Source organism: Streptomyces sp. NPDC088354, from assembly GCF_044753585.1.
Taxonomy (GTDB): domain Bacteria; phylum Actinomycetota; class Actinomycetes; order Streptomycetales; family Streptomycetaceae; genus Actinacidiphila.
The window spans coordinates 57,672-115,342 of sequence record NZ_JBIVNJ010000018.1; the positions used below are offsets into that span (position 1 = coordinate 57,672).

Annotated in this window: 45 protein-coding genes, 1 tRNA gene and 1 pseudogene (2 of these 47 cut by a window edge); 30 read left to right on the top strand and 17 right to left on the bottom strand. The window is 71.4% G+C overall.

Annotated features, from left to right (window positions below; genetic code table 11):
• Positions 1 to 3,389 carry the 3' portion of a transcription-repair coupling factor gene (mfd, locus tag ACIP98_RS24665; protein WP_319661693.1) on the top strand. The gene continues 160 nt to the left of window position 1, outside the view, so 3,389 of the gene's 3,549 nt are visible here — the last part of the coding sequence; its start codon lies off the left edge, out of view; the stop codon is at positions 3,387 to 3,389.
• Positions 3,390 to 3,526: 137 nt separating this feature from the next.
• Here mfd and ACIP98_RS24670 read toward each other — a convergent pair whose 3' ends face one another.
• Positions 3,527 to 4,891, bottom strand: a complete 1,365-nt coding sequence (locus ACIP98_RS24670) for a polysialyltransferase family glycosyltransferase (protein ID WP_401977964.1) — start codon at positions 4,889 to 4,891, stop codon at positions 3,527 to 3,529.
• On the bottom strand, positions 4,888 to 5,871 hold the full coding sequence (locus ACIP98_RS24675) for a glycosyltransferase family 2 protein (RefSeq protein ID WP_401977966.1): 984 nt from the start codon (positions 5,869 to 5,871) through the stop codon (positions 4,888 to 4,890). Before ACIP98_RS24675 ends, ACIP98_RS24670 begins: the two co-directional genes overlap by 4 nt.
• 239 nt (positions 5,872 to 6,110) lie before the next feature.
• On the opposite strand from ACIP98_RS24675, the gene ACIP98_RS24680 reads away from it, so the two are divergent.
• Positions 6,111 to 7,322: an acyltransferase family protein gene (locus tag ACIP98_RS24680; protein ID WP_401977967.1), complete on the top strand. Its 1,212-nt coding sequence runs from the start codon at positions 6,111 to 6,113 to the stop codon at positions 7,320 to 7,322.
• 349 nt (positions 7,323 to 7,671) lie between these two features.
• Here ACIP98_RS24680 and ACIP98_RS24685 read toward each other — a convergent pair whose 3' ends face one another.
• The 3 genes from ACIP98_RS24685 to ACIP98_RS24695 all read right to left on the bottom strand — a co-directional run bounded on the left by ACIP98_RS24685 (position 7,672) and on the right by ACIP98_RS24695 (position 11,883).
• Positions 7,672 to 9,210: a serine/threonine-protein kinase gene (locus ACIP98_RS24685; RefSeq protein WP_401977968.1), complete on the bottom strand. Its 1,539-nt coding sequence runs from the start codon at positions 9,208 to 9,210 to the stop codon at positions 7,672 to 7,674.
• Positions 9,210 to 9,764, bottom strand: a complete 555-nt coding sequence (locus ACIP98_RS24690; RefSeq protein WP_319661688.1) for a hypothetical protein — start codon at positions 9,762 to 9,764, stop codon at positions 9,210 to 9,212. Before ACIP98_RS24690 ends, ACIP98_RS24685 begins: the two co-directional genes overlap by 1 nt.
• A gap of 97 nt (positions 9,765 to 9,861) precedes the next feature.
• Positions 9,862 to 11,883 (bottom strand): N-6 DNA methylase, encoded by a 2,022-nt coding sequence (locus ACIP98_RS24695; protein ID WP_401977969.1) that lies wholly within the window; start codon positions 11,881 to 11,883, stop codon positions 9,862 to 9,864.
• 369 nt (positions 11,884 to 12,252) lie between these two features.
• Here ACIP98_RS24695 and ACIP98_RS24700 point away from each other — a divergent pair, with 369 nt between their 5' ends.
• Positions 12,253 to 12,993, top strand: coding sequence for a hypothetical protein (locus ACIP98_RS24700; protein ID WP_401977970.1), 741 nt, complete (start codon positions 12,253 to 12,255; stop codon positions 12,991 to 12,993).
• A 22-nt stretch (positions 12,994 to 13,015) separates the two neighbouring features.
• On the opposite strand, the gene ACIP98_RS24705 is transcribed toward ACIP98_RS24700, so the two are convergent.
• Positions 13,016 to 13,459: a hypothetical protein gene (locus ACIP98_RS24705; protein ID WP_401977971.1), complete on the bottom strand. Its 444-nt coding sequence runs from the start codon at positions 13,457 to 13,459 to the stop codon at positions 13,016 to 13,018.
• 268 nt (positions 13,460 to 13,727) lie between these two features.
• Here ACIP98_RS24705 and ACIP98_RS24710 point away from each other — a divergent pair, with 268 nt between their 5' ends.
• From ACIP98_RS24710 to ACIP98_RS24790, 17 genes and pseudogenes are all read left to right on the top strand, one after another.
• Complete coding sequence (locus ACIP98_RS24710) at positions 13,728 to 14,678, top strand: hypothetical protein (RefSeq protein ID WP_401977972.1); 951 nt, start codon at positions 13,728 to 13,730, stop codon at positions 14,676 to 14,678.
• A gap of 27 nt (positions 14,679 to 14,705) precedes the next feature.
• Entirely contained in the window at positions 14,706 to 16,472 is a 1,767-nt protein-coding gene (locus tag ACIP98_RS24715; protein WP_401977973.1) for an insulinase family protein, read from the top strand.
• 175 nt (positions 16,473 to 16,647) lie between these two features.
• On the top strand, positions 16,648 to 17,481 hold the full coding sequence (locus tag ACIP98_RS24720) for a glycoside hydrolase domain-containing protein (RefSeq protein WP_401977974.1): 834 nt from the start codon (positions 16,648 to 16,650) through the stop codon (positions 17,479 to 17,481).
• A gap of 84 nt (positions 17,482 to 17,565) precedes the next feature.
• Positions 17,566 to 18,267 (top strand): annotated as a pseudogene (locus ACIP98_RS24725) (HNH endonuclease family protein); the annotation flags it as partial.
• Positions 18,268 to 18,270: 3 nt separating this feature from the next.
• The gene (locus tag ACIP98_RS24730) at positions 18,271 to 18,468 is read left to right on the top strand and encodes an excalibur calcium-binding domain-containing protein (RefSeq protein WP_319661808.1); all 198 of its coding nucleotides are present in this window, start codon (positions 18,271 to 18,273) and stop codon (positions 18,466 to 18,468) included.
• Between the two features lie 116 nt (positions 18,469 to 18,584).
• Positions 18,585 to 19,226, top strand: a complete 642-nt coding sequence (locus ACIP98_RS24735) for a SurA N-terminal domain-containing protein (RefSeq protein WP_319661684.1) — start codon at positions 18,585 to 18,587, stop codon at positions 19,224 to 19,226.
• Between the two features lie 29 nt (positions 19,227 to 19,255).
• Entirely contained in the window at positions 19,256 to 20,233 is a 978-nt protein-coding gene (locus tag ACIP98_RS24740; protein WP_319661683.1) for a nucleoside triphosphate pyrophosphohydrolase, read from the top strand.
• A 545-nt stretch (positions 20,234 to 20,778) separates the two neighbouring features.
• A complete protein-coding gene (locus tag ACIP98_RS24745; RefSeq protein ID WP_319661682.1) occupies positions 20,779 to 21,261 on the top strand; it encodes a DUF6479 family protein in 483 nt (160 codons plus the stop codon).
• 21 nt (positions 21,262 to 21,282) lie between these two features.
• Positions 21,283 to 21,984: an endonuclease V gene (locus ACIP98_RS24750; RefSeq protein WP_401977976.1), complete on the top strand. Its 702-nt coding sequence runs from the start codon at positions 21,283 to 21,285 to the stop codon at positions 21,982 to 21,984.
• A complete protein-coding gene (locus ACIP98_RS24755; protein ID WP_319661678.1) occupies positions 21,977 to 23,227 on the top strand; it encodes a cytochrome P450 in 1,251 nt (416 codons plus the stop codon). Before ACIP98_RS24750 ends, ACIP98_RS24755 begins: the two co-directional genes overlap by 8 nt.
• 116 nt (positions 23,228 to 23,343) lie before the next feature.
• Entirely contained in the window at positions 23,344 to 24,396 is a 1,053-nt protein-coding gene (locus ACIP98_RS24760; protein WP_401977978.1) for a transglycosylase family protein, read from the top strand.
• Positions 24,397 to 24,640: 244 nt separating this feature from the next.
• Positions 24,641 to 25,921, top strand: a complete 1,281-nt coding sequence (gene eno, locus ACIP98_RS24765) for a phosphopyruvate hydratase (protein WP_319661676.1) — start codon at positions 24,641 to 24,643, stop codon at positions 25,919 to 25,921.
• Between the two features lie 122 nt (positions 25,922 to 26,043).
• On the top strand, positions 26,044 to 26,559 hold the full coding sequence (locus ACIP98_RS24770; protein ID WP_319661675.1) for a septum formation initiator family protein: 516 nt from the start codon (positions 26,044 to 26,046) through the stop codon (positions 26,557 to 26,559).
• A gap of 17 nt (positions 26,560 to 26,576) precedes the next feature.
• Positions 26,577 to 27,122, top strand: coding sequence for a DUF501 domain-containing protein (locus ACIP98_RS24775; RefSeq protein ID WP_401977980.1), 546 nt, complete (start codon positions 26,577 to 26,579; stop codon positions 27,120 to 27,122).
• The gene (locus ACIP98_RS24780) at positions 27,119 to 28,060 is read left to right on the top strand and encodes an exopolyphosphatase (protein ID WP_401977982.1); all 942 of its coding nucleotides are present in this window, start codon (positions 27,119 to 27,121) and stop codon (positions 28,058 to 28,060) included. Before ACIP98_RS24775 ends, ACIP98_RS24780 begins: the two co-directional genes overlap by 4 nt.
• A 363-nt stretch (positions 28,061 to 28,423) precedes the next feature.
• Positions 28,424 to 29,797 (top strand): NAD(P)/FAD-dependent oxidoreductase, encoded by a 1,374-nt coding sequence (locus ACIP98_RS24785; protein WP_319661672.1) that lies wholly within the window; start codon positions 28,424 to 28,426, stop codon positions 29,795 to 29,797.
• A 216-nt stretch (positions 29,798 to 30,013) separates the two neighbouring features.
• The gene (locus tag ACIP98_RS24790; protein ID WP_401977983.1) at positions 30,014 to 31,342 is read left to right on the top strand and encodes a class I SAM-dependent methyltransferase; all 1,329 of its coding nucleotides are present in this window, start codon (positions 30,014 to 30,016) and stop codon (positions 31,340 to 31,342) included.
• Between the two features lie 84 nt (positions 31,343 to 31,426).
• On the opposite strand, the gene ACIP98_RS24795 is transcribed toward ACIP98_RS24790, so the two are convergent.
• Together ACIP98_RS24795 and ACIP98_RS24800 are read right to left on the bottom strand one after the other, a co-directional pair.
• A complete protein-coding gene (locus tag ACIP98_RS24795) occupies positions 31,427 to 33,928 on the bottom strand; it encodes an ABC transporter permease (RefSeq protein WP_401977984.1) in 2,502 nt (833 codons plus the stop codon).
• A gap of 41 nt (positions 33,929 to 33,969) precedes the next feature.
• Positions 33,970 to 34,740, bottom strand: a complete 771-nt coding sequence (locus tag ACIP98_RS24800; RefSeq protein WP_319661669.1) for an ABC transporter ATP-binding protein — start codon at positions 34,738 to 34,740, stop codon at positions 33,970 to 33,972.
• Between the two features lie 365 nt (positions 34,741 to 35,105).
• On the opposite strand from ACIP98_RS24800, the gene ACIP98_RS24805 reads away from it, so the two are divergent.
• Positions 35,106 to 35,191, top strand: a tRNA-Leu gene (locus tag ACIP98_RS24805).
• 139 nt (positions 35,192 to 35,330) lie between these two features.
• Here ACIP98_RS24805 and ACIP98_RS24810 read toward each other — a convergent pair.
• From ACIP98_RS24810 to ACIP98_RS24825, 4 genes are all read right to left on the bottom strand, one after another.
• A complete protein-coding gene (locus ACIP98_RS24810) occupies positions 35,331 to 39,056 on the bottom strand; it encodes an endonuclease/exonuclease/phosphatase family protein (protein WP_401977986.1) in 3,726 nt (1,241 codons plus the stop codon).
• A 428-nt stretch (positions 39,057 to 39,484) separates the two neighbouring features.
• Positions 39,485 to 39,892, bottom strand: coding sequence for a hypothetical protein (locus ACIP98_RS24815; protein ID WP_319661667.1), 408 nt, complete (start codon positions 39,890 to 39,892; stop codon positions 39,485 to 39,487).
• A 641-nt stretch (positions 39,893 to 40,533) separates the two neighbouring features.
• Positions 40,534 to 41,697: an acyltransferase family protein gene (locus ACIP98_RS24820; protein ID WP_401977988.1), complete on the bottom strand. Its 1,164-nt coding sequence runs from the start codon at positions 41,695 to 41,697 to the stop codon at positions 40,534 to 40,536.
• A gap of 235 nt (positions 41,698 to 41,932) precedes the next feature.
• On the bottom strand, positions 41,933 to 42,598 hold the full coding sequence (locus ACIP98_RS24825; protein WP_319661665.1) for a methyltransferase domain-containing protein: 666 nt from the start codon (positions 42,596 to 42,598) through the stop codon (positions 41,933 to 41,935).
• A 216-nt stretch (positions 42,599 to 42,814) separates the two neighbouring features.
• On the opposite strand from ACIP98_RS24825, the gene ACIP98_RS24830 reads away from it, so the two are divergent.
• The 5 genes from ACIP98_RS24830 to ACIP98_RS24850 all read left to right on the top strand — a co-directional run bounded on the left by ACIP98_RS24830 (position 42,815) and on the right by ACIP98_RS24850 (position 49,927).
• Positions 42,815 to 44,503, top strand: coding sequence for an LCP family protein (locus tag ACIP98_RS24830; protein WP_401977989.1), 1,689 nt, complete (start codon positions 42,815 to 42,817; stop codon positions 44,501 to 44,503).
• A gap of 225 nt (positions 44,504 to 44,728) precedes the next feature.
• Positions 44,729 to 46,078, top strand: coding sequence for a cytochrome ubiquinol oxidase subunit I (locus tag ACIP98_RS24835; protein WP_401978010.1), 1,350 nt, complete (start codon positions 44,729 to 44,731; stop codon positions 46,076 to 46,078).
• Positions 46,078 to 47,103 (top strand): cytochrome d ubiquinol oxidase subunit II, encoded by a 1,026-nt coding sequence (locus tag ACIP98_RS24840; protein ID WP_401977991.1) that lies wholly within the window; start codon positions 46,078 to 46,080, stop codon positions 47,101 to 47,103. Before ACIP98_RS24835 ends, ACIP98_RS24840 begins: the two co-directional genes overlap by 1 nt.
• Before the next feature lie 532 nt (positions 47,104 to 47,635).
• Positions 47,636 to 48,844: an alkaline phosphatase gene (locus ACIP98_RS24845; RefSeq protein WP_401978012.1), complete on the top strand. Its 1,209-nt coding sequence runs from the start codon at positions 47,636 to 47,638 to the stop codon at positions 48,842 to 48,844.
• Positions 48,845 to 49,075: 231 nt separating this feature from the next.
• Positions 49,076 to 49,927 (top strand): Bax inhibitor-1/YccA family protein, encoded by an 852-nt coding sequence (locus tag ACIP98_RS24850; protein ID WP_319661660.1) that lies wholly within the window; start codon positions 49,076 to 49,078, stop codon positions 49,925 to 49,927.
• A 76-nt stretch (positions 49,928 to 50,003) separates the two neighbouring features.
• Here ACIP98_RS24850 and ACIP98_RS24855 read toward each other — a convergent pair whose 3' ends face one another.
• Complete coding sequence (locus ACIP98_RS24855) at positions 50,004 to 50,234, bottom strand: DUF4287 domain-containing protein (RefSeq protein ID WP_319661659.1); 231 nt, start codon at positions 50,232 to 50,234, stop codon at positions 50,004 to 50,006.
• 108 nt (positions 50,235 to 50,342) lie between these two features.
• On the opposite strand from ACIP98_RS24855, the gene ACIP98_RS24860 reads away from it, so the two are divergent.
• Complete coding sequence (locus ACIP98_RS24860) at positions 50,343 to 50,666, top strand: hypothetical protein (RefSeq protein ID WP_319661658.1); 324 nt, start codon at positions 50,343 to 50,345, stop codon at positions 50,664 to 50,666.
• Between the two features lie 6 nt (positions 50,667 to 50,672).
• On the opposite strand, the gene ACIP98_RS24865 is transcribed toward ACIP98_RS24860, so the two are convergent.
• Positions 50,673 to 51,482 (bottom strand): hypothetical protein, encoded by an 810-nt coding sequence (locus ACIP98_RS24865; RefSeq protein ID WP_319661807.1) that lies wholly within the window; start codon positions 51,480 to 51,482, stop codon positions 50,673 to 50,675.
• 229 nt (positions 51,483 to 51,711) lie between these two features.
• Positions 51,712 to 52,932: an acetyl-CoA C-acetyltransferase gene (locus ACIP98_RS24870; RefSeq protein WP_319661657.1), complete on the bottom strand. Its 1,221-nt coding sequence runs from the start codon at positions 52,930 to 52,932 to the stop codon at positions 51,712 to 51,714.
• 194 nt (positions 52,933 to 53,126) lie between these two features.
• Between ACIP98_RS24870 and ACIP98_RS24875 the strand changes: the two genes are divergently transcribed.
• Positions 53,127 to 53,567: a helix-turn-helix transcriptional regulator gene (locus ACIP98_RS24875; protein WP_401978014.1), complete on the top strand. Its 441-nt coding sequence runs from the start codon at positions 53,127 to 53,129 to the stop codon at positions 53,565 to 53,567.
• A gap of 94 nt (positions 53,568 to 53,661) precedes the next feature.
• Complete coding sequence (locus ACIP98_RS24880) at positions 53,662 to 54,072, top strand: VOC family protein (protein ID WP_319661655.1); 411 nt, start codon at positions 53,662 to 53,664, stop codon at positions 54,070 to 54,072.
• A gap of 32 nt (positions 54,073 to 54,104) precedes the next feature.
• Here ACIP98_RS24880 and ACIP98_RS24885 read toward each other — a convergent pair whose 3' ends face one another.
• Together ACIP98_RS24885 and ACIP98_RS24890 are read right to left on the bottom strand one after the other, a co-directional pair.
• Positions 54,105 to 55,154, bottom strand: a complete 1,050-nt coding sequence (locus tag ACIP98_RS24885) for an SGNH/GDSL hydrolase family protein (protein ID WP_319661806.1) — start codon at positions 55,152 to 55,154, stop codon at positions 54,105 to 54,107.
• A gap of 105 nt (positions 55,155 to 55,259) precedes the next feature.
• Positions 55,260 to 56,093: a LuxR C-terminal-related transcriptional regulator gene (locus ACIP98_RS24890; protein ID WP_319661654.1), complete on the bottom strand. Its 834-nt coding sequence runs from the start codon at positions 56,091 to 56,093 to the stop codon at positions 55,260 to 55,262.
• Positions 56,094 to 56,294: 201 nt separating this feature from the next.
• On the opposite strand from ACIP98_RS24890, the gene ACIP98_RS24895 reads away from it, so the two are divergent.
• A protein-coding gene (locus tag ACIP98_RS24895) for a cystathionine beta-synthase (protein WP_319661805.1) crosses the window boundary here: on the top strand, positions 56,295 to 57,671 show its 5' portion. The gene runs 9 nt beyond the window's last position; the window shows 1,377 of its 1,386 coding nt (coding positions 1–1,377); it begins with the start codon at positions 56,295 to 56,297; its stop codon lies off the right edge, out of view.

Genomic DNA, 57,671 nt, shown 5'->3' on the forward strand with positions numbered 1-57,671 from the left:
CCGTGCTGGCGGTCACGGCCACCGGCCGCGAGGCCGAGGACCTGACGGCGGCCCTGCGGTCGCTGCTGCCCGCCGACTCCGTCGTGGAGTACCCGGCGTGGGAGACGCTGCCGCACGAGCGGCTGTCCCCGCGCTCGGACACCGTCGGCCGCCGCCTGGCCGTGCTGCGCCGCCTGGCGCACCCCAGCGCGGACGACCCGACCGCCGGCCCCGTGCGGGTGGTGGTCGCCCCGATCCGCTCGGTGCTGCAGCCTCAGGTCAAGGGTCTGGGCGACCTCGTCCCGGTGGCGCTGCGCACCGGCCAGACCGCCGATCTGAACGCGATCGTGGACGGCCTCGCGGCCGCCGCGTACGCCCGCGTGGAGCTGGTGGAGAAGCGCGGCGAGTTCGCGGTGCGCGGCGGCATCCTGGACGTCTTCCCGCCGACCGAGGAGCACCCGCTCCGGATCGAGTTCTGGGGCGACGACGTCGAGGAGATCCGTTACTTCAAGGTGGCCGACCAGCGCTCGCTGGAGGTCGCCGAGCACGGTCTGTGGGCGCCGCCGTGCAGGGAGCTGCTGCTCACCGAGCAGGTGCGGGCCAGGGCGGCCGCGCTCGCCGAGGAGCACCCGCAGTTGCGCGAGCTGCTGGACAAGATCGCGCAGGGCATCGCCGTGGAGGGCATGGAGTCCCTGGCGCCCGTCCTGGTCGACGACATGGAACTGCTGCTGGACGTGCTGCCCGGCGGGGCGATGGCGGTGGTCTGCGACCCGGAGCGGGTGCGCGCCCGCGCCGCGGACCTGGTGGCGACCAGCCGGGAGTTCCTGGAGGCCTCGTGGGCCGCGTCCGCGGGCGGCGGGGAGGCGCCGATCGACCTGGGCGCCGCGTCGCTGTGGGGCATCGCCGACGTCCGCGACCGGGCTCGGGAGCTCGGCACCCCGTGGTGGTCGGTCAGCCCGTTCGGGGCCGACGAGGACGCCGCGGACGGTGAGGCCGACACCCTGAAACTCGGTATGCACGCCCCCGAGGTCTACCGCGGGGACACCGCCCGCGCGCTGGCCGACACCAAGGGCTGGCTGGCCGAGGGCTGGCGCACGGTCTACGTGACCGAGGGCCACGGCCCGGCGGCCCGCATCGTGGAGGTGCTCGGCAACGAGGGCATCGCCGCCCGGCTCGACACCGAGCTGACCGGGCCGGTGGAGCCCGCCGTCGTCCATGTCGCGTGCGGCTCGATCGAGAGCGGCTTCGTGGACCCCGCGCTGAAGATCGCCGTCCTCACCGAGACGGACCTGTCGGGCCAGCGCTCGTCCACCAAGGACATGGGCCGCATGCCGTCCCGGCGCCGCAAGACCATCGACCCGCTCACGCTGCAGGCGGGCGACTTCATCGTGCACGAGCAGCACGGCGTCGGCCGTTACGTGGAGATGGTGCAGCGCACCGTCCAGGGCGCCACCCGCGAGTACCTGGTCGTGGAGTACGCGCCCGCCAAGAAGGGCCAGCCCGGCGACCGGCTGTTCGTGCCGACCGACCAGCTGGAGCAGATCACCAAGTACGTCGGTGGCGAGGCGCCCTCCCTGCACCGCCTGGGCGGCGCGGACTGGACGAAGACCAAGGCGCGAGCCAAGAAGGCGGTCAAGGAGATCGCCGCCGACCTGATCCGGCTCTACTCCGCGCGCATGGCCGCCCCCGGCCACACCTTCGCACCGGACACCCCCTGGCAGCGGGAGTTGGAGGACGCGTTCCCGTACGCGGAGACCCCTGACCAGCTCACGACGATCGCCGAGGTGAAGGAGGACATGGAGAAGTCGGTCCCGATGGACCGGCTGATCTGCGGCGACGTCGGCTACGGCAAGACCGAGATCGCGGTGCGGGCGGCCTTCAAGGCCGTGCAGGACGGCAAGCAGGTCGCCGTCCTGGTGCCCACCACGCTGCTGGTGCAGCAGCACTTCGGGACCTTCTCCGAGCGCTACTCGCAGTTCCCGGTCGTGGTGAAGGCGCTGTCCCGGTTCCAGAGCGACAGCGAGGCCAAGGCGGTCCTGGAGGGGCTGCGCGAGGGCTCGGTGGACGTGGTCATCGGCACGCACCGCCTGTTCTCGTCGGAGACGAAGTTCAAGGACCTCGGCCTGGTGATCGTGGACGAGGAGCAGCGGTTCGGCGTGGAGCACAAGGAGCAGCTGAAGAAGCTGCGGGCCAACGTCGACGTGCTGACCATGTCCGCCACCCCCATCCCGCGCACCCTGGAGATGGCGGTCACCGGCATCCGCGAGATGTCGACGATCACCACCCCGCCGGAGGAGCGGCACCCGGTGCTGACCTTCGTCGGACCGTACGAGGACCGGCAGATCGCCGCCGCGATCCGGCGCGAGCTGCTGCGCGAGGGCCAGGCCTTCTACATCCACAACCGGGTGGAGAGCATCGACAAGGCCGCGGCGCGGCTGCGCGACCTGGTCCCCGAGGCGCGGATCGCCACCGCGCACGGGCAGATGGGCGAGTCGCAGCTGGAGCAGGTCGTCGTCGACTTCTGGGAGAAGAAGTTCGACGTCCTGGTCTCCACCACGATCGTCGAGTCCGGCATCGACATCTCCAACGCCAACACCCTCATCGTGGAACGTGGCGACACCTTCGGCCTGTCCCAGCTGCACCAGCTGCGCGGCCGGGTCGGCCGCAGCCGCGAGCGCGGTTACGCGTACTTCCTGTACCCGCCGGAGAAGCCGCTCACCGAGACCGCGCACGAGCGGCTGGCGACCATCGCCCAGCACACCGAGATGGGCGCCGGCATGTACGTCGCCATGAAGGACCTGGAGATCCGCGGCGCGGGCAACCTGCTCGGCGGCGAGCAGTCCGGCCACATCGCCGGTGTCGGCTTCGACCTGTACATCCGCATGGTCGGCGAGGCCGTCGCCGACTACCGGGCGGCCCTGGAGGAGGGCGGCGGCGAGGCCGAGGAGGCCCCGCTGGAGGTCAAGATCGAGCTGCCGGTCGACGCACACGTCCCGCACGACTACGCGCCCGGCGAGCGGCTGCGCCTGCAGGCCTACCGCGCGATCGCCTCCGTCAACTCCGAGGAGGACATCAAGGCCGTCCGCGAGGAGCTCACCGACCGGTACGGCAAGCTCCCCGAGCCGGTGGAGAACCTGCTGCTGGTGGCCGGCCTGCGGCTGCTGGCCCGCAAGGTCGGCGTCGCCGACATCACCCTGCAGGGCGCCAACGTCCGCTTCTCCCCGGTCGAGCTGCGCGAGTCCCAGGAACTGCGGCTGAACCGGCTCTACCCGCGCACGGTCGTCAAGGCCGGCACCAAGCAGATCCTGGTTCCGCGCCCCAGCACGGCGCGCATCGGCGGCAAGCCGGTCGTCGGGCGCGAACTGCTCACGTGGACGGCGGAGTTGCTGACGGCGGTGCTCGACTCCTGAGATCCGACGTCACGGTGCGCGACGGCCGTGACCCGGCCGGGGACACGGTCCGTGTACGCCGGGTCCCTGTGTGCAGAGATCGGATGGTGGAGCCTCGCGCCCGACGCGGGAGGCTCCACCATGCCTGATGCGGCCGGTCAGCCCTGAACCTGAGCCTGGGCTGCTCGGATACCACGTACGAGGCGTCGCACCGTCGGATTGCGGCGCAGCTGTTCGGCCCGTACCGGGCTGCCGCCGGGCAACCTGAGGCTGGTGAGCCGCCGCCGCTTGAAGTACTTCTGGTGCTCGGCGAGGTGGGCGGTGAGCCAGGCCACGGTTTCGTCACGCTGGGCCGCGTACTTCACCGACTGCATGCAATAACCCACGGCCCGCACCAGGGATGCCAGTCCGCCGGTCACCTGATCCGGGGTCAGATCGAGTGGTTTGCCGACCTTTGCCGCGTCCTTTTCGAGATCGGGCAGCACGGCGTCGATGATCGTCAGGGGTACCCGATTGCTGTTCTCGTACGGGGTGATGCGTTCCAGAAGAAGGTCCGTGCCCACTCGGGCGACCGGGATGCCGTAGAAGGCGGAAGCGGTCAGCAACGCGGTGGAGAAGCAGCCCACGACCAGGTCCGGCCGGACGTGTTGGTACAGCGTCTCGGCGAGGACGGGGACATCGAGCACGGTGAGGCTGACCCCCAGCTCCTCCGCCGCCTGCTCGAGCGACTGCGAGTACTGGGCCGGCGCACTTGGATGTGGCTTGAACAATACGCGTCGATGTCCGGCGGCCACGGCGCCGCGCAGCATGCGTACGTGAAGCTCGTCCTCCTCGGCCACGGTGATCAGCTCCAGGGCGGAGAGGTACTGACCCAGGAGCACCGCCGTAGGCCTGGCGCCCTCGGGTATCCGCTCGTCGAGTACTGATACGCCGTGCCCGCCGATCTCCTCCAGTACTCGCAGGAAGGACTCGTTGGGGATGACCACCGGTTCGACGCCGTACTCGGACAGGAGCATCGGGCGCAACCCGGGCACGAGATCGAGGTGGAGCAGCCGTTTGATCCGGGAGTGGAGGCCCACGGGGATGCGGTTGCGGGTAGGTCCGTAGCTCATCAGGCCATCGGCGTACACGTGGACCGGGCTGTCGGCGAAGATGTCCGCGATCGCCCGGGACGGATTGGCCTGGATGGACTCGCAGGCGATCTCGACCGGCTCGTCACCGAGGTCCCAGGCGAGCCGCAGAGCACGCTGCCACATGACGGTGTCCTGGGCGCGCGGCGACCAGCCGACCGGGTGGTGCGGCGCGATGGTCTCGTTCCAGGAGTGCACCGCGTCGAATTCCGGACGCAGCTTCTCGAACCCCGCCATCCGGTCCAAGGGCGTGCTGAGTTCAGGTATGGCGGAGACATTGCTGACCACGAGCAGCCGCCGTTGGCCTTCGCGAGGGCCGAAGAGCCCGGCCCTGATGGCGGCCGTGATGGTCGCGGCGGCGTACTGGGTCGCCGCGAAGAAGATCTGGGTCATACGAGGGCTTCCTTCATGCCGCCGCGCGTTCGGCGCAGGATGTGCTTGCGCTGGTCGTCCATGCCGGCGAGGGCCGCCTGCAATTCGTGCTCGGGAATCCGGCGCAGCGCCTGGGCGCTCAGCTCCTTCAGGCGGGCGGCAACCCGCGGCTCGAAGCGTTGCCGTTCACGGAGATGGTGAGCGATGACGACGCAGAAGTTGCGGATGGCCTTCGGGCGCAGCCGCTCCGCGTCGGGGTCCCCCGCCAACTCCTCCAGCACGAGGTCGAAGGAGCGGATGAAGTCCAGTTGACGCACGTCACCGATCTGCGTGAGGGAGGTCGCTATGCCGCGTCGGTAGAAGACGCCGTGCAGGCTTGCCACGGAGTACGACTGCGCCTCCCGGTGGAGTGCCCAGATCCATGGACGGTCCTCGGCGGTGCGCAGTCCGTCGTGGAAGCGCAGCAGGCCGCGGTCGAGCAGGCGACGGTGGTAGATGCCGGCCCACGCGTACGGGTAGTCGACCATCGTGGTGTCGTCGGTGGGCAGGATCGACGAGCGCGGGTCCAGTACCTCGCCCCGTCGGCCTTCGGGGGCACGATGAACGCGGCGTTCCGAGCCTGTCACCTGAACGTGATCGGTGCGGACGAAGTCGACGTCGTGGCGCTCGATGGCCTCGACCAGTTTCGGGAGGTATCCGGGTGCGAACCAGTCGTCCCCGTCGAGGAAGGTGAGATAGCGTCCTTCCGCCACGTCGATCCCTGTGTTGCGGGCGGTGGCGAGTCCCTGGTTTGCCTCGTGCCGGATGACACGGCTGTTCGCCAGGCGCCGGGACATGTCCAGTAGTACCTCGTACGTGCTGTCCCTTGTGGAACGGTCCTCGACGAAGATGAATTCAAAATCGTCGCGAGCGTTTCCTGCGAGACTGGTCACCGTGGCCGCCAAGAAGTGCTCGATATTGAAGCACGGGACGATGACGGAGAGCGTGGGCCTATTGGTCACATGTTCACCTAGTTCTCATACAGGGGAAGCCGATGAAAGGCTAGGCTGTGGTGCGTGGCGACAAGATGTATGGGAGATGAGCAGAAGGTGAACTCACGCTGAAGGGTTAGCAAATCGCGATCCGGATGCGTCGGGATGTCCATCTAGTCGGATTATCCCTCTGTGGCTGCTTCTTATTCTGCCTTTAGGTCCCGCGTTCGCGGTGGCGTCGGATTGAGTGACGGTGGAGTGGGAGCGGTATGCCCTCGACGGCTACGGAGCAGGGCGCGGCGGAAGCCGCGCCGGACATATCGGCTACGGCGAAGGGGACGGTAGACGCGCGCGTCGCGCCTCGGGTGGTGCATGCTACGGCTGACCCGGACGGTCGGCGCCCCAAGGGGAGCGGTGATCGGCTGCGCGCACTGGACGGGCTGCGTATTGTGGCGGCCCTTATGGTCGCCTTGTTCCACTACGTCGGCAAGGCGCAGACTGCCGAGGCCTGGGGCCGAAACCCCCGGGACCTCTTCCCCGATCTTTCCCATGTTGCCTTCTACGGCAATTTGGGGGTCCAGCTCTTCTTTGTCATCAGCGGCTTCGTGATCTGCATGAGCAGTTGGGGGAAATCAGCCGGCGACTTCTTCCGCTCCCGTGTCTCGCGACTGTACCCCGCCTATTGGGCGGCGATCCTGCTGGTGACCGCTGCCTGTGTCGCCATGCCGACCGTCATCAAGCCCCTCCGGCCCAACGAGGTGCTGGTGAACTTCACCATGGTTCAGCAACCCATGGGCGTCCCACGAGTACTCGGCGTGGATTGGACGTTGTGGGTCGAGGCTCGCTTCTATCTGCTGTTCGCGCTGTTCGTGATCGTGAAGGGCGTGACTTACCGCCGGGTGGTCGTCTTCTGCGGCCTGTGGACGGTGGCCGGAGTCTTCGCCCGGGTGGCCCACAACCCTCTGACCGACGAGTTGGTGATGCGGGATCACGCTCCCTTCTTCATCGGGGGGCTCGCGCTGTACCTCATCCATCGCTACGGCAGTGACCTGCTGTTGTGGGGCATTGTCGGGGTGAGCTTTCTGACGGGGCAGCGCTACGTCGTCACGGCTCTGTGGGACCCCCACGCTCCGTTCCACCGCTCACCGCTGGTGATCCAGACAGCCGTCGCCCTCTGCTTCGTGGCGGTTGCGGCCGTAGCCCTGGGTTGGCTGCGCTGGGCCGACTGGCGCTGGCTCACGATCGCTGGGGCGCTCACTTACCCCTTCTACTTGGTGCACGAACATCTCGGCTGGTTTGCAATCGCTGGGCTCCACCAGCATCTCGAGTTCACTCCGAGGCAGACGCTGGCCGCGACGCTGGTCGGGTTGCTGATGTTGGCCTACGTGATCCATCGTCTGGTGGAGAAGCCCGTTGGGCTATGGCTGAAGCGTGCTATGACCTCTCAGGCCGCCCGAGTGCGGGCCGCGGTGCGCGCGTGAGGACTCCCCACCGCTAAAGGAAGTTCGGGGTGGTCGGACCACTCCGAGAGCGATCGGCGGGAGCGGGGTGGCTCGGCGGAGGCCGTGGCATGGCGAGGACGCACGCCAGTGGGCGGTGAGCGTCGCGGTCGCTGTCCCGGGCAAAGGTGGCATCCGGACCGGTGTGTTCCAGGGCATCCCGTTCGTGTTGGATACGGGGAATTGCCTTGGAACACCTGTCGCAGGAGCTCGGCTTCGGTTCGGCATGATCTGCTGGCGGCGTCTGGCGGAGTGCCATCGGGTGCCGCGTCGGCCTGCACCCACGGCGGCTCCAACCGCTCGCGAGGCAGGAGACGATGTCTGATGCCGTTCAGCGGCCCATCCGGCCGAGCCACGCCAGCGTCCGCCGCAGTTCCACCGAGAGCGGATGGTGCGGGCCGTGCACGCGGTCGGAGTCGTACAGCAGCCGTGACAGCACGTCGTGCGCGCCGATCCGGTCGCCGACCGACAGCAGCAGCTGGCCGATGCGCCGCCGCACCTCCAGCGGCAGTTCCGGGTCGGTCGCGCGGTACTGCTCGAAGGACGGCAGCAGCGCGCGGTACTCGGCCAGGGCCGCCGCGGCCTCGCCGAGCTGTTCCAGGCACTGCGCGGCCTCGTAGCGGTACTGCAGCGACTGCCGCCCCGAGGGTCCGGATTCCGCGGCGAGTTCCTCCGCCAGGCGGCGCAGCTCCGGCAGCGCGCGGCGGTACTGGCCGTCCTCCATCAGCGTGGCCGCGTACTGCTTGCGCAGCATGCGCACCACGGGGGAGTGCTCGCCGTGCTTCTCGGCCGCGGCGGGCAGCACACCGCCCAGGATGTCGACGGCCTGGGTGATACGGCCCGCGTCCAGCAGCCGTTTGACCTCGTCCACGGCCTCGGCGATGCCGCGCGCGCCCGCGGCCGGTGCCGCGGCGGGCGCGGGCGGCACCGCGGAGGGCTGCGGCGGTGCGGCCGGCCGGTCCGGCCAGGGGGCGTGCGGGCGCAGGAAGGGGCGGGTGGGGTCCATCGGGCCGGGGGCGTGGTGGACGGTGCCGGGCACCGGCAGCAGCGGTGCCAGCTGGCGGTAGGTCTCCTGCGCGTCCTCGGGCCGGTGCTGGGGGTCCTTGGCCAGCAGCCGCAGCACCAGTGCCTCCAGCGGCTCGGGCACCTCCGGGCGCACCTGGCGCAGCGGGACCGGCTGCTCGTACAGATGGCGGTGCAGCACGCCGAGGGCCGTGGAGCCGGCGAACGGCACGTTGCCGCTGAGGAGTTCGTGCAGCAGCACCCCGAGCGCGTACAGGTCCGTCCGCGGTCCCACGGCGCCGCTCATGGCCTGTTCCGGAGCCATGTAGGCGGGGGTGCCGATGGGCGTGCCGGTGTGGGTCAGGCGCGTGGTGTCGCTGTCCAGCACGGAGGCCACGCCCAGGTCCAGGACGACGATCGAGCCGTCCGGGCGCACCATCACGTTGCGCGGCTTGAGGTCGCGGTGGACGATCGGCACCGCGTGCACGGCGGAGAGCACCGCGCACAACTGCGCGGCGACCGCGACCGCCCACGGCCAGGGGTACGGGTCGTGCTCGGCGAGGTGGTCGGCGAGGTCGGCGCCCTCCACGTACTGCATGACGAAGTAGAGCTCGTCGGTGTCGCTGCCGGCGTCGTGGACGGTGACCAGACCGGGGTGGTCGACCTGGGCGGTGACCCGGCACTCGCGCAGGAACCGGCGGCGCAGTTCCTCGGCGTCGGCCGCGCCGGCGACCTTGTCGGGGCGCAGCAGTTTCACCGCCACCCGCCGGTCCAGCCGGCGGTCGTACGCGGTCCACACCTGGCCCATGCCGCCCTGGCCGAGGACCGTGGCCAGCTCGTAACGGCCGGCGACGATCCGTCCGTTCACTACTGGTCCTCCTGCTTGCGCAGCAGGTCACTGAGCTCGTCCAGCTCCGCGCGCACCTGGTTCAGGCGCGGGGGGTGCGGCGGCGCGGCCGGCGGTTGCGACGGGGACGCGGGCCGGGCCGGCGGGGGAGCGGGGACGGAGTTGTAGGGGTTGTAGGCGGGCTGCGGCTGCTGCGGGGGGTAGGGGACCGTCGTCGCGTACGGCGGGTACCCGGTCAGCGCCTGCTTGCGGTGCAGGGCCATGTCGGCCACGAGGTAGTGGACGCCGACCAGCGGGACCATGGATATGACGGTGATCAGCGCCACGTCCGTCCAGCCGCTCGACTCCGGCAGCACGCCGATGGTGGCGAACGCCGCGATGGTCACGGCCGTACCGACCCAGAACAGCACCCAGTCCAGTGTCCTGCGGCGCTGCACCGCGAGGTGGAGCAACGGCAGGCAGGACAGGAAACCGCAGCTGAGCGCGGTCAGCACCAGGAAAATGGCACGCAACGCCACTGCGGAGCCGCCGGACTGCGCGGACGGGGGCGGCGGGACCGGGCCGGGGCCGTTCATCACTGCTCCTGGACTCCTGGGCATGCGTACGGGACAGCTGCGGGTGGCATCGCGAGCGTATCGGCAGGGGCCGACAGACGTTCACCCGATCCCGTAACTATTCGGGCCGCACGGTGCCGTCCGTCAAGCCGTCGTACAGACCCTGCACCAGTTGCTCGCCCAACTGCCCGGCCAGGCGCAGCGTCTCCTCGAAGAGGGCCAGCGTCCGGAACCGCTCCCCGTAGCGCCGCTGGTCGGCGGGCGGCAGCCGGGGGATCTGCAGCCGGCGCACGTCGAGCCGGGTGGCGGTGGACGCGTAGCTGCTGGCCTGGCGGTTGTTGGCGGTGCCGCGCAGGAAGCCGGCGAGGAACCACGGGTCCAGCGAGGCCGGGTCGGGACGCAGCAGGTGCAGGTTGCGGCCGAGAGCCGCGCCCGCGGTGGCGGCGTCGACGACCCGCGCGGCCGCGCCGCGGCCCAGGACCGGGACGACCACGTCGCCCTCCTCGACGAGCACCGGCTCGTCCTCCTGCGGGCCCTCGGGCAGGGCGCCGGTCGGACCCGTGCCGGCCAGGACGTCGTGCTCGGTGAGCACGGCCGGGCCCCCGCCGGGGCGGGCGCTGCCCTGGCCGCCCGCCCGCAGTACCAGGGCGCCGGCCCGGGCCAGTTCGCCGACAGTGGTCAGCGGCCACCGGGCGGGCGGGGCGGACCGGGCAGGCCCGGGGGCGAGTTCGGAGGTGCGGCGCAGGGTGTCCGTCAGCCGGTCCCGCACATCGGTGAGTTCGGAGGGGCCACCGCCGGCCGCAGGGGGCGGGAGGTGACGCGCGGGCGCCAGGTCGACGTCGTCGTCGAGGAGGTCGATGACGGGCAGGACGCGGCTGACGCCGGGCCGTTCGGCGTCCGGGCCGGCCGCTCCGTGGCGGTCGAAGGCGGTCCACGCGTCCAGCACGGTGGCGCGCACCGTCTGCCAGGGCAGCTTCTCGCCGCCCGCCGCGGACCCGCCCTGCGCCTGCGCGGCATCGACCAGCAGCAGGTGCGGCGACGGGGGAGCGCCGCCCTCCGGCCTGCGCAGCACCCACAGGTGCAGCGGGATGCCGTACGGGGGCGCGGCGCCCGCCGGCAGCGCGATCACGGCGCGCAGGGTGCCGCGCCGCAGCAGGTCGGCACGGACCCGGCGGCCGGACCGGCGGGACGCGGCGGCCGGCGGCATCAGCAGCACCACGGTGCCGCCGTCGCGGACCCGGGCCAGGCAGTGCTGCACCCAGGCGAGTTCGGACTCGGTGCGGGCCGGGAAGCCGTACTCCCAGCGAGGGTCGTAGGCCAGATCCTCGTGGCCCCAGTTGCGCTCGTTGAAGGGCGGGTGGCACAGCACGGCGTCGGCGGCCAGGTCCGGGAAGGCGTCCTCGCGGAGGCTGTCGCCCGCGGCCACCCGCACCTCGGCGGCGGTGTCGGTGTGCAGGGTCAGCCGGAGCGCGGCGAGGGCGGCGAGGTCGGGGTCGGCCTCCTGCCCGTGCAGCGCGTGGGGTGCCTGCACGGCGCGCAGCAGGGTGCCGGTGCCGCAGGCGGGGTCCAGCACGCTGCGGGCGGGCCCGGCGAGCGCGGCCATCAGCTCGGCGGGGGCGGCCGGGGTGAGGCTGTACTGCCGCGGGTTGGCGTCCAGGTGGCGGCCGAGCAGGAACTCGTAGGCCTGGCGCGGGCCCAGTTCGCCGGCGAGGTCGGCGGCGCCGCGCAGCAGGGCCGGGTCCACGGGTGTCCCGAGCGGGAATCGGCCGCCGAAGCGGTGCTCCAGGAGTTCGCGTGCCGCGTGGGTGAGCGCGTCCGGGTCGGGATGCCGCCAGTCGCCGGGGTGTTCGCGTACGAGCAGCAGCACGGCGCCGGCCTGCCGCAGGGCGGTCGCGGTACCCGCGGGGTGGGCCTCGGCGCGCTGCCAGACGCGTTCGCGCAGCGGGACCTCGGCCAGTTTGCCCTGGCCCCGCAGCCACCGTTCGACCTCGCCGAGGTCGAACGCCGGGCTGGTGTCGGTGCCGCCCACCGGCTTGGGGAAGTCGGCGTGCCGGCGGCGCCAGTTGCTCACGGCCGCGCGTCCCACACCGGCCAGCCGGGCGATGCCGGCGGCGGTCACTTCTGCTGCGTTCTCCGGCACCTGGCTGGCTCCCCTCCCACATGGGCCTCTGCTGTGGCCCGAGCATACCGGTGAACGTGTGTTTCGCCCCTTCGCGTCGTGAATCGCTGTGAATCGAGAATCCGTGTTGACTCGGTTCACAGGTCATGCTGTGATTGACCCATCGGTTCACGGAGAGCTCCGTCACCGTGCACTCCGCTGTCCGCAGCGGCCGGGGGCGCACCGCACCCCCGGACCCCATCTCCGCGCACGACGCCGTCGGCGGCACCGCCGGCGCGACCCTCACGGCCGAGGACGCCTCCTTCACCACCGGCGGCCGCGGCGACCGGAAGAACCGGCAGAAGAAGACGGGCCGAGCACGCCCGCGCGACCCACCAAGGGGAGACCCACATGACCACCCTCCGCGCTGCCCTCACCGCGGTCGGCTGCTCCGCCGCCGCCCTGACCATCGCCGCCTGCGGCCCCCTCGGCAGCGGCAAGGCCGAGCCCGCGTCGACCGCGCTGGCCGACCAGCCCGCCTCCGTGATCGGGACCAAGTCCCTGGCCGCCATGAAGTCGGCCTCCACGATGACCGTCGACCTCGACGGCATCACCGACGGCAAGCCGATGAAGTACCACATGGCCATGAGCGACACCGGTGACTGCCAGGGCAACCTCACCATGGAGGGCGGCAACGTCCGCATGGTGAAGTCCGGCCCCTCCCTCTACATGAAGGGGGACGACGCCTTCTGGTCGTCCCAGGGGGCCGACGGCAAGGCCGCCCAGGAAGTCATCGGCAAGCGGTGGATGAAGACGAAGGCCTCCGGGCCGGACTCCAAGGAGTTCCTGCAGGCCTGCGACCTGAAGGCGTTCCTCGCCGAACTCGACAAGGAGGAGGGCGGCGACGACGGCGGCACCAAGGGCGAGCCCGTCACCGTCGACGGCACCCCCGCGCTGCCGATCACCGGCAAGGACGGTGCCGAGACGATCACCGCCTACATCGCCACCCAGGGCAAGCCGTACATGCTCAAGGTCGTGACCAAGGGCGGCAAGGAGCCCGGCACCCTGCGCTTCACCGACTTCGACAAGCCGGTCGACATCAAGGCGCCCGCCGCCAAGGACGTCGTCGACATCGACAAGCTCGGCGGCTGACCCGGCCACGCGAAAGGTCGGGTCAGCGCGTCACCGGAAAAGCAGCGACGAACCGGGGCCCGTCCGAGCGGTGTTGAACGGGGAAGGTGATTTTCAGGCCCTGTTCCTCACCGGCCATCGAAAGGCGGGTGACGTACTGCAGGCCGAGGAATGCCTTCTTCGAATGACCCGCGGACACGTACGGGCGGGGCAGATTCAGTACGAGCTTCCCCGGCTTGCCGCCCCGGTTGCCGTCGAAGAAGAGCACACGGCGGTCGGTCAGGGCGATGTACAGCGGGCGAGGTGTGACCGTGGCCATCACCGTGCCGGCGCTGAGCACACCGACCACCGCGGCGGTGAGGGCCTGCTTGCGCACCGAGACCGAGCCGACACCGGCCAGGCTGGTCATCTCCACCTGCTCGCCTTCGAGGAGCAAAGGGGATGCGGCGTCCAGCAGTTGGCGGTTGCGGCGGGCGTTGAGGGCCATGGCTGACTTCCTGGCGAGGTGATGAGCGACGTACGGCGATTACCGGACGGAGGGCGCGGTGGACGGGCGGGACGGGGTCAAGAATCCTCGGGGGCGCGCCGCGCGGAGAGACGGGCGAGACGGGCGAGACCCACGGACACTATGCGGATTCCGTGGACGCAAGCCGAACGTCCGGTATGGAGATCATCAAATTCACGTCAAGTCAGGTCACGATGGCGGCCGATTTCCCGGTCGGTCCGATTCCCACAAGGTCGCTTAGGATCCGCGTATGTCGCACGTATCTTCTCTGCCTCCTCCGGATTTCGAGGAAGCGTCCGCCTATCCGGAAGTCGCCTGGCTCCGCCGGGCAGCCGCCGCGGCCGACATGGAGGCTCTGCGCCGGTACGTCGACGGGCTGCCCCCGGGGATCGACCGCAGCTTCGTCGTCCGGACCGTGGCCGAGGTGCCGGCCGTCGAACACGTCCTGCGGGGGCTGGTCGCGGCCGCTCCGGACGACGTGTTCGGCCTCACCGTCCTCGGAGCCCGCGAGGTCGAGCTCGGCTGGGAGATCCGGACGGCGAGCCGTGCGCAGAACGTGAGCCGCGAGCAGTTCGCTGCATTCCACGCCCACTTGCGGACGGCCGAACAACTGCTGATACGGGCCACGGCTCTCGACCCGTCCTGCGACGCGGCCTGGGCCGAGCGGCTCAACACCGCCCGAGGCCTCCAGCTCGGGCAGAACGAGGCGCGGCGCCGATACGACCGGCTGGCGAAGCACCATCCGCACCACTTCACGGGCCAGGCCCGGCTCCTTCAGCAGCTGTGCCCCAAGTGGGGCGGGAGCTGGGAGGCCGCCCATTCCTTCGCGCGGGAGTGCATGCTCGGCGCCCCCGAAGGGGCCCTGAACGCGGGGCTGGTAGCGGAGGCGCACCTCGAGCACTGGGGCGACCTGGGATCCGACCGCGAGCGGGCCGAGTACCTGCGCGAACGGCACGTCCACGGCGAACTCGTCGAGGCTGCCGAGTGGTCCGTCTCCCACCCGCGATTCCGGCGCGACCACGGCTGGGTCGTCGTCCAGGGGACCTTTGCGGCCCTGTTCTCACTGATCGGCGACACCGCCCGGGCCGCCACGCACTTCCGCGCGCTGGGCAACCTGGCATCCAGGTACCCGTGGAGCTATCTCGGCGAGCCCGCCGACGCCTATGTCCGACACCGCAACGCGACTCTTGCCGGAGGATGACCCGCCCATGCCGAACAGAGGCCTGAGATGAACCCGTGGGCCGCCGTCCACCACACCGAGGTCGACGGCATACCCACCCTCTTCGCGTACGCGGCCGGGCCGATGCGCGCGGGACTGGTCTTCCGCGTCGGAATCGCCGACGAGACGCTCGGACGGGCGGGCCTCACGCACCTGACCGAGCACCTGGCCCTGCACCGTCAGGGCCTGGCCGACCACCACTTCAACGGTGCGACCAAGGCCGCGTTCACCCACTTCCACGCGGAGGGCGCCGAGCACGAGATCGTCGCCTACCTCACCGGTGTCTGCGCCTCCCTCGTCGACCTGCCGATGGACCGGCTGGAGACGGAGAAGGAGATCCTGCGGACCGAGGAGTCGCGCCGCGAGCCCGGCCGGCTTCCGCTGTGGCGCTACGGGGCGCAGGGATACGGTCTGGTCAGCTACCCCGAATTCGGCGTGCGGAACGCGAGCGCCCAGGACGTGTGGCAGTGGGCGCAGTCCTGGTTCACCCAGGCCAACGCCGCCTTGTGGATCGCGGGCGAGCGGCTGCCCGCCGGTCTGTCGCTCAAACTGCCTGCCGGGGATCTCCGGCCGATGCCCGCCGTGACCTCCGCCCTGCCCGTCGCTCCCGCCTACTTCTCCGACGGTGCCGGCGGGGTGCTGCTGGACGCAGTGGTCACCGACACCGCCGCCGCCCGGCTGTACGCGGCCGTCCTCGAGCGCGAACTTTCCCGCGCGCTGCGGCAGGAAGGCGGTTACTCGTACACGGCGGCCGCCGAGTACACCTCGCGTCGCGACGGGTTCGCTCTGGTGACCGCCTTCGCGGACGCCCTGCCCGCCAAGCAGGACGCGGTCCTCGGCGGGTTCGTCGACGTCCTGGCCGGACTTCAGGCGGGCCGGATCGCGCAGGCCGACCTCGACGCGGTGCGCGGCCGTGCCGACGCGGCCCTGACCGCACCCGACGGGCTCGTCCGGCGACTGCCAGGCATGGCGGAGGACCTGCTGGTGGGGCGGCCCCGGGGCACGTCCGACGACGACCTGCGCTCCGAACTGTGGGCGACCGCGCCCGCACATCTGCACGCGGTGGCCCTGGAGGCCGCCGGAACGGCCCTCCTGCAGGTGCCCTCGGGGCACTCCGCGGACTGGGCCGGCTACGCGCAGGCGCCGACCACGTCGGCGTACGCGGTCACCGGGCGGCGTTTCGCACCGGGCCGCAAGGGCGCGGCGGCGCTCGTCGTGGGCGACGACGGCGTCAGCCTGACGGAGCGGCCGGCGGCCGGGGCCGACGGGACCGAGCGGGCGGCGACCGTGCTCTTCCGCTCCTGCGCCGCCATGCTGAGCTGGCCCGACGGCGGCCGCCGGCTCATCGGCACCGACGGCCTGGTCGTCGATGTGGAGCCCGGTGTGCACGGCGTCGACGCGCACACGATCGCTGTCATCGACGCCGCGGTACCAGCGGCGGCGGTGGTGCAGATGCCGGTTCGGCGGAACCCGCCGCGACGGGACGCGGCACCGGCGGCCCGCGACGCGGCCGGCATCGGGGACTTCGGTCCTGCCACCCCACCGGAGCGAACCGCCCGTACCCGGCGCACCGGGATGCAGACGGTGGCCATGGTCCTCTTCGGGCTGCTCGGCGCCTTCTTCGCGTTCGTGGCCCTCGCGTACACGGTCTTCGGCTCCGACGATCCCGGGACCGGCACCGGTGAGTGGATCTCCGTCGCGGGCTTCCTGTGGGCCGTCAGCGCCCTGTTCGTGTGGCCCGCCGTACGGATTTTGCGGCGCACCGCCCGGCGGTGACGGTCGTGGCACCGCGGGCGAGCCGGCCCCGGAGGACGGGGCGGGGGCCGGTCGCCTGTAGGTTACGGAGGCTGGCGCGCCCGCGTACGACGGACGACGCGCACGGCCCGCGAGGACTCTCGACAACGGCGATCGGCACGTGTTCGTGCCTCGCATGTCAACGAATGGGGTGGGGATGTCCGGTCACCGGATGTCGAAGAAGCGTCGCTACATCGCCTGGGCGGTCGCGGGGGTCGCCGTGCTGGCGGGTGCCGGCGTCGCGGCGGAGGCCTCGATGGCGACCACCGTGTCCCGGCCCGCGCCGAAGGTGTACACGGGGCGGGCGTTCGACACGTGCACCGCGCCGTCGGCGTCGGCGATGAAGGCGTGGAAGGCCTCGAACTTCTACGGCGCGGCGGCCGTCTACGTGGGCGGCAAGAACCGCGGTTGCGCCCAGCCGAACCTGACCGCTTCGTGGGTCAGGACCGTGAGCGCGGCCGGCTGGAAGCTGATCCCGCTGTACGTCGGCGCGCAGCCGCCGTGCCAGACGAGCCGCAACCCGGAGAAGCTGACCGCCGGCACGGCCGCATCCCTCGGCGCCGCGGACGGCGCGGACGCGGTGGCCAAGGCGGCGGCGCTCGGGATGAAGGCCGGCAGCACGCTGTACCTGGACATGGAGTCGTACGACACCACCAACACCGCGTGCAACACCGCGGTCCTCACCTACATCCGGGCCTGGGACAAGGCCGTCCACGCCAAGAACGACTGGGCCGGCTTCTACGGATTCAAGAGCAGCAGCGCCGCCGCCGTCGCCCAGGCCAAGGACCGTACCGACCTGCCCGACGCGCTCTGGTACGCGCTGTGGGACCAGAACAAGACGACGACCGCCGACTGGCCGTTCTCCACAGCCCTGTGGACCGGGCACCGCCGCGGCCACCAGTACATGGTCAACAGCAAGGAGACCCGGGGCGGTTACACCCTCACCGTGGACCGCGACTACTGGGACGCCCCGGTCGCCGTCACCGGCTGACGGGGCGGGGGCGGCGGCCCCGGCGCACTCGCCGGCCGGAAGGCCCCCTGCCGGTTGCCGCCCCCCACCCCCTACAGTGCCAAGGTGGTCACTACCAGGGCGGGTTCAAGGACGGGAACGGCAGCGGCGCTGCTCGCGGTGCTCCTCGGCGTCGCGGGGTGCACGGGCGAGGGCCTCGGAGGGCAGGGCAGCGACGCGGCGGCGCCGGCGGGTTCGGCGCTCAAGGCGGTCGGCGACCTGACGGTCAAGGGCCGTGCGCCCAAGACCGGTTACGCACGCGACCAGTTCGGCAGTTCCTGGGTGGACACCGACCACAACGGCTGCGACACGCGTGACGACATACTGCAGCGCGACCTGACCGACGAGTCCTTCCGGTCCGACGACGGCGGCGACTGCATCGTCACCTCCGGCAAGCTCGACGACCCGTACACCGGCAAGGGGATCAGCTTCACCCGCGGCCGCAGCACCATCGACATCGACCACGTCGTGGCGCTCAGCGACGCGTGGCAGAAGGGCGCCAAGTACTGGGACCGCGACAAGCGGATACAGGTCGCCAACGACCCGCTGAACCTCCTCGCCGTCGACGGCCCCGCCAACCGCGGCAAGGGCGACGGCGACGCCGCGACCTGGCTGCCCCCCAACAAGGCGTTCCGCTGCCCCTACGTCGCCCGCCAGGTGGCGGTGAAGAAGAAGTACGGCCTGTGGGTCACCGCGGCCGAGAAGGACGCCATGACCGAGGTCCTGCGCACCTGCCCGGACGAGCGGCTGCCCGGTTCCGGCAAGCCGGACGTGCCCGGCGCGGCGCCCTCCGGCAAGGACGACCAGGGCGACGGCAAGGGCGGCGACGACAAGCCCGGCTCCGGCGCCACCTCGTACCCGAACTGCGCCGCCGTCCGGAAGGCGGGCGCCGCCCCGCTCCACCGCGGCGACCCCGGCTACTCGCGTGATCTGGACCGGGACGGGGACGGAGTGGCCTGCGACACCTGACCGGCCCCGGCATCGTTTGTGCAGAGTGCTGGATATTGCGGGTCCCCGCTCAATATCCTCGATCACTGCATCTGCCAGATCGTGCACCGTCGCCCGATCCCTTGCCGGGAGGCAAAATGCTCCGCCGCAGGACTGCGCTCTCCGCCCTCGCCACCGCCGCCGTGCTCGTCGCCGCGCCACTCCTGACCTCCTGCGGAACACCGCACGCCGGTGCCGCGGCCGTCGTCGGCGGGCGGCAGATCACCGTGAACACGGTGCAGGCGAGGGTCGCGGCGGTGCGTGCCGCCCAGGAGAAGTCGCCGCAGGCCGACCAGCTCATCGAGGCCAGCAGCGACCTCCAGCGCAACACCGTGCACAGCCTCGTCCAGGCCCGGGTCATCGAGCGCGCCGCCAAGGACGCCGGTGTCTCCGTCACCCCGCGCGAGGTGCAGCAGGCCCGCCGCGCCGCCGAGACGCAGGCCGGCGGCAAGCAGCAGCTGGAGGCGCAGGTCCTGCAGACGTACGCGATGATCCCCGCCGACATCGACGAGAGCATCCGCACCGACCTGCTCATGCAGAAGGTCGCCGCCCACTACGGCGCGAACGTGCAGACCCCGGACGGCCAGGCCGCCCTGCTCACGGTCCTGCGCCGCACCGCCGGCCGCCTCGACATCGACGTGAACCCTCGCTACGGCACGTGGAACGCGCAGAAGCTCACCCTCGACACCAACAAGGACCCGTGGCTGACCGAGGTGAGCGCCGCCAAGGCGGATGCCTAGCCGTCACCCGGGCGAGGTAGTTTCGTCGGGTGGACCACTTGGATGACTCCGCCCGCCCGGGCCGCCTGGTACTGCTGACCACCACCCACCGCGTCGCCCCCGGCCTGCTGTCCTGGCCGGCGTGGGAGCTGCTGCGCGGTGCCGACCGGGTCGTCTGCCCCGACCCCGGGCACCCGCAGCTGCCCTACCTGCGCGAGGCCGGCGTCGCCGTGGAGCACTCCGCGCCCACCGGCCGTGACCTGGTCGACCTCACCGGGGGCGGGCGCACGGTGGTCTACCTCACCGGCGGCGAGGGCGACGCGGCCGTCACCGACGAGCTGGCCCGGCTCGGCGGCTCGGGCCGGGTGAGCATGCCCGACCTGGAGCTGCTGCCCGGTTCCTACGACCTGCCCGGCGCCCGGCTGCTCGACCTGGTCCAGGTGATGGACCGGATCCGCCGTGAGTGCCCCTGGAGCAGCGTGCAGACCAGCCAGGAACTGGTGAAGTACGGCATCGAGGAGATCTACGAGCTCGTCGAGGCGGCCGAGGAGGGCGACCGGGACGCACTGCGCGAGGAACTCGGCGACGTGCTGCTCCAGGTGGTCTTCCACGCGCGGATCGCACAGGACGACCCGGAGGAGCCGTTCTCCATCGACGACGTCGCCGCGACGATCGTCGACAAGCTCGTCCACCGACACCCGCACGTCTTCGGTGACGAGACGGCCGAGACGCCGGAAGAGGTCCAGGCGCACTGGCTGCGGATGAAGGAGCAGGAGAAGCAGCGCACGTCGGTCACGGAGGGCGTCCCGCTCGGCCAGCCCGCCCTGGCGCTGGCGGCCAAGCTGGGCGCTCGCGCGGACCGGGCGGGCCTCGACGTGCCGGTTCCGGACGCGGACGCGGCGGACACGGGGGAGCGGCTGCTGGCGTTGGCGCTGGCGGCGCAGGCGGCGGGGATCGATCCGGAGTCGGCGCTGCGGGCCGCTGCGCGGCGCTACCGGGATGCGATTGTGGAGGCCGAGACCCGCTGATTCCGGTCCGGGTGGGCTTTTTCCCCGCCCGCCCTCCCCCAGCCCGGCGCGGTAAGTGCGGGCCCTGCGCTGCGTGCGTCGGGGGTCGGTGCCACGCCGGGGGTGCGCCCCGTTTGCCCCCTGCGGGGGCACCCAGCCACATCCCCTCCCGGGTCGGCTGGCGACTGACGGCCGGTGGGGGTGCTGTTGGCGGTGACGGCTGCGCCCTTGGACGGCGCTGCGCCAACGGGTGGCCCGAGCACGGTGCCGCCACTACCCCCCACCGGGGATCAGGCGCTCGCAACTACGGAGGGGGCGGGGTCGGAGGGGTGGGTGTTCTGGACTGTGGAGCATATTTGGGTGCATGACCCGGGGTGATCAGTTGAGGGTGCTTGAGGCACCTAAATGTGCTGTCCAGAATGGCCGGCCCCGGAGGCCCCGCACCCGGCCCACCCCGCACGCGCGTCGGGGTGACTGACCGCGCCGGGCTGGGGGCACCCCCGGCCGAAGGTTGGGGGAGGGCGGGTGGGAGGGATGACTCGGGGCGAATGGGGTAAATGGGTGACATGCGAGCACTTGAGCAGATCCAGCTGGCCGTGCCGCACGACTACCTCGTCGGCATCGCCCCGCTGGTCGTGGGCATCTTCCTCGTCGGGTTGCTGATAGGCGCCGTGTCGATCGGCCTGTACGCCCGGTCCAAGGAGCCGCCGCCCGAGCAGCGGCCACAGCCCCGCGGCGGGGCGTGGCACACGCGGCAGGAGTACGGCCGCGAGACCCCGGCCGACCACGGCCCCGGTCACCAGGACGGGGAGCGGCACCGCCTGACCGAGTGGCGTGACTACGACGAGTGGCCGCAGGACGGCATCCGTCACCTCCCGCACTCCCTCAAGGGCTTCGGCAACTGGGGTTCTCACGGGGTCGCCACCCCGCCGGAGGGCGTGCCCGTGCCCAAGGCACACGCCGCGGGCCGGAACCGGACACCCGGGCCGGAGCGCGGTAGGGGCCCCGCCAACGGCGACGGCAGGGACCAGCGGGGCGGACAGACCTGACCCCGCCGTAGTCTCGCGGCCATGCGCATCGACGTCCCCCACGCATGGCCGCGCGACGAGGCCGGGGCCCTGGCCCTGCAGGACCGGCTCCGGCCGCTGGCCGACCACCGCGGGCCCGGCCCGCAGCGGCCGCGGTACGTGGCGGGGCTGGACGTCGCGTACGGCGGGGGTCACGGCGCCGCGGAGGACATCGTGGCGGCCGCCGTCGTCGTGCTCGACGCGGCCACGCTCGCCCCGGTCGACCGGGCCACCGCGACGGCCCGGGCGGGTTTCCCGTACGTCCCGGGGCTCTTCGCCTTCCGGGAGCTCCCCGTGCTGATCGAGGCGCTGCGGGGCCTGACCGTCACGCCGGACCTGCTGCTCTGCGACGGTCAGGGGCTCGCCCACCCGCGCCGCTTCGGCCTGGCCTGCCACCTGGGGGTGGTCACCGGGCTGCCGGCCGCGGGCGTGGCGAAGACCCCGTTCACCGGCACGTACGACCCGGAGGCGCTCGGCGAGGAGCGCGGGGCGTCGGTGCCGCTGGTCGACGCGGGCGAGACGGTGGGGCGGGTGCTGCGCACGCGGAGCGGGGTGCGGCCGGTGTACGTGTCGACCGGCCACGGCATCGACCTGGACACCGCGTGTCGCCATGTCCTGGCCCTGTCCCCCTCCTACCGGCTGCCGGAGACGACCCGGCTGGCCGACCGGCTCAGCCGCGAGCGGCTAACGTCATGGGGTGCATGACAGCGTGACCCCCGAGCCCCCCGAGCTGTTCACCTGGCAGTTCGCCACCGATCCCTATCCCGCGTACGCCTGGCTGCGCGAGCACTCACCGGTGCACCGCACCACGCTCCCCAGCGGTGTGGACGCGTGGCTGGTGACCCGGTACGCGGACGCGCGGCAGGCGCTGGCCGACGGACGGCTCAGCAAGAACCCCGTCCACCACTCCGAACGGGCCCATGCGAAGGGGAAGGTGGGCATCCCGGGCGAGCGGAGCGCCGACCTGATGACGCACCTGCTCAACATCGACCCGCCGGACCACACCCGGCTGCGCCGGCTGGTCTCCAAGGCCTTCACCCCGCGCCGCGTCGCCGAGTTCGCCCCGCGGGTGCAGGAGCTGACCGACCGGCTCATCGACGGCTTCGCCGCGAAGGGGGAGGCCGATCTCATCCATGAGTTCGCCTTCCCGCTGCCCATCTACGCGATCTGCGACCTGCTCGGCGTCCCCGCCGAGGACCAGGACGACTTCCGGGACTGGGCCGGGATGATGATCCGGCACGGCGGCGGCCCGCGCGGCGGGGTCGCCCGGTCGGTGAAGAAAATGCGCGCATATCTGCTGGAGCTGATCCACCGCAAGCGCGCGGACCTCGGCGACGACCTGATCTCCGGTCTGATCAGGGCGAGTGACCACGGCGAGCACCTCACCGAGAACGAGGCCGCCGCGATGGCGTTCATCCTGCTCTTCGCGGGGTTCGAGACCACCGTCAACCTCATCGGCAACGGCATGTACACGCTGCTGCGCAACCCCGGCCCGCGGCGCCGGCTCCAGGACGCGCTCGCCCAGGGCGAGGACGGACTGCTCGGCACGGCCGTCGAGGAACTCCTGCGCTACGACGGGCCGGTGGAGCTGGCGACCTGGCGGTTCGCGACGGAGCGGCTCACCGTCGGCGGCCAGGAGATCGCGACCGGGGACCCCGTGCTGGTGGTGCTGGCGGCCGCAGACCGCGACCCCGCGCGCTTCAACGAGCCGGACACCCTGGACCTTTCCCGCCGGGACAACCAGCACCTCGGCTACGGTCACGGCATCCACTACTGCCTGGGTGCGCCACTGGCCCGGCTGGAGGCGCGGTCCGCGCTCGCGACGCTGCTGACCCGGCTGCCCGACCTGCGGCTCGCGGCCGATCCGGCCGAGCTGCGCTGGCGCGGTGGGCTCATCATGAGAGGTTTGCGGACCTTGCCCGTCTCCTTCACACCGGAACGTGACTGACTGGGCGTCATAGCGTGATCTTCACGTGATCCGCGAGACATCGACTTGTGATGCATGGGCCAAGGCCACTACGGTCAGGCGCCATCGCGATATTCGAACCTGAAAGGCGATGGCGCATGCTGAAGTCCGGGAACGGCCGACACCGCAAGCCGCGTCAGGCCCCGACCGCCATGGTCGCGGTCGCGGCGACCGGGGCGGGCCTCACGCTCCCCCTCTTCGCGGCGAGCGGCGCGAGCGCCGCGGACGCCGGCGCCAGTTGGAACGCCGTCGCCTCCTGCGAGAGCGGCGGGCTGTGGAGCTCCAACACGGGCAACGGGTTCTACGGCGGCCTGCAGATCACCGAGGAGACCTGGCGGCAGTACGGCGGCACGGCGTACGCCGAGCGCCCCGACCTCGCCAGCCGCAATGAGCAGATAACCGTCGCGGAGAAGATCCTCGGCGTGCTCGGCCCCGACGCGTGGTCCGGCTGTGCCGACCAGGCCGGGCTGGGCGAGGTGCTGCAGGACCTCCTCGGCGGCGACTCCCACGACGACCAGGGCACCGGTACCGGCAACGGCACTGGTACGGACTCCGGCACCGGCACCGGTACGGACAACGACGACAAGGGCGCCACCAGCGGGTCCGCCGACGGCACCGGCACGGACTCCGGGACCGGCACCGACTCCGGCACGGACGCGTCCGCCGGGTCCTCGGACAGCGGCGACGACTCCACCGCCGTCCCGGACACCACCGCCACCGCCGACCCGGAGGTCTCCACCGGCACCTCCGTCAAGGTCCCGGGCAAGCACCGCAAGCCCGAGGCCGGCAGCACGTCCCAGGCGCCCGGCGGCACGACGGACGCCGGCAGCGGCACGCGCGGCCGGACCGCGACGCCTCCGCAGGTCGTCGAGGGCGACGCCGCCTGGGGCAGCATCGCCCGCGGCACCACCCGCAGCGCGGACGACCGCTCGGACCGCGGCACGGACCGCGGCGCGACGGAGGGCACCGCCACCAAGACCACCAGCGGCAACCGCTACGTGGTGCAGGAGGGCGACTCGCTGTGCGGGATCGCCATGGAGCAGGGCCTGCCGGGCGGGTGGCGCGGACTGTACGCGGCCAACAAGGACGTCATCGGCGAGGACCCGGACCAGATCGTGGCCGGCGAGACCCTGGAGCTCGGCCGCCGCTGACCCGGTGCCGTCCGCCGCGGGCGCCCTGCCGGGCGCCCGCGCGGCAGCTCGGGCGCGCCCCGTCGCGGCCCGCGCGCGGTGCGCCGCGCCGTGCCGGTCGGCGGGCGTCCTTCCCCGATCGTTCTTCTCGGTGCCCCCTTCCGTTCCCGGTCCGGTGCGGACTTCCCCGGAGCGTGCCCGGACGGGGCTTTTCGGGTCGGTTAGGCTCATGCCCGAAACGAAGAGACATCAGAAGGAGACTCACGTGCCGTCGATCGACGTCGTCGTAGCCCGGGAAATCCTCGACTCGCGAGGCAACCCCACCGTGGAGGTCGAGGTCGGCCTCGACGACGGCAGCACGGGCCGTGCCGCCGTGCCCTCCGGAGCGTCCACCGGAGCGTTCGAGGCCCTTGAGCTCCGTGACGGTGACAAGAGCCGTTACCTGGGCAAGGGCGTGGAGAAGGCCGTGCTCGCCGTCATCGAGCAGATCGGCCCGGAGCTGGTCGGCTACGACGCCACCGAGCAGCGGCTGATCGACCAGGCGATGTTCGACCTGGACGCGACCCCGGACAAGTCCTCCCTCGGCGCGAACGCCATCCTGGGTGTCTCGCTGGCCGTCGCCCACGCCGCGTCCGAGGCCTCCGACCTCCCGCTCTTCCGCTACCTCGGCGGCCCGAACGCCCACGTGCTGCCGGTCCCGATGATGAACATCCTGAACGGCGGCTCGCACGCCGACTCCAACGTGGACATCCAGGAGTTCATGATCGCGCCCGTGGGCGCGGAGTCCTTCTCCGAGGCTCTGCGCTGGGGCGCCGAGGTGTACCACACCCTCAAGGGGGTCCTGAAGGAGCGCGGCCTGTCCACCGGCCTCGGCGACGAGGGCGGCTTCGCCCCCAACCTGCCCAGCAACCGCGACGCCCTCGACCTGATCGTCGAGGCCATCAAGAAGGCCGGCTACCAGCCGGGCCAGGACATCGCGCTGGCACTCGACGTGGCCGCCTCCGAGTTCTACAAGGACGGCAGCTACTCCTTCGAGGGCAAGTCCCTCTCGGCGGCCGAGATGACCGCGTACTACGCCGAGCTGGTGGCGGCGTACCCGCTGGTCTCCATCGAGGACCCGCTGAACGAGGAGGACTGGGACGGCTGGAAGACCATCACCGAGCAGCTCGGTGACAAGGTCCAGCTCGTCGGCGACGACCTGTTCGTCACCAACCCCGAGCGCCTGCAGCGCGGCATCGACAACGGCACCGCCAACGCCCTGCTGGTCAAGGTCAACCAGATCGGCTCGCTGACCGAGACCCTGGACGCCGTCGAGCTGGCGCAGCGCAACGGCTACAAGTGCATGATGTCGCACCGGTCCGGCGAGACCGAGGACGTCACCATCGCCGACCTCGCCGTCGCCACCAACTGCGGCCAGATCAAGACCGGCGCCCCCGCCCGCAGCGAGCGCGTCGCGAAGTACAACCAGCTCCTGCGCATCGAGGAGATCCTCGACGACGCGGCCGTGTACGCCGGCCGCTCGGCGTTCCCGCGCTTCAAGGGCTGACGCACGCCCTGCTGCCGCCCGCCGCACCCGCGGCGGGCGGCAGCGGTTCACGGTCACCGGAACACCGGTCCACCGGTCCCCCCGGGGCAACGACGAACGCGAACCCCCCACCGGAGGTGCACGTGCCGGATCGCTTCTCCACCGCGACGCGCATCCGTGCCCTCGGGGCACAGGCGCAGGCCCGGGTCTACCGCGCCACCGGCCGCCCGCGGCGGCCCTCGCTGCCCCGCGGCCGCAACCGGCTGACCGGGCGTGCCGCGCTGCTCGCCCTCGTCGTGTGCGCGCTGGTGGTCGCCCTCGCCTACCCCACGCGCCAGTACGTGGCGCAGCGCTCGCAGATCGCCGACCAGCGCAAGCAGGCCGACCAGGCCCGCCGACGGGTCGAGGAGCTGCGCGAGGAGAAGGCCCGCTGGCAGGACCCCGAGTACGTCAAGGCGCAGGCCCGGGCCCGGCTCCACTACGTCCTGCCCGGCGAGACGGCGTATACGGTGGTCAGGCCCACCGGGGCCGCCGCCCGGGGCGACGAGGCCGCCGGCCCGCACCGCGGCGACGGCGACAACGCCGCCCGCCGCCCCTGGTACGCCAACCTGTGGGACGGTGTCGACCACGCCGACGCCGCCGCCCCCGCACACCGCTGAAAGAGACGCACCCAGGCATGGATACGCCCCCGCCGCCCACCGAGCACGCCCCACCGACGGAGCGCGATGTCGCCGCCATCGGGGCGCAGTTGGGCCGCGTCCCGCGCGGTCTGCGGGCCGTCGCGCACCGCTGCCCCTGCGGCAACCCGGACGTCGTCGAGACGGCGCCGCGACTGGAGGACGGCACGCCGTTCCCGACGCTGTACTACCTGACCTGCCCGCGAGCCGCGTCCGCGATCGGCACCCTGGAGGCCGAGGGGGTCATGAAGGACATGACCGCACGGCTGGCCGAGGACGAGGAACTCGCCGCCGGCTATCGCGCCGCGCACGAGGACTACATCGCCCGCCGCGACGCGATCGAGGTGCTGCAGGGCTTCCCCAGCGCGGGCGGCATGCCCGACCGGGTCAAGTGCCTGCACGTGCTGGTCGGCCACTCCCTCGCGGCCGGCCCCGGGGTCAACCCGCTCGGCGACGAGGCGATCGCGCTGCTGCCGGAATGGTGGCGCAAGGGACCGTGCGTCGACCCCGACGGCGGCACCGGCGCCGAGGGGGGCGACCAGTGACCCGTGTCGCCGCCGTCGACTGCGGCACCAACTCGATCCGCCTGCTGGTCGCCGACGCGGACCCAGCGACCGGCGCCATCAAGGACCTGGACCGCCGGATGACCATCGTCCGGCTCGGCCAGGGCGTGGACCGCACCGGCCGGCTGGCCCCCGAGGCGCTGGAGCGCACCTTCGCGGCCTGCCGCGAGTACGCGGCGGTCATCGGCGAACTGGGCGCCGACGCGATCCGTTTCGTGGCCACCTCCGCCTCCCGCGACGCCTCCAACCGTGAGGACTTCGTGCGCGGCGTGGTGGACATCCTCGGCGTCGAGCCCGAGGTGATCAGCGGTGACCAGGAGGCCGAGTTCTCCTTCACCGGGGCCACCCGGGAGCTGGTGGGCCGCGCCGACCTGGCGCGCCCCTTCCTCGTCACCGACATCGGCGGCGGCTCGACGGAGTTCGTCGTCGGCGACACCGCCGTCACCGCCGCCCGCTCGGTCGACGTCGGCTGCGTGCGGATGACGGAACGGCACCTGGTGCGCGACGGCGTCGTGACCGACCCCCCGACCCCCGGGGCGATCGCCGCCACGACGCGGGACATCGACGCCGCGCTGGACCTGGCGGAGGCCACCGTGCCGCTGCGCGAGGCGCGCACGCTCGTCGGGCTCGCCGGTTCCGTGACCTCCGTCGCCGCGATCGCACTGGGCCTCGCGGAGTACGACCCGGTGGCGATCCACCACGCCCGCATCCCGGTGGAGCAGGTCCGCGCGGTCACCGAGCGGCTGCTGGCCGCCACGCACGCCGAGCGCGCGGCGATCCCGGTGCTGCATCCGGGGCGGGTCGACGTGATCGGTGCGGGGGCGCTCGTGCTGCTGCGGATCATGGAGCGGACGGGTGCCCGGGAGGTCGTGGTGAGCGAGCACGACATCCTCGACGGCATCGCCTGGAGCATCGCCTGAGCAGCACGCTTGTCAGGTGAGCGGGCCTTCGCGGTGGGCCCGACACGCCTGCCGCAGAAGGTTCGTGAATTTCTTCACATGAAAGTTCCCGCCGGACGGCCCAACTGCCCCGCGCAAGGGCCCCCGGAACCCCCAAGAGCCCTTGCCGGGCCCGTGTTTCGTCCATATTGCGGGAGCGTTGTCGAGGCCCCCCGGATGCCGATCGTCGCTGGTGGGACGGGTACTCAACGCCTACGGCCGGCAACGGGTTCCCCCCGGCGGCTGTGGTCCTGATCACGAAGCGGCGCAGTGTAGCAGAGGGCCCGGGAAACCTTGTGAAGGGGCTCACGAGGTACCCCCCGGGACGTGGTGAATACTCGAAGCATGAGCACCACGGAGCGTCCCAGGATCCTCGTAGTAGGCGGTGGGTACGTCGGCCTGTACGCGGCCCGGCGCATCCTCAAGAAGATGCGCTATGCGGAGGCGACCGTCACGGTCGTCGACCCGCGTTCGTACATGACGTACCAGCCCTTCCTGCCGGAGGCCGCGGCCGGCAGCATCTCCCCCCGCCATGTCGTGGTGCCGCTGCGCCGCGTACTGCCCCAGGCGGAGGTTCTGACCGGCCGGGTCACCACCATCGACCAGGACCGCAAGGTCGCCGTCGTCGAGCCGCTCGTGGGCGAGTCCTACGAACTGCCCTTCGACTACCTGGTCGTCGCGCTCGGCGCCGTCTCCCGCACCTTCCCGATCCCCGGCCTGGCCGAGAACGGCATCGGCATGAAGGGCGTCGAGGAGGCCATCGGCCTGCGCAACCACGTGCTGGAGCAGCTCGACAAGGCCGCCTCCACGACGGACGAGGACGTCCGCCGCAAGGCCCTCACCTTCGTCTTCGTCGGCGGCGGCTTCGCCGGTGCCGAGACCATCGGCGAGGTCGAGGACATGGCCCGCGACGCGGCCAAGTACTACGCGAACGTCAAGCGCGAGGACATGCGCTTCATCCTGGTCGACGCCGCCGACAAGATCCTCCCCGAGGTCGGTCCTGAGCTCGGCACCTGGGGCCTGGAGCACCTGCGCGAGCGCGGCATCGAGGTCTACCTCGGCACGTCGATGAAGTCCTGTGTCGACAAGCACGTGGTGCTCGCCAACGGCCTGGAGGTCGATGCCTCCACCATCGTGTGGACCGCCGGCGTCAAGCCCAACCCGGTGCTGGCCAAGTACGGCCTGCCGCTGGGCCCGCGCGGCCACGTCGACACCGCCCCGACCCTCCAGGTCCAGGGCACCGACTACATCTGGTCCGCCGGCGACAACGCCCAGGTCCCCGACCTGGCCTCCGGCCCCGGCGCCTGGTGCCCGCCCAACGCCCAGCACGCGCTGCGCCAGGCCAAGGTCCTCGGCGACAACGTGGTCTCCGGTATGCGGGGCTTCCCGCAGAAGGAGTACAAGCACGCCAACAAGGGCGCCGTCGCCGGCCTCGGCCTGCACAAGGGTGTCGCCCTGGTCCGCTTCGGCAAGATGAAGCTGAAGTTCAAGGGCCGCCTGGCCTGGTACATGCACCGTGGGTACCACGGCATGGCGGTGCCGACGTTCAACCGCAAGATCCGGGTCCTCGCGGACTGGACGCTGGCGGTCTTCCTCAAGCGCGAGGTCGTCTCGCTCGGCGCCATCGAGAACCCCCGCGAGGAGTTCTACGAGGCCGCCAAGCCGCTGCCGGCCCCCGTGGCCCCGGCCGAGGCGTCCCCGGCCAAGGCCAAGGCCTAGCCGCCGCCGGGCCGAAGGGCTCGTTCACCCGTTACAGCCGAAGGGCGTCCGCCATCCGTGGGGCGGGCGCCCTTCGGCATGCCCGTGTCCTGGCCGTGCACACTGCAAACGTGAGATGGGTAGGGGAGAACTACGTTTCCGGGAATGTGGTTGTACTCCACATCTGTTTTCCCTGCGCAGTGGACCCGTCTTCATGGAGGCACGGAGGTACGCGCCATGGCCGATACGGCCGGACGACTGACCGCTCTCGCCAAGCAAGCGCTCGGCGTTTCCTTCCCGCTGCGCATCCGCGCGTGGGACGGCAGCGAGACCGGGCCGCCGGACGCGCCGGCCCTGGTCGTCAGGCACCGCAGGGCGCTGCGCCGGATGCTGTTCAAGCCCGGCGAACTGGGCCTGGTGCGTGCGTGGGTGGCCGGTGAACTCGACGTGGACGGCGACCTGTACGAGGCGCTGCACCGACTCGCCGGGGTCGTCTGGGGCCGTCCGCCGGAGGAGGGCGAGCCGGCCTACCGACGTCTGCTCGCCCGGCTGCGCGACCCCGGGACCGCCCTGATCGCCCGCGAGGTGCTCTCGCTCGCCGGCCCCGGACTGCCCCCGCCCCCGCCGCCGGAGGAGGTCCGCAGACGCGGCGGCGTGCTGCACAGCCCGATCCGCGACCGGCAGGCCATCAGCCACCACTACGACGTCGGCAACGACTTCTACGAGCTCGTGCTCGGCCCGTCCATGGTCTACTCCTGCGCCTACTGGGAGGGGCCCGACGCGACCCTGGAGGACGCCCAGGAGGCCAAGCTCGACCTGATCTGCCGCAAGCTGGACCTGAAGCCCGGACAGCGGCTGCTGGACGTCGGCTGCGGCTGGGGCTCGATGGTGATGCACGCCGCCGAGCGGTACGGGGTGCACGCCACCGGCGTCACGCTCTCGACCGAGCAGGCGGCGTACGCCCGCAAGCGGGTCGCCGAGGCCGGGCTCACCGACCGCGTCGAGATCCGCGTCCAGGACTACCGGGCGGTCAACGACGGCCCCTACGACGCGATTTCGTCGATCGGCATGGCCGAGCACGTGGGCCGCGAGGGCTACCTCCAGTACGCGGGCATCCTGCACGGGCTGCTGCGGCCCGGCGGCCGGCTGCTCAACCACCAGATCGGCCGCCGCCCGTGGGACGACGAGGACGCCTACCACGTCGACGAGTTCATCGACCGGTACGTCTTCCCGGACGGCGAACTGGCCCCCGTCGGCTCGACCGTCGCCCGGCTGGAGGACGCGGGCCTGGAGGTCCGCGACGTGGAGGCGATCCGCGAGCACTACGCCCTGACCCTGCGCGAGTGGGTCGCCAACCTGGAGGCGAACTGGGACGAGGCCGTGCGCCTCGCGGGCGCCGGGCGGGCCCGGGTCTGGCGGCTGTACATGGCGGCCTCGGCGCTGGCCTTCGAGCACAACCGCATCGGGGTCAACCAGATCGTCGCGGTCCGCACCCGGGAGTCGGGCGACTCCGGGATGCCGCGCACCCGGGCCGAGTGGCTCGGGTACGGCGGGCAGGGCGGGTAGGACCGGTACGGCGTACCGCGGGGCGGGGGTCCGGTGACCCCCGCCCCGCGGCGCGTCGGCGTCCGGCCGCCACCCGCCGGCCGGCTATTCGGCCTTGATGGCCTCCAGCATGTTCAGCCGGGCCGCCCGCCGGGCCGGCCACAGCGCGGCCAGCAGGCCCACCACTGCGGCGATCGACAGGAACACCGCGATCCGGTCCCAGGGCAGGACGATCGCGTAGCTCGGCAGACTGGGCCTGATCAGCCCGCCGACGGCCCAGGCCAGGAACACCCCCAGGCCCGTGCCGAGCACGGCGCCGAACAGGGAGATCAGCAGGGACTCCAGCCGGATCATCCGCTTGACCGCGGTCCGGTCCAGGCCGATCGCCCGCAGCATGCCGATCTCGTGCTTGCGCTCGAAGACCGACATCGCCAGCGTGTTGATCACTCCCAGCACCGCGACCAGCACCGCCATCGCGAGCAGTCCGTAGAGGATGTTCAGCATCAGGTCGATGGTGGAGCTGAGCTCCCGGGAGATGTCCGCCTTGTCCTGCACCTTGATGACCGGGTTCTCGCCGAGCGCCTTCACCAGGGCGTCGCGGTTGGCCTCGTCGGCGCCGCCGGCCATCTTCACCAGCACCCGCATGTCCCCGGCCTTCGGGGTGTGCGGGGTGACCGTGGCGTTGTCCATGATCACGCCGTTGATGAGGTCGCCGCCCTGGTAGACGCCGCCGATCGTCAGCCGCCCCTTGGTGCCGTCGTCGTAGCGCACCGGCAGGGTCTGCCCGGGGTGCCAGCCGCGCCGCTTCATCGTGTCGGAGTCCACGACCATCGAGGAGCCGTGCACCGCCGCCACGGAGCCCCGGGTGAAGTCCAGCGCCAGCAGCCGCGCGATCTGGGGCGCGTCGACGCCGGTGATCCACTCGTCCTCGCCGCCGAGCTCGGTGTGCGCGTCCCGCACCGCACTGGAGACGGTGACCGCGTCGAGGCCCGCGACCCGCTCGGCCACCTCGGGGGAGAGGTTCCGGCCGGTGGCCATGGTGACCTGGTAGTCGGACTTCAGGTGGGCGGCCGCCAGTTCGTCCACGGTGGTCTTGACCGAGATGGCCACCACCGTGAGGGCGGTGATCAGGGTGAGCCCGATCATCAGCGCCGACGCGGTCGCGGCGGTCCGCCGCGGGTTGCGCACCGAGTTCTGCCGGGCGAGCTTGCCCGTGATGCCGAAGGGACGCAGCAGCGGCCCCGCCGCGGCGACCACCGGCCGGGACAGCAGCGGGGTGAGGACGAAGACGCCGATCAGCAGCAGTCCGGCGCCGCCGCCCAGCACCATGTTGCCGTTGTCCTTCATGCCCGAGCCGGCCAGCACCAGGACGACGCCGGCCGCCGAGAGCAGCGCCCCGAGGGTGTTGCGCAGGAGCAGGCCCTTGACCGTGGACGGGGCGTGCACACTGCTCATCGCCGCGACCGGCGGGATCTTGGCGGCGCGGCGGGCCGGCAGCCACGCGGCGAGCATGGTGACGCCCACGCCGACCGCGAGCGCCGCTCCCGCCGTGCCCGGCTGCACGGCCAGCGCGCCGTCGGGCAGTTCCGCCCCGGCCGAGCCGAGCACCGCCCGCATGACGGCCGCGATGCCGATGCCCAGCAGGAACCCGGTCACACCGGCCACCACGCCCACGACGAGGGCCTCGGCCAGTACCGACCGCGTGACCTGCCTGCGGCTCGCGCCGACCGCGCGCAGCAGCGCCAGCTCCTTGGTGCGCTGCGCGACCAGCATCGTGAAGGTGTTGGCGATGATGAAGATGCCGACGAAGAGCGCGATCCCGGCGAAGCTGAGCAGCGTGGTGTTGAAGCTGCTGAGGTCGGAGGCGATCTGCCGCGCCTCGTCGTCCGCCAGCTTCCGGCCGGTGGTCGCGGAGGCGTCCTTGGCGTAGCGCGGCAGCAGCTTCTCGATCTCGGCCTTCAGCGTTGCCTGCGCCGTGCCGGGGGCCGCCTTGACGTCGATCTCCTCGTACGTGCCCGGTTTGCCGAAGAGCTTCTGGGCGGTGGCGGTGTCGAAGAGCACCAGGCTGCCGCCCGCGGCGACGTTTCCGTCGTCGGTGGTGAAGACGCCGGTGACCTTCTGCGGCATCACCGGCCCGTCGATGGACATCCGGACGGTGTCGCCGACGGTGTAGCCCGTCCGCTGGGCGGTCCTGGAGTCCAGCGCGATCTCGGAGGAGTCCCGCGGGGCGCGGCCCTCGCGTATCGGATAGCGGTCCGCTCCGGTGTAGTTGCCGCCGCGGGTGGACCAGCCGTCGCCGACCAGCCGGCCCTGCTTGTCGGCGACGGCGGTGAAGCCGGTGACGGTCGCGGTGGTGGACCCGGCGCCGGGCAGCCGGCCGATCTCGTCCACCAGCCGCTGGGGGAGCGGGTGGTCGGGGTCGCCGTAGGTGACGGCCACCGACACGTCGGCGTAGCTCCTGGCCGAGGCCTTGCGGAGGGCGTTGCCTATGGTGTCGGTGAACACGAGGGTGCCGGAGACGAAGGACACGCCGAGCATCACGGCGAGCACGGTCATCAGCAGTCTGGCCTTGTGCGCCAGGACGTTGCGCAGGGCGGTACGGAACATGGCAGGTGGGGTCTCTCGGTCGGCTCGGTGGTGGCGGACGGTCAGCTCGTGCGGCCCTTGGCGTCGAAGCGCTTCATGCGCTCCAGCACCGTGTCGGCGGTCGGGCCGTGCAGCTCGTCGACGATCCGCCCGTCGGCGAGGAAGACCACGCGGTCGGCGTAGGAGGCGGCGACCGGGTCATGGGTGACCATGACGACGGTCTGGCCCAGTTCCCGCACGGAGTTGCGCAGGAAGCCGAGGATCTCGGCGCTGGAGCGGGAGTCCAGGTTGCCGGTGGGCTCGTCGGCGAAGACGATCTCTGGCCTGCTCGCCAGTGCCCGGGCCACCGCGACCCGCTGCTGCTGGCCGCCGGACAGCTGCGAGGGGCGGTGCTTGAGACGGCCGGCCAGACCCACCGTCTCCACGATCCGGTCCAGCCACTCCTTGTCGGGCGTGCGGCCCGCGATGTCCATCGGCAGGGTGATGTTCTCGGCGGCGGTGAGCGTCGGCAGCAGGTTGAACGCCTGGAAGATGAAGCCGATCTTGTCCCGGCGCAGCTTGGTGAGCTGCTTGTCCTTCAGCCCGGACAGCTCGGTGTCGCCGATCCGCGCCGACCCGGAGGAGACCGTGTCCAGCCCCGCCATGCAGTGCATCAGCGTGGACTTGCCGGAGCCGGACGGCCCCATGATCGCGGTGTACTCGCCGGCACGGAACTCCACGGAGACCGCGTCGAGCGCGACGACGCGGGTCTCGCCCTCGCCGTAGACCTTGCTCAGATCGGTGGCCTGTGCGGCCGTGGCCGTGGCAGTCGGGGTTGCGGTGGTGGTGGTCACGGCAGGCTGCTCCTGTCGGAAACGCTGGGGGAGTTCGGACTCCGTCCATCGTCCCGGCGGTAACGGCCGCGGTAATCCGTCCCTGACCTGGTTCCGGGGGCAGTCCCGAGAGGTACCCCGGGACCCCCGGGTCATACCAGGGGATGACACCCACCCCGAGGCGCCGCCTCTGGGGCGGAACTATTTCGCGTCATATGCAGGGGACACCGTCCGCGCCGGGGACCGCCCCGGGCCTGTGGTTTCGTTGCGCCGCCCCTGATCTGATGGATCGTCAGGGAGCAATAGAATCAGACAACATGACGAATCCGGGGCCTCTTCCCACCCACCTTCCCGGATAGGCTCGTGCTGCGCTCTCGCGCCGCCCTGCCCGGATGGTGGAATGCAGACACGGCGAGCTTAAACCTCGCTGCCCCTTGCGGGCGTACCGGTTCGAGTCCGGTTCCGGGCACCACCTCTCTCCGCGGCGCCGCGATCGGTTCCCTAGCAGTCGCGGCACTCGGTGGGGTCCGAGTGCCGCGACTCCTTCGTCCCCGCGCGCATCAGCGGCGGCACTCACCTTCGGACGGGCGTCGGATCATGTCCGCCCGTCGTCACTTGGTGGCGGACCGCAGGGACCACAGTGCTACCGGGATACCGGGCGAGAAGGCGCGGACGGTCAACTGGGCCCACTCCGCTCCATGCGCGAGGTAGAGGCGGTCGTCGGCCGTGGTGTGATTGCTCAGGAAGACGCCGCCGTCGGTCGGCGTCGCACACCACAGGTAGCCGTCGTCGTTGCCGCGAAACGTGCTCAGCGTGACCGCGCTGTCGTCGCGTGGCTCCTCTGGGTGGCCCGATGTCGAGTTGATGTACTTCCCGTCGTAGGCAAGGTAGTAGCACTCGTCCTCGCCGGTTCGGCCTGCGGGGATCGTGATGAACCGCTGCTGAGGTTCATCGGCGTCCGGGGTGAGGATCACCGGCAGGTCTCCCTCCTCCAGGTCGTCGATGTTCAGCACCAACGAGTTCGTCCCGGCATCCTGCAGGGCGATCTCGTTGACGTCCGTGGCCTGGGCCGGCGTTTCGAGGAACCAGCGCTGGCCGGCGGAGCCGTCGAAGTCCCGTCCCGCGAGAGCCTGTCCGCGGTTGACAGCGGTGAGGAATTGACCGGTGACGTAACTGTGAAGCGTCCAGGTTCCGTCGCCCTGATAGACGGGTGCCCAGAGTTGATCGGCGGCTTCAGTCGGCCACAGCACCACGCGCGCGTCGCGGGCACCGCCTTCCTGCCCCAGGTAACGGCCGGCGAGTGGCGCCGCGGCGTGGATCAGCCGGTAGTAGCCGGGGAACTCGGGCACGGGAGAGAGGCTGAAGGTCTGCATCGGTACGTTCGCCTGATTGATCGGCTGGTCGCTGACCACGTTGCTGCTGCCGGAGGGGCCCGCCACGTTGGTGGTGCCGGCGTTGCGCATCACGGCATTGATCGGCGGGACCGGTATTCCTGCCTGGTCGCCGGGTTGCGGCTGGTCCGGCAGGTCGACGAGATCGTAGAGGACGGGGTAGTGGTCCGATGTCGTCAGGTTGTCGATCCGTGCGATTCCATTGACCGTGGGACCTGCGTTGGGTCCGGCCGGCGTCACCGCGTAGTCGAGGGTTCGCGGGGGCCCGCCCTGCGTCGTCGGATGGGTGGGAACCGATGGGGCCCATACGGTGAACGTGTTGGGGTTCTGCGCGTTGAGAGCGGTTTGCAGTGAAGTGTCCGTTCCGCCGTCCGACGGTGCGAAGGGGGCCCGGTTGTAGTCACCGAGGGCGATCCACGGCACCGCCGTCTGACCGGGACCCGCTTGGGTCATCCGCCCCCGGATGTTTTCCAGCAGTTGGGGATCGTCGTTGCCGCTGCCCGAGAGCCCGTGGACCGTGAAGTAGAAGACGCCGCCGATGTTGACGCCGAGCGCGGGTCGGCTGTCGAAGAACCCGGACCTGATGACGCGGACGTTGCTCTCGTCCACTCGTTCACGCGTCCAAATGGCCAGGTTCACCCGGCCCGGCGGACTCGTTTCGTTGGTGTCGGTGTGCAGCCAGTACAGGTAGCCCTGCGGACGGGCGTACGTCCCGCCGACTCGGTATTCCTGGACCGGGATGACGTAGCCGAGACTGTCCCAGTACTCGATCCTGTCGTTGGCGATGGTTCTCAGGGGGTGGGCGGACGGCGGCGGCGAGCCGGCCTCCTGGAGGAGGATGATGTCGGCGTCGTTGTCGTTCGCCAGTCGCATGAGGTCCACGCTGTACTTGTTGCTGTTGGCGCCGGCGGTGTTGGCGCCCTGCATGTTCCAGGTGATCACCTTGCGGCGCTCGTTCTGACGGGGGTCGATCCCGCCACCGGTGTCGCGCAGGAACAACGACGACCGATTGCCCACGGAAAGGTTCACCACTCCCTTTCCCTTGTAGTCCAGGGTCTCCCGCCCGGTCCAGTCCGGAATCGGCTGGCCGTCCTGACTCAGTGGGCGGAACCGATGGGGGGCGTTGTTGTCCGAGCCGAACTCAAAGGCCGTGCCGCCCTGGGCACCGGCACTGCCGGCCGAGTACGGCGCATAGGGCTCGAACGGCCCGCCCGGCGTGGTCTGCTTGATGAGCGTGTTGTTGTAGAAGACGTTCTGCGGTCCTGAGGACCCCGACCACTTGACCGCCTTGGGGCCGGCCGCCCACCAGATCGGGTACCAGGTACCGTCGTCGATCTCGCCGCCCTCTCCGCCGCAATTCGTCTGGCAGTTGGCCGAGCGGTGCTCATAGGGGACTCTCACCGTGTTCTGTTCGAACAGGTTGTTGTGCTCCCAGCCGCCGTGCAGGTTCAGATCCGAATCGAGGTCGTTGCGGAAAGCGACGTTGCCGCTGGCCGACCACTGGAAGGTGAAGTGACGCAGGTTGCGGCTGAGGTTGTACGCCCACAGCGAGTCCCACACACGGCTGCCCCGCAGGTAGCCGTTGCCGCCCTTGCCCTTGTTCCACGCGCCGTCGAAGCTGTTCCGCTCGATCTGCAGGTTGCGGGCGTTCTCGGTCACGATCGGATGCGAACCGGTCATGGTGGCCTTGAGCCCACGCGCCCAGCTGTTCGCGGCCCACTTGAAGACGATGCCGTGCATCGCGTACTCGGGCGCCATGTTGCCGTAGTTGTGCACGGCCTGGTCGGGAGAGAGCTGGTAGGTGCCGCCGCCCAGCTTGGGCAGGCCGTTCATGTCCTGCGTGAAGGCGAAGTCCTCGAATCCCACCTCCTCGACCACCTTCAGAGGGGTGACCTTGCTGGCATACGGGGTGGTGCCCAGTGAGTCGGACCCGTCCGAGGTCGAGTCGACGGGCAGGTCCCACTCCAGGGGGCGGTCCAGTCTGATGGTCTTGGCGGTGCTGTCGACAGCGGTGACCCGGAACATCTGCTGGCGCATGTGGAGGTTCTCCATCGCGGCCCGGTCCGTCACACCCTGCTGTTCGTAGAACTTGACGCTGTTGGCCGCTCCCACCCAGGCATAGCCGCCCAGGGTGAACGCCTTCATGTCGGCCTTCGAGTTCAGCTGGACGATGTTGTCCCCCTGCCTCGCCGAGAACCCCGCGTCGTCGGTTCGGGCGGCCACCTTGATGCCGGAGACCCAGTGCTGGTTGACACTGCCTTCGAAGAGGTCCTTGCGATTGACCGGGGCCGCGGCGAAGTCGTCCTTGTAGCGATCCGCCACGTCTCGGGTCTGCACCCGGAACATGCCCCGCCCCGGCCATATCCAGCCGCCCGTGCCGATGTCGCTGCCGCTGCCGGCCGCCATGCCGTCCTGGTCCCAGCGGCCGTTGACGAGCGCGTCGTAGCGGGTATTGACGTCGGGACGGAACACGAGCTTGGTTCCCCCGTCGCCGGAACCCTTCCCGCGCATGATCAGGAAGCTGGCGTCGACGTACATCTGCCGTGACACATCGATACGTCCGGCCGGCAACTCGATCAGTGACAGCCGGTGGAAGTTGGCGCTCGGTGAGCACTGGCTCTTGATGTCGTCGATGGCCTTCTGCAGTCCGGTGGTGTCATCGATGCCGTCGTTCGCGATGACTCCGTACTTGCCGGAGAGGAGTTCCGGGGTGATGCGGCAGCCGGGATCGTCGGTCATGTCTCCGGCCCCGGGCAGCTCCTGGCCGCCCAGGTAACCCACGCGCGACCAGTCCGGCAGACCAGCGGGCGGGCCCGTGCGGTTGGCGTGGCCGAGCTCCGGTCCGGCCGCTCCGGGTCCGGCTGCGACCGCGGCTGCTGCCGGTGTCCCTGAGGCAAGGACCGGCAGCGAGATGGAGAGCAGCAGGCCGGTCACTAGCGCGGCCACTGGTCGAAATTTTCTCACTTGACTCTCTTTTGTGTCATTTACTGTTCGCGGTGGAGGGTGTGCCCGGTCAGTGCCGAGCGGGGCCACCACCGAAGCCGTGCGGTCGCAGAGCCCTCGGCCGCTGCCGACAGTCGGGTGCGCAGGGCACTGCCGCCGCGCACGCAGCGGTCCCGGCACCGACGTGAGACGACGGTGCCGGGACCGGGGCCATCCTGATGCGCCGCCCAATGAGCCCTCGAGCACTGCGGTGTTCAGTACTCAGGTCAGGGCAGCCGGAACGGTGACTGCCTGCGTGCAACGGATACGCAGAGCGAGCGGGTATCCGGTGCCCGGTATCCAGCAGGAACGACGCAGCGTTGTTCGCGCTGCTTCACACGGTGCCGTGTCCGGGGGTCGCCGCTACGGCGGCGAGCTGTGACCCCACGGCATCAGTACCTGTAGTAGTGCGAGGCCCCTCCGTGCAACTCGGTGGTTCCTTCGGCCGCGAACCCTATACCCGACTTACCGTCGTAGAACGTCTCGTACTTGCGATCCGGGCCGATCACATCGAACGTCCCGCCGGTGGTGTTGTAGTGCCCGACCATCCAAATGAGGCTGGGGTGGCTACCGGTGGGCATCGGACCCCACCAGCATGCGGCGCCCGGGTTGAGCGTCGGGCTCAGAGTGCGGGTGGCCCCATGCTCGTCGGAGTACTCAAGGTGGACCTTGTAGTTCCCCCAGGGGCACAGCTGCACCCAGCCGTCCTGGATGCTGGATGCCGACGCGGGCGCCGTGGAGGCGACGGAGAAACCGGCGACCAGAGCGGCTGCGACGAAGGGGGAAGCGATTGCACTCAAGATCTTCTTGGGGTTCATTGCCTTCTCTGCGTTGTTCTTGCGTGGGCTTTCGCCGACGTCGGTGCGCTACTGCGGAGCGCATCTGAGTGGCGCGGGCGAAGTCGCGTGAAACGCGATGCGCGTCTCGCGCGTTGATGCGCCTTGTCCATGAAGAAGATAGTCAAATATTCAACCAGTCCATAGAATGTGCGCGCCGTCTTTGCTCCGGTGCCAACGGCTCAAGGCACGGGTGTCCCATTTCCGTCTGCGTCGGCGGGGGAAAGCGTCGGTGGGCCGTGTGGCCGGCGTGCCCTGGCATGGTGGGGCCGCAGAATTTCCGCCCGACGTGGCGGAGGGTGCGGCGGCTGTGCGTGGCGAAGGCCTGGAGGTGAGCCCCAGGCAGGGGACTGCCGGGCCCGCCGCTCGGGGGCCTCGATATGAGACGGCGTCTTCCAGTCGGACGTTCAGGGAAGGGTTGACCACGCGTAAGCACCCGCCCGGATCCGGGTTTCCGCCAAGACCGCGGTACGGAGCCGAGGCGGGAATTCCGTTGGGCTCGGCAGCCGACTGCCGAGCCCAACGCCCGCCGGGGGCCCGGGGTGCGCCCGGGCCGTGCTCTTACGGGCGCACGGTGGTGCGGTGAGCACCGTCGTACCGGGTGGTCACCGCGCCGGGTGGAGGTCGGGGCCACCGGCCGGGAGGGGGCGGTCCAAGGTGCGCTTGAGGCGGCGCGCGAGCGGCTTCTCGGCGAGGACGTGGAGCAGCCAGGCGAGCACCAGCATCGCGGCCGTGGTGATCGCGAGGGTCGCGACGGGGCCGTGGTGGTCGTGCAGTCCGTAGATCACCAGGTGGCCGATGCTCTCGTGCACCAGGTACAGCGGATAGGTCAAGGTGCCCGCGAAGGTGAGCCGGCGCCAGTTGACGTGGCGGAACCAGCCGAGGGCGACCCCGGCCATGACGGCGAAGCACAGGGTGACCACGGCGGAGGCCACGCCGCCGGAGAGATGGGTGTGGATCATCTTGCTGAAACGTTCCGTCTCGGCGACCACCGTCTCCTGGGCGATGAGCCAGGAGACGCCGACGATTCCCCACGCCACCGCGTGGGAGCCGAAGCGGTGGATCAGGTAGAAACCGATGCCGGCGATGAAGTAGGCGGAGTACTGCGGTACGAGCAGGTTGTTGAGCAGCCTGTCGTTGGCGGCGTGCGTGATGACGGTGCCGACGGTCCACAGGCAGCAGAAGGCGACGGTGCTGCGGTAGGTGACGCCCTTCCAGACGACCAGGGCGAAGAGCAGGTAGAAGCGCAGCTCCACCCACAGGCTCCAGAAGACACCGCTCACGTCCGGCGTGCCCAGCGGCTCATGGAGCATCGTGAGGTTCAGCAGGATCTGGTGGATGCCGGGGCGGTCGGTCACTACGGGGAAGGCCGTCAGCGCGGCGCTGATCAGCACGATGGCCGCCCAGTAGGCGGGGTAGAGCCGGGTGATCCGGGAGCGGAGGAACTGCCCCAGGCCGCGGCCCCAGGCGCTCATGCAGATCACGAACCCGCTGATGAGGAAGAAGAACTCCACGCCCAGCCACCCGTAGTCCGAGACCGGGGTCCATGCCGGAAGGACCTCGCGGCTCGGCTGCCCCCAGGCGTGCGAGACGTCCGCGCCGCGGGAGAGGTAGTGGAAGAGCAGGACCGACAGCGCGGCGATCAGCCGCAGTCCGTCCAGCGTGTGCAGGCGCTGCCCGCCGCGGCCCTGCTTGGCCTCGACTCCTGGCCGCGGGCCCGCCGCGGAGGCCGTCCCGCCGGTACCGGCGGATATGACAGCAGTGTCCACCGGAGTCACTGGGCACCGTTCCCCGCGGCGGCGGCCCGGCTCCGCGCCGGTCGGCGAGAGGAACGTGGCGGACGTGCCGCCCATTCGACTCTGCTCATCCCTTGTCCTTCCCAGTACGTCGACTCGGCCGCGGCAACCGAGGCCGGCCGCTGCATCGGGCGCCGACACCACCCACAGCTGCGGGTACGCCCTTGTCCGGGTCGTACGCACGGGGGGCTCCCGCCGCGGGGCCCGGCTAGGCGCCGCTCGCCGCCGGGGCCTTGCGGGCGAGCAGGTGGATCTCCCGGAACTGGCGCCGGTCGGTGGGCTGTGGCTCGCGGACCGTCCGGGCCACCTCGGTCAGTCCGCACGCGCGCAGCAGCGCGGCGAGGTGATCGGGCCACCACCGATAGGCCGGTGCGACGGCGTGGTCGAAGACCTGCGTCGGGTGGGCCTCGTCGTCGCTGGCCGAGAAGCCGACCAGGAGGTGGCCGCCCGGGGCCAGTACGCGGTGGAACTCGGCCAGGACGGCGCCGAGTTCCCGCGGCGGGGTATGGATGATGGACCACCGGGAGAGCACGCCGCCCAGCGCGGCGTCGGCGATGTCCAGCGCGGCCATCGACCCCACGTCGAACCGCAGGCCCGGATGGGCCCCCCGGGCCAGCGCGATCATGGCGGGAGAGGCGTCGACGCCGGACGGTGCCAGGCCCAGTTCGGCCAGGTGGGCGGTGACATGGCCGGGCCCGCACCCCAGATCGGCGATCCGGTCGTTGCCGCTCGCGCTCACGACTTCGGCGAAGGCGCTCAGGACGGCGCGGTCCAGGGGTCTGCCGCGCAGCTCGTCGCGGAACAGCTGCGCGTAGGTGGTGGCAACCGCGTCGTAGGCGTCGCGGGTGGTGCTGAGGGCATCGTGTCCGGCCATGCCCGCGACCGTAGCCGCCGGCGATCGGTCCCGTGCCCCCCTTGTTCGGCAAATGTGCGCCAGGGGTGAGAAGTTGACCGACTTCGAGCACAACCATGCGCGGTACTCGGATGTCTGAACGGATGTCCCCGGGACGGCAGGGGTGTCCGGGACAGGACAAACCACACTCGAGCGCCAGGGGCCGTGCCGCAGGCGCGGACGGAGGGCCCGACGACCGTGGACGCCCAGGACGGCCGGTACATCGACCCCGCGGACCAGTGGGTCCTCGACCCGGAGACCGGCACGTACCGGCTGCGGCTGGATCCCGGGGACGCCCCGGCCGCCACGGTGCCCCCGCAGGGCGGCCGCAGGGCGCGCCGCGAGGAACAGCGCTCCGTCCAGGCCCCCGCCCCGTCCCGGGAGGGCGGTCGTCGCGGTGCGGTGAAGCCGTCGCGCAAGGCCAAGCGGTCCACGAAGGGCAAGGTCCTGATGTGGACCGCGGGCACCCTCGGGTTCGTCCTGCTCGCGGGCAGCGCCGGCGCGTACTTCCTGTACCGGCACTTCGACGGCAACATCAGCACCGTGGACGTCGGCACGGCGGGCAACAAGCACGCCACCAGCCATGACGCGGTCAACATCCTGGTCATCGGGACCGACAGCCGGGTGGGCCTCAGCGGGAAGTACGGGGACTCCGACAACATCGGCCACGCCGACACCACCCTCCTGGTGCACGTGGCGAAGGACCGGTCGAACGCGACCGTCATGAGCATCCCGCGCGACATGATCGTCGGCATCCCGGCCTGCCCCACCAAGCAGAAGGACGGCTCCACCAAGACGATCCCCGCCACCGCCAGGGCCGACTTCAGCCCGCGCTTCAACGAGAGCCTGGGTCAGGCGGGCCGCGACCCGGGCTGCACGATGCGGACCGTCACGCAGATCACCGGCCTGTCGATCGACCACTTCATGATGGTCGATTTCGAGGCCGTGAAGACCCTGTCCACGGCCGTCGGCGGGGTCCCGATCTGCCTCACCCACGCCATCGACGACACCGACCCCAAGGGGCAGGGCTCCCATCTGAAGCTGACCGAGGGACCGCACAGGGTGGCGGGCGAACAGGCCCTGCAGTTCGTCAGGACCCGCCATTCGCTGACGAACGGCAGCGACCTGGACCGCATCCACCTCCAGCAGCAGTTCCTGGGCTCGATGATCCGCGAGATGAAGTCCGGCGACACGCTCTCCGACCCGGGCAAGCTGTTCAAGCTGGCCAACGCCGCCACCAGCGCGCTCACCGTGGACACCGGCATCGGCAGCGTCGCGAAGCTCACCGGCCTCGCGAAGGACCTGAGCAAGGTCGACCCGAAGAACATCACCTTCACGACACTGCCGGTCAAGGACAATCCCGCCGAGATCAAGTACCACGCGACGGTCGTGGTCGACGAGACCCGGGCGCCTCAGCTCTTCAGGGCCATCAAGAACGACGTCTCCCTGACCGGGTCCCCCAAGAAGAAGCCCGCGGCCGCCGACGCCAGGCTCCGCGGCCCGAAGGCGGACCCGTCGCAGGTCCGGGTCGCCGTCTACAACGGGGGCGGCCCGCAGGGCGCGGCGCGGACGACCCAGGAGTGGCTGCAGGGCACCAAGGGCGTCGGCCACGCGGGCAACGGCGGCAACGCGCCCGGCGCGAAGCAGCAGCGGACGTCCCTGACCTACGGCCCCGACCAGGCCGACCAGGCGCGGGCCCTGGCCGCGATGATGGGGCTGCCCGCCTCGGCACTGCGTCCCGGCACTGACGCCGCGGGCCCCGGCGCCGACATGACGCTCACCCTCGGTGCCGACTACCGGGGCGCGGGCGTCGCGTTCGCCGACCCGGACAAGCCGCCGGCCGACATCCAGACGGCGCGGGCCGACAAGAAGGAGTGCGTGGGCTGAGCCCGGCGGGGCGCCACCCGGTCCGCCGGTCCGCCGAACGGCCGAATCCCGGCCACCGGAGATGCCGTCACCTACTGTGTGTCACCACATAACCGGACGAATACCTCCAGGGTGATGCATGGTGACAGTCCACCGGTGGGGCCACTCGTGACCCCCGTCCTCGACGCCGTGCGGAGTCTCGCCGCCGCGGGGGACCCCGACCAGCTCCTGCCGGCGCGTCAGCAGATGGCCTTCACCCTGGGCTTCCACATCATCCTGGTGCCCTTCGGTGTCGCGCTCACCACGCTGATGCTCGTCGCGAACCACCGCGGACTGCGCCGCGGCGACCGGGACGCCCTGCTGCTGGCCCGGCGCTGGTCCAAGGTGGCCGCGGTGCTGTTCGCCGTGGGGGCGATCACCGGCACGGTCCTCTCCTTCGAGCTCGGCATCCTGTGGCCGGGCCTGATGGGCCGGTACGGAGCCGCGTTCGGCTTCCCCTTCGCGATCGAGGGACTCTTCTTCTTCCTCGAGGCGATCTTCGTGTCGATCTACATCTACGGCTGGGACCGCATGCCGCCGTGGGCCCACTTCTGGACCGGCGTGCCCGTGGCGCTGTCGAGCATCGGCGGCGCGGCCGCCGTGATCGCCGCGAACAGCTGGATGAACCAGCCCGGAGGGTTCACCCTGCGGGACGGCCGGGTGGTCGCCGTCCGCCCGGCCGAGGTCTTCTTCAACGGGGCCTTCTGGTGGGAGATGCTCCACATGCTGCTCGCCGCCTACATCGTCGCCGGCTTCGCGGTGGCGAGCGTCTACGCGGTGGGCATGCTGCGCGGCCGGACCTCCCGCTACCACCGGCTCGGGTTCCTCATCGGGTTCGTCACCGCGGCCGTCGTGCTGCCCTTCCAGATGGTCGTCGGGGACACGATCGCCCGGTACGTCTTCGAGGCGGAGCCCGCGAAGTTCGCGGCGATCGAACTCCTGCCGTCCACCGGCACCCACGTCCCCGAGACCCTCGGCGGCATCCTCGTCGACGGCGAGGTCCGCTACGGCCTGCCCCTTCCCGACGTGGCCTCGCTGCTGGCCGCGTTCCGCCCGTCCACCAGGATCGCCGGGCTGGACGCCATCCCGCCGGCCGTGCGCCCCTCCGACCAGGCCGTCAGCACCGTGCACCTGGCCTTCGACGTCATGGTCGGCCTGTCCTCCGTCCTGATGCTGCTGGTCGTGTGGTTCGCCTGGCTGTGGTGGCGGCACCGCAGCGTCGACGGCCGGCGCTGGTTCCTGCGGTGCTGCGCGGTCAGCGGCCTGGCCGCGGTGGCGTGCCTGGAGACCGGATGGGTCGTCACGGAGCTGGGCCGCCAGCCCTGGACGGTCGTCGGGTACCTCCTGACCCGGGACGCGGTCACCACCCAGGGGAACCTGTGGCCGTTCTTCGGGGCCGTCCTCGCCATCTACGTGGCCGTCGGCGCGAGCGCCGTGGGGGTGCTGCTGTCGATGAAGCGCCGCTGGCAGGCCGAGGGCGACGACACGGTGGACGTCCCCTACGGCCCCGGTTCCGGCCCGGACCGCGCGGGCGTCACCGTGGGATCGGGGCAGTGATGCCCGAACTCGTCGCCGTCTTCCTGTTCATCGGCGTCATCGCCTACGCCGTGCTCGGCGGTGCCGACTTCGGGGCGGGCTTCTGGGACCTGACGGCGGGCGGTGCCGAGCGGGGCAGGCGACCGCGCCACCTGATCGACACCTCGCTCGGCCCGGTGTGGGAGGCCAACCACACCTGGCTCGTGTACTGCCTGGTGTTCCTCTGGTCGGGCTTCCCCACCGCCTTCACCGCCATCACCACGACCCTCTACGTGCCGCTGGGGCTCGCGGCGCTCGGCATCGTCCTGCGCGGCGCGGGGTTCGCCTTCCGCAAGGCCTCCCTGCGCACGCCGGAACAGCGCGTGTACGGGGCCGCCTTCGCCCTGTCGTCGTTGCTGGCCCCGTACTGCTTCGGTTCCATCGCCGGGGGCATCGCCTCCGGACGGGTGCCCGCCGGCGGCAACGGGGACGCGATCACCAGCTGGCTCAACCCCACCTCCGTCCTCGGCGGAGTCCTGGCCGTCCTGGTCTGCGCCTACCTGGCCGCGGTCTACCTGCACGTGGCCGCCGAGCGGCAGCACGAGCCCGGCCTCGCGCGGTACTTCCGCGACCGGGCACTGCTCGCCGGCCTGTTGACCGGAGCCGTCAGCATCGCGGGCATCTTCGTGCTCCGGCACGACGCCCCCCGGCTCTTCCACCAGCTCAGCCACCGCGCGCTGCCCCTGGTCCTGGTCGCCGCGCTGTGCGGCGTGGCCGGCATGGTCATGCTGCGCGGCACCAGGACCTCGGGCCTGCGGGCGACGGCCGCCGCCGCGGTGGCCCTGATCGTCCTCGGGTGGGGTGTCGCCCAGTACCCCTATCTCCTCGGCACCCATGTGGAGATCCCCGAAGCGGCGGCGCCGAACGCCACCTTGTGGGTGACGGTCGGGGTCGCGATCGTGGCGGGGCTCCTGATCCTTCCCTCGCTCGTGCTCCTCTTCCGCCTGGCCGGCCGCGGCCGCCTCATCCCGGCCGACCACGCCTCCGCGGACCGCCCCGGCCCATGAGTCGTCCCGCCCCCGGTACGCGGCGGGCAAGGTCGCGGTAAAGCCCGTGGTGGCCGCGAGGTGGTGGCGTCCGCCCCGGCCGGGCCCCGCACCCGCACTCCGAGCCGCGCGCATCCGCACGCAGCCGTCGGCCGGCCGCCGGACTCCCGCCCGGCCGCCGTCCGGCACGCCAGCCGGCCGGCTCCCGGAGGCCGGACGTCAAGCCCCGCAGGGGCCGTGGTCCCCCACCCGGGCCGTGCCGGGGTGTGCCGGTCCCGTGCGCGCGGCGAGCGGCCGGCGCGGCGCCGGACCCGTCGGGGGTTCCTCCCGTGCGACCTGTACGGACAAGTGCGGGCCTGCTTCTTCACCAGTCCCTGGAGTTCTCGTTGCGTGCTGGTCATCTGCTTTTGGTCAACCTCCCCCCGGAGGCTCCTATGGTCGCGGTCAAGTAATGGCAAGAACTTCAACGGAGGACGTTGTGTCCCTGGATGCTCGTAGGGCCCGGCGGTTCGCCGCTCCCGCGGCTGCTGCCATAGCCGCCGCGGTCGTCACGATGGTGGTCAACCCGACGCTGGGCGCTTCCGCCTCGGCGCCGCAGGCGGCGAAGGCCCCGACTGCCAAGAACGTCATCTTCATCAACGGCGACGGCATGGGCGCGGCTCTGCGCCAGGCCGCCCGTCTGCACTTCGCGGGCCTGAACGGCCAGCTCGCCATGGACAAGCTCCCCGTCTCGGGCCAGCTGACCACCGAGCCGGACGACCCGAAGGCCGTCATCACCGACTCGGCCGCCGCCGCGACCGCGTGGGCCACGGGTGAGAAGACCTACAACGGCGCCATCAGCGTCGACGTGGACGGCAACCCGCTCGCCACCCTCGGCCAGCAGGCCAAGGCGGCCGGCAAGGCCACCGGCCTGGTCACCACCGCGCAGGTCACCGACGCCTCGCCGGCGGCGTTCTTCTCGAACACCGCCAACCGTTCGGCGCAGGACGAGATCGCGCGCCAGTACATCGAGGTCAGCAAGCCCGACGTCATCCTGGGCGGTGGCGAGGACTGGTGGCTGCCCGCGGGCAGCGCCGGCGCGTTCAAGGACCAGCCCGCCGAGGACCCGTCCGAGGCGAGCAAGGGCACCAAGGGCGACCTCATCAAGAAGGCCAAGAAGGCCGGTTACTCCTACGTCACCAGCGCGGACCAGCTCAGCCGCGCCAAGGGCGGCAAGCTGCTCGGTCTCTTCGCCAACGAGGAGATGTTCCAGCAGCGTCCCGAGGGCCAGGGCGACGTGTACAGCCCGGTGGTCGGTCTCTCCACCATGACCAGCAAGGCCCTGAGCACGCTGGACAAGAACAAGAAGGGCTTCTTCCTCATGGTCGAGGAGGAGGGCACCGACGAGTTCGCGCACTCCAACAACGCCACCCGCGCCCTGCAGTCCATGCAGGAGCTGGAGAAGGCCGTGGCCGTGGCCCGTGCGTACGTCGCCACCCACTCCGACACCCTGCTGGTCGTCACCGGCGACCACGAGACCGGCGGCCTGGCCGTCGAGGAGTCGGACGCCGCCGACGAGTCCGGCACCGGCATCTCCACCGAGGACGGTCCGTTCAGCATCCGCGGCAGCGAGAAGAGCTTCTACATCGACTGGACCACCTCCGGTCACACCGGTGTGGACGTGCCCGTCACCGCGGCCGGCCCGCTGTCCGACCGCTTCACCGGCAAGCACGCCAACACCTACGTCTACGACGTGCTGCGCCAGGTCCTCGCGCGCCACTGAGTGACGCCTGACACGCCGACGCGCTGACGCGCCGACGACGGAGCCCCGGGGCGATCGCGCCCCGGGGCTCCTCCGTCGTCACGGCGCGTGTTTCACCCGCACGGCCCACTCCCGTAGGCGGCATCCGCGTTAAGAACGGAAGAAGATCCTCCTTGAGGACTAGACCGCCCGCTTTGCCATGCCATTACTCTTGGTGCGAAGCCGTATCGCGCGGCCATGGAGGAGTGACAGATGAGGAGCAGCAACCCGGTCTTCTCCCGGCGGGGGTTCTCCCGCGGCGAGGGCTACGCGGGCTTCGGTGGCGCTCAGCCGCAGACGCAGGGCAGCCCGTACGCGGGCGGGAACCCGTACGCCGGGACCAACCCGTACGACACGACGACCTACCAGGCCCCGCCCACCGCCCCGGCGCAGACCGGGCGGATGACGATGGACGACGTCGTCACCAAGACGGCGATCACCCTGGGCACGGTCGTGGTCGGCGCGCTGCTGGCGTGGTTCGTCCTGCCGGTCAGCCCGAAGAGCTATGCCCTCGCGGGCGGCGCCGGCCTGGTGGCCTTCGTCCTCTACATGGTCCAGATGTTCAAGCGCCGGCCGGTCCCGGGCCTCATCCTGGGCTACGCGGCGTTCGAGGGCATCGCGCTCGGCATCATCAGCGAGATGTACAACACGGCCTGGAGCGGCGCCCCCGTGCAGGCGGTGCTCGGCACCATGGCGGTCTTCGCGGGCATGCTGGTGGCGTACCGCACCCGGCTCATCCGGGTCACCCGGCGTTACTACCGCATCGGTATGGGGATCGCCATCGGCTTCCTCATCCTGATCGTCATCAACCTGATCGCCTCCGCTTTCGGCGGCGGTGACGGGCTGGGCCTGCGCAGCGGCGGCCTCGGCATCGCGGTCGGCATCATCGGCGTGCTGCTCGGCGCCTTCTTCCTCTCGCTCAACTTCAAGGAGATCGAGGACGGGGTGCGCTACGGCGCCCCGGCCAACGAGGCATGGTGGGCGGCCTTCGGCCTGACCCTCTCCCTCATCTGGATCTACCTGGAGCTGCTGCGCCTCATCGCGATCCTGCGCGGCGACGACTAGCCGAGCGGACACCGGCATTCAACGGGCCCCGGAGGCAGTGCCTTTCGGGGCCCGTTCGCATGTGCGGGGGAGGTCGCTAGCCGAGCCTTCTGGCGGCGCGCCTCAGGTCGTACTCGTGGACGATCGCCTTGGCGTGTCCGTAGGACAGGTCGTGCTCGCTGCGCAGCCAGCTGACCTTCTCCTCGAAGCGGAGGAAGGCGGGCCCGTCGTCGACCGTGCGAAGCCATTCGCCGATCTCGCGGCCGGTGCAGTTCGGGATGTGGGAGAGCAGGTTCCGGTGGGTCTCTTCAGAGAAGGTCTGGGACATCGGCGCCTCCGGTATGCGTTCCGGTCACCCCACCGTGCCTGAGGCTTCTCCCGATGGCAACAGTGCAACGCGCTCGGTTCTGTGTACGTACCGGGTAGGCTCCCGGCCGTGCTGGACTGTACGACGCTTCGCGAGGCCGCCGGGACCCTGGCCGGACGCTACCGCTCCCTGCCGCAGAGCAGGCTGCGCGGTGAGCCGGCGGCGGCGGGGCTCGCGCTCGCCCGTGAGCTGGCCGCGCGGGCGCAGCGGATCGAGTTCCCCGGGCGGGAGCCGCTGGTGATGCCGGACGACGGCATCTTCGCCGTCGGGGACCAGATCGCGGTGGCCGCGCACGAGCTCGCCGCGGCGCTGGAGCCGCGCCCGGACCTGGCGCGGGTACGCGACGAGGCCGTGGCCCGGATCCGGGACACGGCCTCGCGCTGGGGTCTGTAGGCGGGGTCAGAGGGAGGCGACCACCCGGTCGGCCAGGACGTACACCGACTCCTCGCCGAAGGTGAAGGTGAGCGCGTAGCCGCCGGCGACCGCGGAGCCGCCCAGCAGGACCGGGGACTCACCGCTGTCCAGGGCGTCGCAGAGCCGGTCCGCGGTCTCGCGGTCGCCCGGGGTCATGCAGAGCGTGGTGCCGTCGGCGAAGACGTACACGTCCAGCGTGCCGAGCGGGCCGGGCCGTACGTCGGCCAGCGGCATCCGCAGGTCGGCGAGCTCGCCGAGACGCTCGGCGGTCTGCTCCTGGTTGGCCACGACCGGGGCCGGCGCGGCGAAGTCCGGGTCGGAGGGGTGCCGGAAGGGCACCGGGCCGACGGGGCCGGACTCCAGGCCGGTCAGGTCCGCCTGGCGGGGCAGGAACGGGCCGTACGGCAGGACCTCGTAGTCCGCACCCGCGGCGCCCGTGCCGAAGCCGGTGCCGCCGAAGATCTGGACGTCGAGCTGGGCGTCGGCGACGGCGTCGCCCGCCTCGCCGGTGCCGTAGGCCAGGGGCGCCTCCTGCGCGGCCCAGAAGGCCCGCGCCTCGGCGAGCTCCCGCTCGCGCTCGTCGGCGAGGGCTTCCGCGACAGCGGTCCGTATGGCCTCGACGCCGGGGGTCTCCGCGGCCGTGCGCGCGGCCGGCACGGCGGCGTGTGCGGCAGTGGCCGCCGCCAGGTCCGTGCGCAGGGCGGCGACGTCACGACGGACGCCGCGCGTGGCGAACAGCGCGGCGGAGCCGGCGGCCACGGCGGTTGCCGCACCCGTCAGCAGGACGAGGAACATGGCGCTCACTGGCGTACTCCCGACTGTGCTTTCCCGAGCCTGGCCCCCTGTACACACCACTGTGCACTCAAATCCATGGCCTCTGCAGTGCGGAACGTCACGATATGAGTAGGTCCAAAGTCTGGCGACGGCCGAGTGCTGCACCCCTGACCTGGGCAAACGACCGCCCCCGGGGGAAGGTCACATCCCGGGGGCGGTTCGATTGCGACTTAGGACACGCGCGCGGGCGTTACGACAGACGTTCGATGACCATGGCCATGCCCTGGCCGCCGCCGACGCACATCGTCTCCAGGCCGAACTGCTTGTCGTGCCACTGCAGCGAGTTGATCAGCGTGGTGGTGATGCGGGCGCCGGTCATGCCGAAGGGGTGGCCGACCGCGATCGCGCCGCCGTTGACGTTGAGGCGGTCGATGTCGACGCCCAGGTCCCGGTAGGACGGGATGACCTGCGCGGCGAAGGCCTCGTTCATCTCGACCAGGTCGATGTCGCCGATGGACATCCCGGCCCGCTTGAGGGCCTGGCGGGAGGCCTCGACCGGGCCGTGGCCCATGATCTCCGGGGACAGGCCGGACACGCCGGTGGACACCACGCGGGCGAGCGGGGTGATGCCGAGCTCGCGGGCCTTGGTGTCGCTCATGACGACCAGCGCGGCCGCGCCGTCGTTCAGCGGGCAGCAGTTGCCGGCGGTGACGGTGCCGTCGGGACGGAAGACCGGCTTCAGGCCCTGCACCCCCTCCAGGGTGACGCCGGCGCGGGGGCCGTCGTCCTTGGAGACCACGCTGCCGTCGGGCAGCGTCACCGGGGTGATCTCGCGCTCCCAGAAGCCCTTCTTGATGGCTTCCTCGGCCAGGTTCTGCGAGCGCACGCCGAACTCGTCCTGCTCGGCGCGGGTGACGCCCTTGAGCGCCGCCAGGTTCTCCGCGGTCTGGCCCATCGCGATGTACGCGTCCGGGACCAGGCCGTCCTCGCGCGGGTCGTGCCATTCTCCCCCGCCCTGCCCGGCGCGGGCCGCGGTGCGGGCCTCGGCCTCCGCGAAGAGCGGGTTGTGGGTGCCGGGCATGCCGTCGGAGCTGCCCTTGACGAAGCGGGAGACCGTCTCGACACCCGCGGAGATGAAGACGTCGCCCTCGCCCGCCTTGATGGCGTGCAGCGCCATCCGGGTGGTCTGCAGCGAGGAGGAGCAGTAGCGCGTCACGGTGCAGCCCGGCAAGTGGTCCATGCCCATCTGCACGGCCACGATCCGGCCCAGGTTGTGGCCCTGCTCGCCGCCGGGCAGGCCGCAGCCGAGCATCAGGTCGTCGATGTCCCGAGGGTCGAGCTGCGGGACCTTCGCCAGCGCCGCCTGGACGATGGTGGCGGTGAGATCGTCGGGGCGCAGGTCTTTCAGGGACCCCTTCACGGCCCGGCCGATGGGGGAGCGGGCGGCAGAGACGATCACGGCTTCGGGCATCGCGACTCCTCGTCGAGGCGGCGTCGGAACGGCTGTACTCCTGGGGAAGTTACCTGTCCGTAGTGCACCCAGTCACCTCCTGTGCGCTGTGACACGGGCCTCTTTCTGAGCGCCCGCTTAGCCCGTGGCGGCCATGGGATGCTGTCCGGGTGAACTCCGAGGACCTGGTACGGCTCCGGCAGGCACGGGACGCGATGGACCGCGACTACGCGGACCCCCTGGACGTGCCCGCGCTGGCCCGCGGCGCCCTGATGTCCACCGGTCACTTCGCGCGCAGCTTCCGGGCCGCGTTCGGCGAGACGCCGTACAGCTACCTCATGACCCGCCGGATCGAGCGCGCCAAGGCACTGCTGCGGCGCGGGGACCTGTCGGTCACCGAGGTGTGCTTCGCCGTCGGCTGCACCTCGCTGGGGTCCTTCAGCACCCGTTTCACGGAACTGGTCGGCGAGAGCCCGAGCGCGTACCGCGCACGCGACCACGCGCACGGCGCGGCGATCCCGGCGTGCGTGGCCAAGATGTTCACCCGCCCCGTCAGGAACGGTGCGGCCGGCCCCTCCCGGGCCCAGGTAGTCGCCCCGCTCCCGGCCGGGGGAGTGGCCGCGTCGTCCGAGCGGGCCGGCCACGAGAACGGCTGACGGCTCCCCGTCGTGCGGCGCACACCGCACAGGGCGGAACCTTTTAGCCGCGGCCGGAGGAGCGGATGCGGCGTCAGGGCCTAGCGTGAGGCCCATGGACATCACGCTTTCACAGTGCTTCATCGCCGTCGACGACCATGACAAGGCACTCGCCTTCTACCGCGACGTCCTGGGCCTGGAGGTCCGCAACGACGTCTCCTTCGAGGGCATGCGCTGGGTCACCGTCGGCTCACCCGCGCAGCCCGGCGTCAGCATCGTGCTGGAACCGCCGCTCGCCAATCCCAACGCCTCGCCCGCCGACAAGCAGGCGATGTCGGAGCTGATGGCCAAGGGCATGCTCCGCGCCGTCATCTTCTCGACCCCCGACTGCGACGCGACCTTCGAGCGCATCAGCGCGGCGGGCGCGGAAGTCCTCCAGGAGCCGATGGACCAGCCCTACGGCGTTCGCGACTGCGCCTTCCGCGACCCCTCGGGCAACCTGCTGCGCTTCAACCAGCCCCGCTGAGGCCCGCCCGGGGGCCCTTGCGGGGCCGGGCGTCAGTTCTGGGCGGCCTCGGCAGCCGCCGCGGCGGCTTCGGCCGCCTCGGCGGCGAGCGTGGGATCGGCGGCGTCGGGCAGACGGCGGCGACGGCGCCGCTTGAGGAGGGCCCAGCGGCCGCGGGGACCGGAGACACTGCCGGAAGCGGCGGCGACCTCGGTGCCGGCCTCGCCGGCCGCCTCCGCGGCGGCCTGGGCGACCGGCATGAAGCCCTCGCCGCGGCGCGCGTCAGGCCGCTCGTCATCCTCGGGCCACAGCCCGAGCGCGGAGCACAGGGTCGGCAGCATCGCCATGGCGGCGGTCGCGTACCCCTCCGCGGAGGGGTGGTAGTTGTCCGGGCCGAACATCTCGCGCGGCCGCGACTCGAACTCGGGCCCCAGGAGGTCGCCCAGCGACACGGTACGGCCGCCGAGCCCGACCACCGCGATGGTCTGCGCCGCGGCCAGCTGCCGGCTCAGCCGGCGGGCGATCCACCGCAGCGGCTGGTAGACCGGCTCGACCGAGCCGAGGTCGGGACACGTGCCCACGATCACCTCGACGCCCGCCTCGCGCAGCCGCCCCACCGCGTCGGACAGCATCCGCACCGACACCGCCAGCGGCATCCGCCGGGTCACGTCGTTCGCGCCGATCATCACCACGCACAGGTCGGGCGTGGGGCCCGCGTCCGGGGCCAGCAGAAGATCGACCTGGCGGGCCAGGTCGTCGGACTTCGCGCCGGGGTTGGCGACGTTGACCAGCCGCACCGGACGTTCGGCCACCGCGGCCAGGCCGGAGGCGAGCAGCGCCCCGACCGTCTGGCTCGCCCGGTGGACGCCCTGGCCCGCCGCCGTCGAGTCGCCCGTGAGCGCCAGCACGAGGGGGCGTTCGCTGCTGCTCAACGCGAAGGCGGCGCCGTAGTGGCCGCCCGCGCGCGGGGGGATGGCGTCCGAGCCGCCGACAACGCGGCGGGCGAGCGCGGCCTCGGTCAGCACCAGGCCGACCGCCGCTCCGCCCAGGAGCCCGATCCCGCCTCCTCCGTACGCGGCGGCCGTCGCGATCCGCCGCGCCACCCTTGCCCTGGACAAGGTCCACCTCCCGTGCCGCGCACGGGCCCCCGTCGGCCCGCATTGCTTACAACACCTTGTTGCCCCGTCCGATGCCCGGCGCAACCGTCGTCAGGTCAGGCGCTGCTGCGCCACGAACCAGGCCAGCTGGGTGCGGTTGGCGGTGCCCGTGGACTCCATGAGCGAGCGGATCCTGCGCTGCAGCGTGCGCAGGGATATGCCGAGTTGCGAGGCGATCGCCTTGTCGGGCAGCCCTGACATCAGCAGGGAGAGCAGCTGCTCGTCCAGCTCGGGGGAGCCGGGGAACTCCGGGTCATCCTCCGCGTCGCCCACCGCGGGCATCCGCAGCGGCGTGCCGCGCAGCCAGCGGTCCTCGAACAGCTCCAGCAGGGCGTCCACCAGCACGGACGGATGCAGCAGCAGCAGCCCGGCGGAGGAGACCACCGACCGGTCGCGGCCGCCGGACAGCGGCAGCAGGGCCCGCTCCGCGTCGACGATCATCAGCTTCATGGGCACGGTCGGCGCGGCCCGCGCCAGCTCGCCCGGCTCGACGAAGCCGGGCATGTCGGCGGCACCCGGGTAGACCAGCGCGGTCGTCTCGTACAGCGAGCGGTACTCGACCCCGGAGGCCAGCCGCTCCTTCTGGACGATGTTGCCCTCGGAGGAGACGTAGGGCGGCCGCACGAAGGTCAGCACCTCCTTGCGCGCCTCGCGCTGGAGCTGCTCGACGATGTGCTGCTGCTCGGCCTCGCCGTGGACCACCTCGGCGATGCCGCCGGGCATCACCGGTTCGGCCGGTCGTGACGGACGGGCGGCGGCGAGTGCGGTGAGCCGCTCGCGTACGGCGGCGAGGCCGGACTCCACCGCGGCCAGACCGCTCAGCGCGGCGGCGTAGTCGGCGGTGTCCGTGCCGGCCCCGGTGCGCTTCGGGTGTCGTTCGGTCATGGCTCACCCCCCGGTTTCACAGGCCCGGTGTCGTAGGTGCGACGTGTCGTGATCGCGCCACGGTGCGACTCTACATCCGGACCTACCGGGGCGTACGTAACACCAATGTGAAGCGTGCGGCGGCCGCCTCCCCAGGGGGCGGCCCGGCGCGCGAAAACCGCTTACCCTGGCCTCACAATCTCGGAGAACCCGGAGACAATGGTGCAGTTCCACGACTCGATGATCAGCCTCGTCGGCAACACCCCGCTCGTGAGGCTCAACAGCGTGACCGCAGGGATCCAGGCCACCGTCCTGGCCAAGGTCGAGTACTTCAACCCGGGCGGCTCGGTGAAGGACCGGATCGCGCTGCGCATGATCGAGGCCGCGGAGAAGAGCGGCGAGCTCAAGCCGGGCGGCACGATCGTGGAGCCGACCTCAGGCAACACGGGCGTGGGACTGGCGATCGTGGCCCAGCAGAAGGGCTACAAGTGCGTCTTCGTCTGCCCCGACAAGGTGTCCACTGACAAGATCAACGTGCTGCGCGCCTACGGGGCCGAGGTCGTGGTCTGCCCCACCGCCGTGGACCCCGAGCACCCCGACTCGTACTACAACGTCTCCGACCGCCTGGTGCGCGAGATCCCGAACGCCTGGAAGCCGGACCAGTACAGCAACCCCAACAACCCGGCCTCGCACTACCACTCCACCGGTCCCGAGCTGTGGGAGCAGACCGAGGGGCGGATCACGCACTTCGTGGCGGGCGTCGGCACCGGCGGCACCATCTCCGGCACCGGCCGGTACCTGAAGGACGCCTCCGACGGCAGGGTCCAGGTCATCGGCGCCGACCCCGAGGGCTCCGTCTACAGCGGCGGCAGCGGCCGCCCCTACCTGATCGAGGGTGTCGGCGAGGACTTCTGGCCCACCGCGTACGACCGCACCGTCGCCGACGAGATCGTGGCCGTCTCCGACAAGGACGCCTTCCAGATGACCCGGCGCCTGGCCAAGGAGGAGGGCCTGCTGGTCGGCGGCTCCTGCGGCATGGCGGTCGTCGCGGCGCTGCGCGTGGCCGAGCGGCTCGGCCCGGACGACGTGGTCGTGGTGCTGCTGCCGGACTCCGGCCGCGGCTACCTGTCCAAGATCTTCAACGACGAGTGGATGGCCGACTACGGCTTCCTGGAGGAGGGCGGCGGCCAGGGCCGCGTCGCCGACGTCCTGGACCGCAAGGACGGCGGCCTGCCGCACCTGGTGCACATGCACCCCGAGGAGACCGTCGGCCAGGCCATCGAGGTGCTGCGCGAGTACGGCGTCTCCCAGATGCCGATCGTCAAGCCGGGCGCCGGCCACCCCGACGTCATGGCCGCCGAGGTCATCGGCTCCGTCGTGGAGCGCGAGCTGCTGGACGCGCTGTTCACCCAGCGCGCCACCCTCGACGACCCGCTGGAGCGGCACATGTGCGCGCCGCTGCCGCAGGTCGGCTCGGGCGAGCCGGTCGCCGACCTGATGGCCGTCCTCGGCACCGCCGACGCGGCCGTGGTGCTGGTCGAGGGCAAGCCCACGGGCGTCGTGAGCAGGCAGGACCTGCTGGCCTTCCTGGCCGAGACC

What these genes read in the sequence shown, in the direction of transcription:
- ACIP98_RS24745 (WP_319661682.1), top strand. Translation starts at nt 20,779, where the DNA reads ATGCGAGCACTTGAGCAGATCCAGCTGGCCGTGCCGCACGACTACCTC.
- ACIP98_RS24715 (WP_401977973.1), top strand. Translation starts at nt 14,706, where the DNA reads ATGAACCCGTGGGCCGCCGTCCACCACACCGAGGTCGACGGCATACCC.
- ACIP98_RS24865 (WP_319661807.1), bottom strand. Translation starts at nt 51,482, where the DNA reads ATGTTCCTCGTCCTGCTGACGGGTGCGGCAACCGCCGTGGCCGCCGGC.
- ACIP98_RS24735 (WP_319661684.1), top strand. Translation starts at nt 18,585, where the DNA reads ATGCTCCGCCGCAGGACTGCGCTCTCCGCCCTCGCCACCGCCGCCGTG.
- ACIP98_RS24690 (WP_319661688.1), bottom strand. Translation starts at nt 9,764, where the DNA reads ATGAACGGCCCCGGCCCGGTCCCGCCGCCCCCGTCCGCGCAGTCCGGC.
- ACIP98_RS24700 (WP_401977970.1), top strand. Translation starts at nt 12,253, where the DNA reads ATGACCACCCTCCGCGCTGCCCTCACCGCGGTCGGCTGCTCCGCCGCC.
- ACIP98_RS24850 (WP_319661660.1), top strand. Translation starts at nt 49,076, where the DNA reads ATGAGGAGCAGCAACCCGGTCTTCTCCCGGCGGGGGTTCTCCCGCGGC.
- ACIP98_RS24795 (WP_401977984.1), bottom strand. Translation starts at nt 33,928, where the DNA reads ATGTTCCGTACCGCCCTGCGCAACGTCCTGGCGCACAAGGCCAGACTG.
- ACIP98_RS24705 (WP_401977971.1), bottom strand. Translation starts at nt 13,459, where the DNA reads ATGGCCCTCAACGCCCGCCGCAACCGCCAACTGCTGGACGCCGCATCC.
- ACIP98_RS24670 (WP_401977964.1), bottom strand. Translation starts at nt 4,891, where the DNA reads ATGACCCAGATCTTCTTCGCGGCGACCCAGTACGCCGCCGCGACCATC.
- ACIP98_RS24710 (WP_401977972.1), top strand. Translation starts at nt 13,728, where the DNA reads ATGTCGCACGTATCTTCTCTGCCTCCTCCGGATTTCGAGGAAGCGTCC.
- ACIP98_RS24855 (WP_319661659.1), bottom strand. Translation starts at nt 50,234, where the DNA reads ATGTCCCAGACCTTCTCTGAAGAGACCCACCGGAACCTGCTCTCCCAC.
- ACIP98_RS24680 (WP_401977967.1), top strand. Translation starts at nt 6,111, where the DNA reads ATGCCCTCGACGGCTACGGAGCAGGGCGCGGCGGAAGCCGCGCCGGAC.
- ACIP98_RS24760 (WP_401977978.1), top strand. Translation starts at nt 23,344, where the DNA reads ATGCTGAAGTCCGGGAACGGCCGACACCGCAAGCCGCGTCAGGCCCCG.
- ACIP98_RS24785 (WP_319661672.1), top strand. Translation starts at nt 28,424, where the DNA reads ATGAGCACCACGGAGCGTCCCAGGATCCTCGTAGTAGGCGGTGGGTAC.
- ACIP98_RS24825 (WP_319661665.1), bottom strand. Translation starts at nt 42,598, where the DNA reads ATGGCCGGACACGATGCCCTCAGCACCACCCGCGACGCCTACGACGCG.
- ACIP98_RS24875 (WP_401978014.1), top strand. Translation starts at nt 53,127, where the DNA reads ATGGACCGCGACTACGCGGACCCCCTGGACGTGCCCGCGCTGGCCCGC.
- ACIP98_RS24880 (WP_319661655.1), top strand. Translation starts at nt 53,662, where the DNA reads ATGGACATCACGCTTTCACAGTGCTTCATCGCCGTCGACGACCATGAC.
- ACIP98_RS24750 (WP_401977976.1), top strand. Translation starts at nt 21,283, where the DNA reads ATGCGCATCGACGTCCCCCACGCATGGCCGCGCGACGAGGCCGGGGCC.
- ACIP98_RS24720 (WP_401977974.1), top strand. Translation starts at nt 16,648, where the DNA reads ATGTCCGGTCACCGGATGTCGAAGAAGCGTCGCTACATCGCCTGGGCG.
- ACIP98_RS24790 (WP_401977983.1), top strand. Translation starts at nt 30,014, where the DNA reads ATGGCCGATACGGCCGGACGACTGACCGCTCTCGCCAAGCAAGCGCTC.
- ACIP98_RS24890 (WP_319661654.1), bottom strand. Translation starts at nt 56,093, where the DNA reads ATGACCGAACGACACCCGAAGCGCACCGGGGCCGGCACGGACACCGCC.
- ACIP98_RS24845 (WP_401978012.1), top strand. Translation starts at nt 47,636, where the DNA reads ATGGTGGTCAACCCGACGCTGGGCGCTTCCGCCTCGGCGCCGCAGGCG.
- ACIP98_RS24840 (WP_401977991.1), top strand. Translation starts at nt 46,078, where the DNA reads ATGCCCGAACTCGTCGCCGTCTTCCTGTTCATCGGCGTCATCGCCTAC.
- ACIP98_RS24775 (WP_401977980.1), top strand. Translation starts at nt 26,577, where the DNA reads ATGGATACGCCCCCGCCGCCCACCGAGCACGCCCCACCGACGGAGCGC.
- ACIP98_RS24870 (WP_319661657.1), bottom strand. Translation starts at nt 52,932, where the DNA reads ATGCCCGAAGCCGTGATCGTCTCTGCCGCCCGCTCCCCCATCGGCCGG.
- ACIP98_RS24835 (WP_401978010.1), top strand. Translation starts at nt 44,729, where the DNA reads ATGGCCTTCACCCTGGGCTTCCACATCATCCTGGTGCCCTTCGGTGTC.